The 56,247-nt window shown below is 63.4% G+C and carries 60 protein-coding genes (1 of these 60 only partly in view); 36 read left to right on the top strand and 24 right to left on the bottom strand.

The features are described 5' to 3' along the window. A protein-coding gene (locus RWT78_RS05415; protein WP_314674463.1) for an ABC transporter ATP-binding protein crosses the window boundary here: on the top strand, nt 1–286 show its 3' end. 542 nt of this gene lie to the left of the window's left edge; only the last 286 of its 828 coding nucleotides appear in the window; its start codon lies off the left edge, out of view; the stop codon is at nt 284–286. A gap of 81 nt (nt 287–367) precedes the next feature. Next, complete coding sequence (locus RWT78_RS05410) at nt 368–595, top strand: hypothetical protein (protein WP_007733785.1); 228 nt, start codon at nt 368–370, stop codon at nt 593–595. A 40-nt stretch (nt 596–635) separates the two neighbouring features. Here RWT78_RS05410 and RWT78_RS05405 read toward each other — a convergent pair whose 3' ends face one another. The 6 genes from RWT78_RS05405 to RWT78_RS05380 form a co-directional block, all read right to left on the bottom strand. Next, a complete protein-coding gene (locus tag RWT78_RS05405) occupies nt 636–824 on the bottom strand; it encodes a helix-turn-helix transcriptional regulator (RefSeq protein WP_003940277.1) in 189 nt (62 codons plus the stop codon). Next, on the bottom strand, nt 824–1,243 hold the full coding sequence (locus tag RWT78_RS05400) for a hypothetical protein (protein ID WP_030535224.1): 420 nt from the start codon (nt 1,241–1,243) through the stop codon (nt 824–826). Before RWT78_RS05400 ends, RWT78_RS05405 begins: the two co-directional genes overlap by 1 nt. Before the next feature lie 90 nt (nt 1,244–1,333). Continuing rightward, entirely contained in the window at nt 1,334–1,852 is a 519-nt protein-coding gene (locus RWT78_RS05395; RefSeq protein ID WP_314674486.1) for an N-acetyltransferase, read from the bottom strand. A 19-nt stretch (nt 1,853–1,871) separates the two neighbouring features. Beyond that, nucleotides 1,872–2,750, bottom strand: coding sequence for an SDR family oxidoreductase (locus tag RWT78_RS05390; protein WP_007733788.1), 879 nt, complete (start codon nt 2,748–2,750; stop codon nt 1,872–1,874). Further along, on the bottom strand, nt 2,747–4,279 hold the full coding sequence (locus RWT78_RS05385; RefSeq protein ID WP_054187715.1) for an NAD(P)/FAD-dependent oxidoreductase: 1,533 nt from the start codon (nt 4,277–4,279) through the stop codon (nt 2,747–2,749). The genes RWT78_RS05390 and RWT78_RS05385 overlap by 4 nt, the downstream gene beginning before the upstream one ends. A 13-nt stretch (nt 4,280–4,292) precedes the next feature. Further along, nucleotides 4,293–5,297, bottom strand: coding sequence for a patatin-like phospholipase family protein (locus RWT78_RS05380; protein WP_314674455.1), 1,005 nt, complete (start codon nt 5,295–5,297; stop codon nt 4,293–4,295). 130 nt (nt 5,298–5,427) lie between these two features. Between RWT78_RS05380 and RWT78_RS05375 the strand changes: the two genes are divergently transcribed. Then, nucleotides 5,428–6,018 carry a TetR/AcrR family transcriptional regulator gene (locus RWT78_RS05375; RefSeq protein ID WP_030535226.1) on the top strand — a complete coding sequence of 197 codons (591 nt, stop codon included), beginning with the start codon at nt 5,428–5,430 and terminating at the stop codon, nt 6,016–6,018. Here the strand turns inward: RWT78_RS05375 and RWT78_RS05370 are convergent. Beyond that, entirely contained in the window at nt 5,954–7,078 is a 1,125-nt protein-coding gene (locus RWT78_RS05370) for an alpha/beta hydrolase (RefSeq protein WP_003940350.1), read from the bottom strand. The two genes, RWT78_RS05375 and RWT78_RS05370, sit on opposite strands and share 65 nt — an antisense overlap. Nucleotides 7,079–7,097: 19 nt before the next feature. On the opposite strand from RWT78_RS05370, the gene RWT78_RS05365 reads away from it, so the two are divergent. Genes RWT78_RS05365 through RWT78_RS05355 form a run of 3 tightly spaced genes read left to right on the top strand, consistent with a single transcriptional unit; the run spans nt 7,098 to nt 9,120 of the window. Beyond that, nucleotides 7,098–7,862, top strand: a complete 765-nt coding sequence (locus RWT78_RS05365) for an MBL fold metallo-hydrolase (RefSeq protein WP_065455254.1) — start codon at nt 7,098–7,100, stop codon at nt 7,860–7,862. Beyond that, nucleotides 7,859–8,518: an alpha/beta fold hydrolase gene (locus tag RWT78_RS05360; RefSeq protein WP_314674452.1), complete on the top strand. Its 660-nt coding sequence runs from the start codon at nt 7,859–7,861 to the stop codon at nt 8,516–8,518. The genes RWT78_RS05365 and RWT78_RS05360 overlap by 4 nt, the downstream gene beginning before the upstream one ends. 50 nt (nt 8,519–8,568) lie before the next feature. Next, nucleotides 8,569–9,120, top strand: coding sequence for an SRPBCC family protein (locus tag RWT78_RS05355; RefSeq protein WP_003940599.1), 552 nt, complete (start codon nt 8,569–8,571; stop codon nt 9,118–9,120). Nucleotides 9,121–9,124: 4 nt separating this feature from the next. On the opposite strand, the gene RWT78_RS05350 is transcribed toward RWT78_RS05355, so the two are convergent. Then, a complete protein-coding gene (locus tag RWT78_RS05350) occupies nt 9,125–10,195 on the bottom strand; it encodes a LacI family DNA-binding transcriptional regulator (RefSeq protein ID WP_314674449.1) in 1,071 nt (356 codons plus the stop codon). Nucleotides 10,196–10,354: 159 nt separating this feature from the next. On the opposite strand from RWT78_RS05350, the gene RWT78_RS05345 reads away from it, so the two are divergent. Both RWT78_RS05345 and RWT78_RS05340 read left to right on the top strand, forming a co-directional pair. Continuing rightward, complete coding sequence (locus tag RWT78_RS05345; protein WP_314674447.1) at nt 10,355–11,527, top strand: acyl-CoA dehydrogenase family protein; 1,173 nt, start codon at nt 10,355–10,357, stop codon at nt 11,525–11,527. Next, the gene (locus RWT78_RS05340) at nt 11,524–12,672 is read left to right on the top strand and encodes a CaiB/BaiF CoA-transferase family protein (protein WP_003939934.1); all 1,149 of its coding nucleotides are present in this window, start codon (nt 11,524–11,526) and stop codon (nt 12,670–12,672) included. The genes RWT78_RS05345 and RWT78_RS05340 overlap by 4 nt, the downstream gene beginning before the upstream one ends. 54 nt (nt 12,673–12,726) lie before the next feature. On the opposite strand, the gene RWT78_RS05335 is transcribed toward RWT78_RS05340, so the two are convergent. Then, nucleotides 12,727–13,728: an NADP-dependent oxidoreductase gene (locus tag RWT78_RS05335; protein ID WP_314674446.1), complete on the bottom strand. Its 1,002-nt coding sequence runs from the start codon at nt 13,726–13,728 to the stop codon at nt 12,727–12,729. Between the two features lie 111 nt (nt 13,729–13,839). On the opposite strand from RWT78_RS05335, the gene RWT78_RS05330 reads away from it, so the two are divergent. Together RWT78_RS05330 and RWT78_RS05325 are read left to right on the top strand one after the other, a co-directional pair. After that, entirely contained in the window at nt 13,840–14,763 is a 924-nt protein-coding gene (locus RWT78_RS05330; RefSeq protein WP_314674445.1) for an alpha/beta hydrolase, read from the top strand. After that, entirely contained in the window at nt 14,760–15,191 is a 432-nt protein-coding gene (locus tag RWT78_RS05325; RefSeq protein ID WP_003940510.1) for a nuclear transport factor 2 family protein, read from the top strand. Before RWT78_RS05330 ends, RWT78_RS05325 begins: the two co-directional genes overlap by 4 nt. Before the next feature lie 18 nt (nt 15,192–15,209). Here RWT78_RS05325 and RWT78_RS05320 read toward each other — a convergent pair whose 3' ends face one another. Next, entirely contained in the window at nt 15,210–15,983 is a 774-nt protein-coding gene (locus RWT78_RS05320; RefSeq protein ID WP_314674443.1) for an SDR family oxidoreductase, read from the bottom strand. Nucleotides 15,984–16,192: 209 nt separating this feature from the next. Here RWT78_RS05320 and RWT78_RS05315 point away from each other — a divergent pair, with 209 nt between their 5' ends. Next, nucleotides 16,193–17,104 (top strand): hypothetical protein, encoded by a 912-nt coding sequence (locus RWT78_RS05315; RefSeq protein WP_314674441.1) that lies wholly within the window; start codon nt 16,193–16,195, stop codon nt 17,102–17,104. Here the strand turns inward: RWT78_RS05315 and RWT78_RS05310 are convergent. Next, nucleotides 17,092–17,703 carry a phosphoribosylanthranilate isomerase gene (locus tag RWT78_RS05310; protein ID WP_314674440.1) on the bottom strand — a complete coding sequence of 204 codons (612 nt, stop codon included), beginning with the start codon at nt 17,701–17,703 and terminating at the stop codon, nt 17,092–17,094. The two genes, RWT78_RS05315 and RWT78_RS05310, sit on opposite strands and share 13 nt — an antisense overlap. Nucleotides 17,704–17,789: 86 nt before the next feature. On the opposite strand from RWT78_RS05310, the gene RWT78_RS05305 reads away from it, so the two are divergent. From RWT78_RS05305 to RWT78_RS05285, 5 genes are all read left to right on the top strand, one after another. Then, entirely contained in the window at nt 17,790–19,091 is a 1,302-nt protein-coding gene (locus tag RWT78_RS05305) for an esterase family protein (RefSeq protein ID WP_075834275.1), read from the top strand. 91 nt (nt 19,092–19,182) lie between these two features. Further along, the gene (locus RWT78_RS05300; RefSeq protein WP_037128824.1) at nt 19,183–20,412 is read left to right on the top strand and encodes an acyl-CoA dehydrogenase family protein; all 1,230 of its coding nucleotides are present in this window, start codon (nt 19,183–19,185) and stop codon (nt 20,410–20,412) included. Nucleotides 20,413–20,538: 126 nt separating this feature from the next. Then, nucleotides 20,539–21,135 carry a CatB-related O-acetyltransferase gene (locus RWT78_RS05295; protein WP_037125853.1) on the top strand — a complete coding sequence of 199 codons (597 nt, stop codon included), beginning with the start codon at nt 20,539–20,541 and terminating at the stop codon, nt 21,133–21,135. 300 nt (nt 21,136–21,435) lie between these two features. Next, nucleotides 21,436–21,789: a VOC family protein gene (locus RWT78_RS05290; RefSeq protein ID WP_003939907.1), complete on the top strand. Its 354-nt coding sequence runs from the start codon at nt 21,436–21,438 to the stop codon at nt 21,787–21,789. 73 nt (nt 21,790–21,862) lie between these two features. After that, nucleotides 21,863–23,182 carry a M18 family aminopeptidase gene (locus RWT78_RS05285; RefSeq protein WP_314674432.1) on the top strand — a complete coding sequence of 440 codons (1,320 nt, stop codon included), beginning with the start codon at nt 21,863–21,865 and terminating at the stop codon, nt 23,180–23,182. Nucleotides 23,183–23,193: 11 nt separating this feature from the next. Here RWT78_RS05285 and RWT78_RS05280 read toward each other — a convergent pair whose 3' ends face one another. After that, the gene (locus RWT78_RS05280) at nt 23,194–24,171 is read right to left on the bottom strand and encodes a Dyp-type peroxidase (RefSeq protein ID WP_314674430.1); all 978 of its coding nucleotides are present in this window, start codon (nt 24,169–24,171) and stop codon (nt 23,194–23,196) included. A gap of 251 nt (nt 24,172–24,422) precedes the next feature. Here RWT78_RS05280 and purL point away from each other — a divergent pair, with 251 nt between their 5' ends. The 9 genes from purL (at nt 24,423) to purM (ending at nt 34,726) form a co-directional block, all read left to right on the top strand. Then, on the top strand, nt 24,423–26,711 hold the full coding sequence (gene purL / locus RWT78_RS05275; protein ID WP_314674428.1) for a phosphoribosylformylglycinamidine synthase subunit PurL: 2,289 nt from the start codon (nt 24,423–24,425) through the stop codon (nt 26,709–26,711). A gap of 3 nt (nt 26,712–26,714) precedes the next feature. Then, nucleotides 26,715–28,499 (top strand): alpha/beta-hydrolase family protein, encoded by a 1,785-nt coding sequence (locus RWT78_RS05270; RefSeq protein ID WP_003940273.1) that lies wholly within the window; start codon nt 26,715–26,717, stop codon nt 28,497–28,499. Beyond that, nucleotides 28,496–29,152 (top strand): CPBP family intramembrane glutamic endopeptidase, encoded by a 657-nt coding sequence (locus RWT78_RS05265; protein ID WP_162114541.1) that lies wholly within the window; start codon nt 28,496–28,498, stop codon nt 29,150–29,152. The genes RWT78_RS05270 and RWT78_RS05265 overlap by 4 nt, the downstream gene beginning before the upstream one ends. Then, nucleotides 29,152–29,541 carry a sterol carrier family protein gene (locus RWT78_RS05260; RefSeq protein WP_003939745.1) on the top strand — a complete coding sequence of 130 codons (390 nt, stop codon included), beginning with the start codon at nt 29,152–29,154 and terminating at the stop codon, nt 29,539–29,541. Before RWT78_RS05265 ends, RWT78_RS05260 begins: the two co-directional genes overlap by 1 nt. Before the next feature lie 126 nt (nt 29,542–29,667). Further along, a complete protein-coding gene (gene purF / locus RWT78_RS05255; RefSeq protein ID WP_003940541.1) occupies nt 29,668–31,245 on the top strand; it encodes an amidophosphoribosyltransferase in 1,578 nt (525 codons plus the stop codon). A gap of 144 nt (nt 31,246–31,389) precedes the next feature. Continuing rightward, entirely contained in the window at nt 31,390–31,998 is a 609-nt protein-coding gene (locus RWT78_RS05250) for an AIM24 family protein (protein WP_003940441.1), read from the top strand. A 3-nt stretch (nt 31,999–32,001) separates the two neighbouring features. Next, entirely contained in the window at nt 32,002–32,679 is a 678-nt protein-coding gene (locus RWT78_RS05245; RefSeq protein ID WP_003939918.1) for an AIM24 family protein, read from the top strand. Nucleotides 32,680–32,692: 13 nt separating this feature from the next. Continuing rightward, complete coding sequence (locus RWT78_RS05240) at nt 32,693–33,439, top strand: AIM24 family protein (RefSeq protein ID WP_003939813.1); 747 nt, start codon at nt 32,693–32,695, stop codon at nt 33,437–33,439. 207 nt (nt 33,440–33,646) lie between these two features. Then, nucleotides 33,647–34,726, top strand: coding sequence for a phosphoribosylformylglycinamidine cyclo-ligase (purM, locus tag RWT78_RS05235; RefSeq protein WP_003940225.1), 1,080 nt, complete (start codon nt 33,647–33,649; stop codon nt 34,724–34,726). Nucleotides 34,727–34,876: 150 nt separating this feature from the next. Here purM and RWT78_RS05230 read toward each other — a convergent pair whose 3' ends face one another. The 4 genes from RWT78_RS05230 to RWT78_RS05215 form a co-directional block, all read right to left on the bottom strand. Continuing rightward, nucleotides 34,877–35,080, bottom strand: coding sequence for a DUF3073 domain-containing protein (locus RWT78_RS05230; RefSeq protein ID WP_003940337.1), 204 nt, complete (start codon nt 35,078–35,080; stop codon nt 34,877–34,879). A gap of 202 nt (nt 35,081–35,282) precedes the next feature. After that, entirely contained in the window at nt 35,283–36,236 is a 954-nt protein-coding gene (locus RWT78_RS05225; RefSeq protein ID WP_003940365.1) for an asparaginase, read from the bottom strand. Further along, nucleotides 36,233–36,901, bottom strand: coding sequence for an MOSC domain-containing protein (locus tag RWT78_RS05220; RefSeq protein WP_042451408.1), 669 nt, complete (start codon nt 36,899–36,901; stop codon nt 36,233–36,235). The genes RWT78_RS05225 and RWT78_RS05220 overlap by 4 nt, the downstream gene beginning before the upstream one ends. Beyond that, nucleotides 36,898–38,019, bottom strand: coding sequence for a folate-binding protein YgfZ (locus RWT78_RS05215; protein ID WP_314674418.1), 1,122 nt, complete (start codon nt 38,017–38,019; stop codon nt 36,898–36,900). Before RWT78_RS05215 ends, RWT78_RS05220 begins: the two co-directional genes overlap by 4 nt. Before the next feature lie 79 nt (nt 38,020–38,098). Here RWT78_RS05215 and RWT78_RS05210 point away from each other — a divergent pair, with 79 nt between their 5' ends. The 5 genes from RWT78_RS05210 to cydC all read left to right on the top strand — a co-directional run bounded on the left by RWT78_RS05210 (nt 38,099) and on the right by cydC (nt 45,094). Beyond that, on the top strand, nt 38,099–38,962 hold the full coding sequence (locus tag RWT78_RS05210; protein WP_007733829.1) for an aminodeoxychorismate lyase: 864 nt from the start codon (nt 38,099–38,101) through the stop codon (nt 38,960–38,962). A 154-nt stretch (nt 38,963–39,116) separates the two neighbouring features. Beyond that, the gene (locus RWT78_RS05205) at nt 39,117–40,616 is read left to right on the top strand and encodes a cytochrome ubiquinol oxidase subunit I (RefSeq protein ID WP_118606521.1); all 1,500 of its coding nucleotides are present in this window, start codon (nt 39,117–39,119) and stop codon (nt 40,614–40,616) included. A 9-nt stretch (nt 40,617–40,625) separates the two neighbouring features. Then, the gene (gene cydB, locus RWT78_RS05200) at nt 40,626–41,669 is read left to right on the top strand and encodes a cytochrome d ubiquinol oxidase subunit II (RefSeq protein ID WP_003939727.1); all 1,044 of its coding nucleotides are present in this window, start codon (nt 40,626–40,628) and stop codon (nt 41,667–41,669) included. 58 nt (nt 41,670–41,727) lie between these two features. Next, nucleotides 41,728–43,416, top strand: coding sequence for a thiol reductant ABC exporter subunit CydD (cydD, locus tag RWT78_RS05195; RefSeq protein WP_314674414.1), 1,689 nt, complete (start codon nt 41,728–41,730; stop codon nt 43,414–43,416). Then, nucleotides 43,406–45,094: a thiol reductant ABC exporter subunit CydC gene (gene cydC / locus RWT78_RS05190; RefSeq protein ID WP_007733832.1), complete on the top strand. Its 1,689-nt coding sequence runs from the start codon at nt 43,406–43,408 to the stop codon at nt 45,092–45,094. Before cydD ends, cydC begins: the two co-directional genes overlap by 11 nt. A 233-nt stretch (nt 45,095–45,327) precedes the next feature. On the opposite strand, the gene RWT78_RS05185 is transcribed toward cydC, so the two are convergent. From RWT78_RS05185 to RWT78_RS05155, 8 genes are all read right to left on the bottom strand, one after another. Beyond that, the gene (locus RWT78_RS05185) at nt 45,328–46,368 is read right to left on the bottom strand and encodes a type IV toxin-antitoxin system AbiEi family antitoxin domain-containing protein (protein ID WP_314674410.1); all 1,041 of its coding nucleotides are present in this window, start codon (nt 46,366–46,368) and stop codon (nt 45,328–45,330) included. 144 nt (nt 46,369–46,512) lie between these two features. Beyond that, a complete protein-coding gene (locus tag RWT78_RS05180) occupies nt 46,513–47,151 on the bottom strand; it encodes an FABP family protein (protein WP_037128815.1) in 639 nt (212 codons plus the stop codon). Nucleotides 47,152–47,409: 258 nt separating this feature from the next. Next, nucleotides 47,410–47,715 carry a DUF1416 domain-containing protein gene (locus RWT78_RS05175; RefSeq protein WP_003939797.1) on the bottom strand — a complete coding sequence of 102 codons (306 nt, stop codon included), beginning with the start codon at nt 47,713–47,715 and terminating at the stop codon, nt 47,410–47,412. A gap of 2 nt (nt 47,716–47,717) precedes the next feature. Then, a complete protein-coding gene (locus RWT78_RS05170; RefSeq protein WP_003939859.1) occupies nt 47,718–48,551 on the bottom strand; it encodes a sulfurtransferase in 834 nt (277 codons plus the stop codon). Nucleotides 48,552–48,625: 74 nt separating this feature from the next. Next, on the bottom strand, nt 48,626–49,087 hold the full coding sequence (locus RWT78_RS05165; RefSeq protein WP_314674406.1) for a DUF4395 domain-containing protein: 462 nt from the start codon (nt 49,085–49,087) through the stop codon (nt 48,626–48,628). Nucleotides 49,088–49,218: 131 nt separating this feature from the next. Beyond that, nucleotides 49,219–49,305, bottom strand: a complete 87-nt coding sequence (locus tag RWT78_RS29175; RefSeq protein ID WP_350318872.1) for a putative leader peptide — start codon at nt 49,303–49,305, stop codon at nt 49,219–49,221. Between the two features lie 10 nt (nt 49,306–49,315). Further along, on the bottom strand, nt 49,316–49,792 hold the full coding sequence (locus tag RWT78_RS05160) for a co-chaperone YbbN (protein WP_003939684.1): 477 nt from the start codon (nt 49,790–49,792) through the stop codon (nt 49,316–49,318). Then, nucleotides 49,789–50,568, bottom strand: coding sequence for an LmeA family phospholipid-binding protein (locus RWT78_RS05155; protein WP_003939847.1), 780 nt, complete (start codon nt 50,566–50,568; stop codon nt 49,789–49,791). The genes RWT78_RS05160 and RWT78_RS05155 overlap by 4 nt, the downstream gene beginning before the upstream one ends. A 141-nt stretch (nt 50,569–50,709) precedes the next feature. Between RWT78_RS05155 and RWT78_RS05150 the strand changes: the two genes are divergently transcribed. From RWT78_RS05150 to RWT78_RS05125, 6 genes are all read left to right on the top strand, one after another. After that, complete coding sequence (locus RWT78_RS05150) at nt 50,710–51,462, top strand: response regulator transcription factor (RefSeq protein ID WP_003939728.1); 753 nt, start codon at nt 50,710–50,712, stop codon at nt 51,460–51,462. 1 nt (nt 51,463) lies between these two features. Then, complete coding sequence (mshD, locus tag RWT78_RS05145; protein WP_314674403.1) at nt 51,464–52,363, top strand: mycothiol synthase; 900 nt, start codon at nt 51,464–51,466, stop codon at nt 52,361–52,363. Nucleotides 52,364–52,556: 193 nt separating this feature from the next. Continuing rightward, nucleotides 52,557–53,675 carry a phosphate ABC transporter substrate-binding protein PstS gene (gene pstS, locus RWT78_RS05140; protein WP_003940482.1) on the top strand — a complete coding sequence of 373 codons (1,119 nt, stop codon included), beginning with the start codon at nt 52,557–52,559 and terminating at the stop codon, nt 53,673–53,675. Nucleotides 53,676–53,737: 62 nt separating this feature from the next. Then, on the top strand, nt 53,738–54,829 hold the full coding sequence (gene pstC, locus RWT78_RS05135; protein ID WP_314674402.1) for a phosphate ABC transporter permease subunit PstC: 1,092 nt from the start codon (nt 53,738–53,740) through the stop codon (nt 54,827–54,829). A 3-nt stretch (nt 54,830–54,832) separates the two neighbouring features. Next, nucleotides 54,833–55,741: a phosphate ABC transporter permease PstA gene (pstA, locus tag RWT78_RS05130; protein WP_003940100.1), complete on the top strand. Its 909-nt coding sequence runs from the start codon at nt 54,833–54,835 to the stop codon at nt 55,739–55,741. Nucleotides 55,742–55,799: 58 nt separating this feature from the next. After that, on the top strand, nt 55,800–56,247 hold a 448-nt coding region (locus RWT78_RS05125), incomplete at its 3' end, for an ATP-binding cassette domain-containing protein (protein WP_314674391.1).

The following is a 56,247-nucleotide window of genomic DNA, read 5'->3' as shown; positions in this document are numbered from 1 at the left end:
TGCCGCGCTGGACGCCCTCACTCGCGAGCGTCTGCAGGAGGACCTGCGCAGTGTCAGTGCCGAATCGGGGCGAACAAGTGTCTTCGTCACTCACAGTGCCGACGAGGCGGCCTTTCTCGGCTCCCGCGTCGTAGTTCTGACAAGCCGGCCGGGCAAGGTCGCGCTCGACCTGAAAATCGATCTGCCACGAACCGGCGTCGATCCCGACGATCTCCGAGGCTCACCCGAATACGCGGCATTCCGAGCCGAAGTCGGCCATGCGGTCAAGGTTGCAGCTGCAGCGTAGGTACCCTGCGCGTCGACTACCAGGTGGCCGCGTCGATAATGGGAAGGAGAACGTGCAGGACACGACGAACAAGGAGTGGTCATGGCAACTGAGGTGGAGTCCGGTGACCTCGTGCAGGCAGCCGGCCATGCGGGTCCGTGGACGGTAGTCGAAGTTCGCCAGGGGATGGCGCTGCTCGAACACAGTGACGGGCACAGGTTGTCGCGTCGAACGACGACGTTGACCGTCGTCCGCAAGGGCTCGGGCAAGAAGGCAACGGCCGTCGAAGACGGGAACGACGAAAACGGATCGCCAACTCTGTTCGACTGAAACCGCAGCTCGACTGATCTTCCGTCAGTTCGAGACGGCGTCAGCTGGAGAAAATGTCGTCTACGCGTTTGTCGAAGTATTCGGCGATTCGGAACGCCAGTGACAGACGTGGGTCGAAGTGACCCTTCTCGATCGAGATGACGGTCTGGCGTGTGATGCCGAGCGCGTCGGCGCACGCTTGCTGTGACAATCCGGCTGCCGTACGAAGTTCTTGAAGGTTGTTGCGCATCAGATCTCGTCAGATCTCGAATGTGGGGTGCGGTCCCTCGACACTGCCCAGTACCGGATTCCGAAGTCGGCCAGCCCGAGGGCTGTAAACATTACGAGCGGCAGTTCGGGAGCGCCGAAGACATTGTGCGCGATCAGCGCGATCCCCATGGCAGTGATCAAGTCGGTGAACGCGCCGAAGCCGGCCTTGCGACTCCATTCTGTTTCGACGGTGTCCTCGGGGTAGGCGGGGGCCTTGTCGTTCTCCGATGGAAAAAGGGCCCACGCCGACCCGATACAAGCCGGTGCCATGACGATTGCGAAGACGATGAAGGCCAACGTCTTCCGATCATCGGCGGTCAATGCTGCGAAAAAGCTGAAGGCCAGCGTTGCTGCGACGCCGATACCGATGATCAGGCTCCACCGTGCCGTGGTGCTCATGAAGCCTCCCAGATGTAAGAGTTCTTTGACATGCCTGAGCGTAGGTCTACGTGCGCTGAATGTCAAAGAACTCTTACATCGCGCTGAGGGTCAAGCGACCCCGAAAGGCGCTGCGTATGAAAACTTCCCCGTCTGATCGGGGCGGTGCGTGGTGAGGGTCCTGATCTGAAAGTGCTCGCCCCACTCGGCTTCCGGAGACTCGATCCCGGCGTCCGTGCTGGTGACGAACCCGAACTGCGGGTAGTACTCGGTGCTGCCCAGGAGGGCGAGCAGTGGCACGTCCAGAGCGTCGGACGCACCGATCACCGCGTGCATCAACGCCGAACCGACGCCGCTGCGTTGGTTGTCCGGTGTGACTGCCAACGGGCCGAGGCCAACCGCCTCAACGGGACCGACCCATCCGCGTGTTCCGATCACGAAACCAACGATCTCATCACCGGCGATGGCGACAAGGGACAACTTCGGTAAGTAGTCGTTCGAGGCGAAGAGCTGACGTGTCAGTTCGATCTCGTGGGGAGACTCGCCGGGCGGCGCTTGGTCGGCAAACGCCGCCCCGAGCAGTGAATAGATTGCGTCACGGTCGGAAGAAGTTTCGCGGCGGATGTACATGGCCACGAAACTACCCGCTTCATCTCCGATCGTGCTCCTCGTTTTCGGCCTGACGTGCCACTCGCTTTTCGTAATCCGCACGCCCGTTCGGATCTACCGATGTCAGCGCGCGGCGATCGTCGATCACCCGGCGTCCGATGTTGATCATCCATTCGGGTACTACAGCGTCGATGAGGTCCCAGCCCGCAAGGTAACGCGGAACAGTAGTTTCGGCTCGCCGGTGCGCGACCGTGTCGACGACAGCTTTGGCCACGACCTCGGGTTCAACCGTCGGCATGCCCTTTCCGAGTGGCACACCGGAGGAGAGCCCGGTGCGCACCGCGCTGGGCAGGATGGCGCTGACGCTGACTCCGGAATCTGCGAATTCGACACGAGCAGAGGCGGAAAGGCCCACCGCACCGAACTTGCTTGCGTTGTACACGGCCATTCCTGGCACCGGTAGCTTGCCTGCCATGGATGCGATGTTGACGACGTGGCCGCGTCGCCGATCCACCATGCCGGGCAGCACGGTGCGCATCCCGTGAATCGGGCCCCAGACATTGACGTCGAGGGTTACTCGACTGGTGGCGTCGGACTCGTCGAGGAAGCTGCCGAGCGGCATCACGCCCGCATTGTTGACCAGAATGTCGATGTGACCGAATTCGCCGATCACTGTGGAGACGAACACATCCCAGGATTCGCGTGAGGTGACGTCCAGAGCGTACCCGCGGGCCCGTGCGCCGATGGATGCGGCGGTGTCGACGGCCGTCTCCTCGTCGAGGTCGCCGACGCAGACGAGTGCGCCGCGAGCTGCGAACAACTCCGCTGTGGCCCGGCCGATTCCGCGGCCACCTCCGGAGATGACGACGACTGCTCCGTCGAGATCGATCGGCGGGTAGGTGGTGCCGAAAAGGCTCATGTGGTGTACTCCGGTTCGGGGGTGGTGGTGGGCTCAGCGGGGGTGTCGTCTGACGCAGGGTTGTCGGACAGCGTGTGGTTGTAGGCGTATGGATCGAAGGCCCGTAGCCGCCGACGCATGGCTCCTGACGACCACGGCCAGTTGAAGCTGTTGCGGCCGTTGACGTCGAAGAAATAGCTTTCGCAACCACCAGCGTTGTAGACCGTTGTACCCAATGCCTCCTGAACTTGAGAGTTGAAGGCTGCCTGTACTTCCGGGCGCACGTCGATGGTTTTCCAGCCGTGCCGACGAGCGTGGCCGATCGCCTGTGCCACATAGTTCAGTTGGGCTTCCAGAATCATGAAGGCCGACGTGTGTCCGGTGCCGAGGCTCGGGCCCAGCAGAATGAACGCGTTGGGGAATCCGCTGACGGCGGAACCGAAGTACGCCCGCGGGCTTCCCTGCCAATGATCGTCGAGTGATCGACCTTCTCCGTCGAATACCTTTGATGCAATGGGCATGTCGAGGATGTGGAAGCCCGTTCCGAAGATGATCGCGTCCACTTCCGATTCCACTCCGTCGGCTCCGATCACGGTGTTGCCGTGGATCTCTTCGACTGCGTTGGCGTGGACGGTCACGTTGGGTCTGCCGAGGGCCGGGTAGTACGAGTTCGACATGAGTAGTCGCTTGCAACCGAGGGTGTAGTCGGGAGTCAGCGCCTTGCGTAGCTTCGGATCGCGCACCTGCAAGCGCAATTGGGCCGACCCGAGTTTCTGCACGATACGCAGGATCCACGGATTGCGGAACCCCAATCCAAGCGCTTCCATGATTCCGTATTCGATGCTGCGTAGAGCCTTGTGCGCTCCCGGTACGAATCGCATGACGGACCTTTCGATCCGCGGTACGTAGTGATCGGGTTTGGGAAGGACCCATTGAGCGGTGCGTTGGTAAAGGTGAAGGGCGGACACGTCGGAGACGATGCGCGGCACGAATTGGACTGCGGAAGCGCCGGTACCTACGACGGCGACGCGCTTTCCGGTCAAGTCGTAGTCGTGATTCCACTGCGAGGAATGAAACACCTCGCCCTCGAACGTTTCCAGCCCGGGAATCGCCGGCGTCAGGGGTTCGTTCCACGGGCCGGCGGCGGCTATCACGAAACGAGCAGTGAGTTCACCGCTGGAAGTTGTGATCTTCCAGAGTGATTGCGATGCGTCCCACTGTGCGGAGAGCATTTCGACCCCGAAGCGAACGTGCTTGTCGACACCGTGGCGGACGGCCGTGTCCTCGATGTACTCGCGGATCTCCGGCTGCTCCGCGAACAGTCGGGTCCAATCCGGATTGGCGGCAAAGGAATACGAGTACAGGCCGGACGGAACGTCGCAGGCACAACCGGGATAGGTGTTGGCGCGCCAGGTGCCGCCGAGGGAGTCAGCTTTCTCGAGCAGGACGAAATTGTCGATCCCGAGGCGCTGCAGGTGAATTGCGGCACCGATCCCGGAGATCCCGCCACCGATGATCACGACCTCGAAGTGGTCAGTTCTGTTGTTCACTGAGTCTGCGCTTTCACTGGTGGGACGGGGTGGAGTGGAACGGGCGCGCATCGAGTTCGCGTTTCACGCTCGCACGTGTTGTACGTAGGGATGATTCGAAGGTGGCGAGCCGCCGTCGGCCGTCCATGAAGTTGGCGCCCATGACGGCGAGATCGTCGTCGGTGGCGTCTATGCGCAAGACCCTGGTTCCCGCAGCGCGGACCAGTTCGATTTCCCGGTCGAGGCCCTTGGACATGGAGTTCCGCAGGGCGCCGCGTTCGATACGGGCGGCGCCGCGCGCCGGCTTCAGTGTTCGAGATGCCATGGGCGCCAGTACAACCAGCTCGTCGAGTTCGAGGGGGAGCAGGAGGTCTACCGATGCCGTGGATGCCGCGCCGCCGTCGATGTACCTGACGCCGTCGATGGTGACAGGTGGGAACCAGCCGGGAATCGCCCAAGACGCTCGAAGCGCTTCACCGACTGTCGCTTTCGGAGCCCCCTGTGCCCCGAACGCGACCCGTCGCCCGGTTCTGTAGTCCATGGATACCATGTACGCGCACGGATGTGGGAGCCACGAATCGCCAGGGGCAAGAGATTCGGCGAGCGTGGTGAGCCAGGACGGGTCGCCGCCACCACGCGGTGCGATACCGCTCATCCGGCTCAGAACGGGAAGATCTCGACGCGTCACCAGTCGTGGATTGCCGATCCCCAAGCTCGGTAGTGGCGGGATTCTTCCGGGTGCCGATGCTGTGTGGGCGAGGAGTTCGGGACGTGCGGCGGGTTCTCCGAGTTGCATGGCTACCAGCTCGTCGACGCCGACTCCGCTGCCGAGCATTGTCACGAACTCGGCTCCGGCGGACGTGCCGATGATGGCGGTGGCTTCGCGGGGATCCCAGTCGAGGGCGTCCCGAACCGAGGCGAGGGCAGCAACGGTCCAGGCGAAGCCGAGGGTGCCGCCGCATCCGATTGCCAAGCCGCGTCTAGGCGCGCTGTGTCGTCCGGGCCCGGGCTCGGTGGTGCCGGTCACTTCTGAAGTCATATTTCGGAGACTATCAGTATCTGAATAACGTGGGTACCCCAAATTTGGGTTTCGGGAGTGCGCCTGCGGTGCGCTTCCGGTATTCGGCTACCGTTGGAATCTCGATACTCAGAACCGCGAGGAGGTTCCGATGGCGCGATTGACCAGGCAGGAAGCGCAGGCGATGACCCGCGAGACCTTGTTGGCGACTGCCGTCGAACATTTTCTCGATCGCGGGTACGCCGCCGCGTCGCTCGATCAGATCGCCGAGGATGCCGGTTATTCCAAAGGTGCGGTGTACTCGAACTTCAAGAACAAGGACGAGTTGTGCGCCGAGGTGCTCGGCCGAATCAGGTTGACCAAGGTCGGCGAGATCACCTCACAGCTCGGAGCCAATTCGACGCTCGACGACGCGGTGGCCGAGTTCGCGCGATGGGCCGAGCGAACCATCGGGGACAAGAGATGGACGTTGCTCGAAGTCGAGTTCTCGGTGCGATCGCGGCACAGCGAAGAGATCCGCGAAAAGATCGCGACGGGTGCCGATCAGGTGCGCGGACTGATTGCCGGAGTGGTGCAACATCTTGCCGAGTCCAACGGCGTGACGCCGGCACTTGACCCGAACGCTGCGGCACTGCGCATACTCAGCGTCGGAATCGGTTTGGGGCTACAGCGTGCGATCAGCCCTGAGCTGCCTGTTGATCCGCTGGTGGATACGTTGCGGGAGATTTTGCTGGGTGGGTGAGTAGAACGCGGAGCATTCCGCCGATCTCGGCGACGGCGGTGCGCGAACCGGCGCTCGGTCCCAGAACGTTGACGAAGCCGTGGATGAACCCGCGATAGCGTCGATCGGTCACGTGAACACCGTTGTCGCGCAATCGAGCTGCGTAGGCTTCGCCTTCGTCCCGGAGTGGATCGAATCCCGCCGTGATCACGATGGCCGGCGGCAGTCCGGTCGCGTCGGGGGCGCGTAGCGGCGACACCATCGGATCGAGTCGATCGGCATTGCTGCCGAGGAAGCTGGACTCGTAGAAGTTCATGTTGGCCTCGGTCAGGAAGAAACCTTCACCGAACGTCGTTCGCGAGGGGGCCTTCTCGTGAAAGTCGGTCGCGGGGTAGATCAACAGCTGCGCCGCCGGTGGGGTCTTGCCGTCGTCGCGGGCACGCAGCGCGACCGTTGCGGAAAGATGCCCGCCCGCGCTGTCGCCCCCGACAGCGATGCGCGTCGGGTCTGCGCAGAACTCGTCGGCGCGGTCGACGATATCGAGGTATGCGGCGTAGGCATCGTGTACCGGTGTGGGGAAAGCGAATTCGGGTGAGAGCCGGTAGTCGACCGAGATGACCCGTGCGCCGGAGGTTTCGGCCAACAGGCGGCACGGGGCATCGTGGGATTCGATGCTGCCCTGTACCCACCCGCCGCCGTGGAAGTAGACGAGCAGAGCGCCGGTGTCGGCTGTCGGGACGTAGAGCCGGGCGCGAAGCGGGCCGTCGGCACCCGAAACGGAGATCTCCTCGGTGTGGACGGGCGTGGGCCTGCCGCCCATCATGATCGCGGTTCGGGTGAGATTGGCGCGAGCAGCGGCGAGTGACTGGGGATCGGTTGAATGCGAGGGGAGTGGCCGCGTCTTCGCGAGCGTGAGCAGAAGGTGTGCGTCGGCGTCGAGCGTGTTGCCCTCGATGACGACGGGTGGTCCGGTGATTCGACGTTTCACCGCGCTGGGCAGTGCGAATGCGGCTGCCACCAAGGATGCTTCGGCGCGATCTCGAATGCTGCGGCTGCTGGCCTGCTTCACGGATTCCGACACGTGGCGCAGACTACCAAGCATGACTACTGCGGCACTGTCGATCACGCAGATCGAGAACACACATCTGGTTCGGTGCGGTCACGCCAATTGGGTCCTGGTCGAAGAGGGGTCCGATCTGACCTTGATCGACGGCGGATATCCGGCCAACGGCACCGACGTCGAACGCTCGATCGAACAGATCGGTCACCAGCTCGGGGATGTTCGGGCAATTCTCGTCACTCACGCGCACATCGATCACATCGGTGGGATCGCGGACATCGTGACTCGGCTCGAGGTTCCGGTCCTGATGGATCCGTTGGAAGTGCCTCATGCGAAGAGGGAGTATCTGCAACAGTTGTCGCCGGTCGGAGTTCCGTTGCTGTTGTGGCGGCGAGGTGCTCCGAAATGGCTTCGCGACGTGATCGGAGTCGGCGCGTTGAAAGGTGCGGAACTGCCTCGGGCACAGTCCTTTGCGTCCGGTGGTGCGCTGGACGTTCCCGGTCGGATCGTGCCGATTCCCACTCATGGGCATACCGACGGCCACAGCGCTTACCTTGTTCCCGACGCAGGAGTGATCGCGTCGGGTGACGCTCTGGTGACCGGACACGCGACGTCGAGCGTCGCCGGACCACAGTTTCTGGTGTGCCCCTTCAATCATGACCGTGAAGCGACCGACCAGGCGTTGGACAATATCGCTGCTGCACCGGCCGGCGTGCTGTTTCCCGGACATGGTCCGGTTTACGAGGGCAGCATGACTGCCGCGGTCGAACAGGCCCGAGCGGGCCGGACAAGGATGCGTCCATGACTACTGTCGAAACGGTCGACGAAGGTGCGGTGCACGGTTTCCTTCATCGACCTGCTTCTGTGTCCTTCGCGTCGCCCGTCGCCACGCTTGCACTGACTCACGGCGCGGGAAGTAACTGCGACACCGTGCTGTTGCGTGCTGTTGCCGACGGCTTTGCTGCGGCAGGAGTGCAAGTTCTGCGCTTCGATCTCGCGTTTCGGGTGCGTCGAGCTTCGGGGCCTCCGCATCCGTCGCGTGCTGCAGAGGATCGCGCGGGCATTGCCGAGGTGATTGCTGCTGTTCGCAAGGACTACTCGGTGCCCGGACCCGTTCTGCTCGGCGGACATTCGTACGGCGGTCGGCAGGCGTCGATGCTTGCGGTGGAGAACCCGGGACTTGTCGACGGCCTGGTCCTACTCTCCTATCCACTGCATCCACCGAAGAAGCCCGAGAAGCTCAGAACCGAACACCTGCCCGACCTGAACACACCGACCGTTGTCGTCCACGGATCGAAGGACGAGTTCGCGACAACGGAGGAGATGCGGGCAGCACTCGCCTTGATTCCCGCCGCGACTCGTCTGGTGGAGTTCGAAGGAGCTCGACACGACTTGTCCGTGGTGAAATTTCCGGTGGTGGAGGAGACAATCGCGGCCGCATCGGCGGTGTTTGCGTTCTGAACGCCGAGCGGGCGGTTGCCCGTGTCGGTGGTTCCTGGTGAGATCGAACCATGAGTGCCCAGCCGTATCAGCCCAGTGCCCTGTCCGACGTCACGGTGAGCGTCGACGGTGACGACACAGTCGTCAGCTTTCCTCGGGTGCTGCCGTATTCCGTCGAGAAGGTGTGGGAGGCGATCACCGACCCGGAGATGTTGGCGCAATGGACGCCGTACACCGCCGATCGGAATCTGAGCCGTACCGGTGATGCGGTGATCACCATGCTCACCGAGGACGGCGCCCCCGAAATGTCGCTGCCGGTCACCGTTCACGTCGTGGAGACCACTCGGCGGCTCGAACACGAGTGGGGCCCGGACGAATTGGTGTGGGACCTGACCCCGATCGAAGGCGGTACCCGCGTCGTGCTGACGCAGAGGTCGCGCGCCGAGGGGATGGCGTCGGCGCTCGCTGCGGGGTGGCATCTGTGCTTCGACGTACTCGATGCCCTTCTGGCAGGCGAGCCCTTCGGACCGATTGTGGGTGAACGGGCGCGCGAGTACGGCTGGGACGCACTCAACTCCGGTTACGCGCGACAGTTGGGCATCGACGAATCTCAGGTCTGGTAGCTGCTCAGAGTTTGCGACTGGCAGGCTTTCTGGTGGAGGCTCGCGCGATCAGTTCGACGGGAAGCTTCACGGATTCGACGTTCTTGCCGGAGATCAGTGCGAGTAGGTGCTCGAGCCCGGTCGCGCCGATCTTTCGGGCGGGGGACCTGACCGTTGTCAGGGGCACCGGGAGTTGGGAGACAACCGGAATGTCGTTGTAGCCGACCAACGCAAGATCGTCGGGAATGCTCAACCCGAGATCACGGGCCACACCGAGTACGCCGATCGCGATGGTGTCGCTCACCGTGAAAACGGCGTCAGGGCGCGTGTTCCCGCTGAGCAGTGTGGACGCCGCATCGACACCCCCTTGAACTTCGAACTCGGACGCCACTATTCGGTTCGGCGGCAGTTCCAGACCGGCTTCGGCCAGGGCATCGCGGAAACCCGCGACGCGTTCCCGCGACGTGCTGGCGTGATCCGGCCCCGCGATCACTCCGAGATCGCGATAGCCGCAGTCCAGTAGATGCTTCCCCGCGAGGTAGCCGCCGAGGCGGTCGTCGCCGCTGACAAAGGGAAGGCTTCGGTTGACGGATGACGTCGCCGAGTCGATGTGCCGGTTCAGCAGCAGGATCGGCAGTGAGCGCAGGGGGAGCGAGTCGACGAAATCGGTACCCGGCAGGTGGATGCTGCTCAGCATGAGACCGTCGACCTGTCGGCTCACCAGGAACTCGACCGCTTTGCGTTGCGCTTCCAGATCGTCGGGCGGGCTGGAGAGCAAGACGGAGTACCCGGCTGCGGTGGCGGCTTCCTCGATGCCTTGGAACATGGTGGCCACTACAACGTCTGTCAGTCTTGGCATCACGACGCCGATAGTGGTGGTCTTGCGGGTACGCAGGCTGGCCGCCCACAGGTTCGGTTGGTAACCGAGTTCCGCGGCAACCTGACGAACTCGGAGTGCGGAGTCGGACCAACCGTCGGCGGGCTCGGGCTGACGGAGGACCCGCGACGCCGTCGAGATGTGGACCCCGGCCTGGTCGGCGATTTCGCGCAACGTCGGCGGACGGCCGTTGCTGCGGTTCGACGGATCGGGCGTCATCTGCGTCGTGGCTCCTGGTGTGCGTCGGTCCTGAGTTGATTCGGTGTCGGTCGGCAGTTCGGGGATTGACGGGTGCGCAACCGGGCTCTACTCTAGGCGATGCAAACGATTGCGCAATCGTTCTCGCAAAGGATTGCGCCCGAGAACACTGGAGGCCCCGTGACCACGCCGCAGTCCCTGTCCGAGCTTTTTGCCATCGACACCCTGCTGGACGCCGAGGAGATCGCGATCCGCGACACGGTCCGCAAGATGGTCGACGATCGCATTCGCCCGCACGTAGGTGAATGGTTCGAAGCGGCAGCACTGCCGGCTCGTGAGCTGGCCAAGGAACTGGGCGCGCTCGGCGTACTGGGCATGCACCTCGAGGGCTACGGCTGTGCCGGGATGAGCGCCACGGCGTACGGGTTGGCCTGCCAGGAACTCGAAGCTGTCGATTCGGGCATTCGCAGCCTCGTCTCGGTCCAGGGCTCGCTCGCCATGTTCGCGATCCACCGCAACGGAAGTGAAGAGCAGAAGGAAGAATGGCTCCCGCGAATGGCGGCGGGTGAAGCCATCGGCTGCTTCGGTCTCACGGAACCCGATTTCGGATCCAACCCCGGCGGTATGCGAACCAACGCCAAGCGCGACGGGGACGACTGGATCCTCAACGGCACCAAGATGTGGATCACCAACGGCTCCATCGCGGACGTCGCCGTGGTCTGGGCTCGAACCGACGACGGCGTGCGCGGATTTGTCGTTCCCACCGACACTCCGGGATTCTCCGCCCCCGAGATCAAGAACAAGATGTCGCTCCGGGCGTCGGTCACCTCGGAACTGGTGCTCGAGGACGTGCGTCTGCCTGCCTCGGCGATGCTGCCCAAGGCTCGCGGACTGTCCGGCCCGCTCGGCTGCCTCAACGAGGCACGCTTCGGCATCATCTTCGGGGCAATGGGTGCAGCACGTGACTGCCTCGAGACTGCGATCTCATATGCACGTGATCGCAAGGTCTTCGACAAGTCGCTCGCCGCGTATCAGATCACCCAGGCCAAGATCGCCGACATGGCAGTCGAATTGGGCAAGGGGCAGTTGCTCGCCATCCACCTCGGGCGCCTCAAGGACGCCGGGACGGTTCGCCCCGAGCAGGTCAGCACCGGCAAGCTCAACAATGTCCGCGAGGCCATCAAGATCGCCCGTGAATGCCGAACCATTCTGGGCGCCAACGGCATCACGCTCGAGTACCCCGTGATCCGGCACGCCAACAACCTCGAATCCGTTCTCACCTACGAGGGCACGTCCGAGGTTCACCAGCTCGTGATCGGCCGCGCTCTCACCGGTGAAGAAGCTTTCCGGTGACGGCAGACGCTGTCGGAGCGCTCGACGGGTTGGTGATCGCTGATTTCGGCCGCGTCCTCGCCGGTCCGTACGCCACGATGATTCTCGCCGACCTGGGTGCCGAGGTCGTCAAGATCGAGCGGCCGGGTGTCGGGGACGACACTCGCAGCTGGGGCCCACCGTGGGTGGGGGACGAGTCGAGCTACTTTCTGTCGGTGAACCGCAACAAGAAGTCGGTCACTCTGGACCTGCGCGAGCGCGAGGATCTGGAGAGTGCACGCGAGCTGGTTCGCAATGCGGACGTCGTGGTGCAGAACTTCCTGCCGGGAACGATGGACCGTCTGGGGCTGGGCTACGACGCTGTCCGAGAAATGAATCCGCGTGCGGTCTACTGCTCGATCAGCGGCTTCGGTGGCAACAACTCTCTGCCGGGATACGACCTGTTGATTCAGGCGGTCGGCGGATTGATGAGTATCACCGGACCCGATCCCAAGACTCCCACCAAGGTCGGTGTCGCGGTGGTCGACGTCATCACCGGCCTGCATGCCAGCGTGGGAATCCTTGCAGCGCTGCGCCATCGCGATCGCACAGGCGAAGGGCAGCACGTCGAGGTCAATCTGTTGTCCTCGTTGCTGTCCGCACTGGCCAACCAGTCGTCCGGCTACGTGGCCGCGGGCGTGGTGCCGCAGGCAATGGGCAACCGGCATCCGAGCATCGCACCATACGAGGTATTCGACACCGCGGACCGTCCGCTGGTCCTCGCGGTCGGCAATGATCGGCAATTCAGTTCGTTGACAGAGGTTCTCGGAGTTTCCGAACTTGCCGCTGATGCGCGTTTCGCGTCCAACAGCGACAGGGTTGCGCATCGAGAAGAACTGTTCGACGCCGTCACTGCTGCATTGGCCAAGGGCTCTGCGGACTCGTGGTTCGAGGCACTGACCGAGCGAGGTGTTCCGTGTGGGCCTCTCAACGACATCGCCGACGCGATAGCGCTGGCGGAACGGCTGAATCTCGATCCGGTGGTGTCCATCGACGACCCGCGTCGCGATGCACCGACTCGGCAGGTAGCCAATCCGATTCGGATGAGCGGCACGCCGGCAACCTATCGGTCGGCCCCGCCGCGGTTGGGGGAGGACAGCGTTCCCACTCCGTCCGGAGTCAGTTGACCCAAGCGAATCGGCCACCGGAATACCGGTGGCCGATCTGCGTGTGTGGCCGACTCAGCTGACCTTCAAGACCAGCTTTCCGGTGTTCGCTCCGGCGAAGAGAAGATTGAGGCTGTCGCCGAACGCGTCGATACCGCCGTCGACGACGTGCTCGCGAGCAGTCAATTCGCCACTCTTGATCCACTTTCCGATCTGCTCTTGTGCTTCTGCGTAGCGATCGAGGTAGTCGAAGACCACGAAGCCGGCCATCGTGGCGCGGTTGACGAGAAGTGACAGGTAGTGAGCAGGGCCTGGCTGAGGTTCGGTGGCGTTGTAGCCCGCGATGGCGCCGCAGATGACCACCCGAGCGCCGAGGCGCAGACGGGAGAGAGCGGCGTCGAGAATTTCTCCGCCGACGTTGTCGAAGTACACGTCGATTCCGTCGGGAGCGTTGGACTTGAGCGCCTTGTATACGGATTCGTTCTTGTAGTCGATGGCGACATCGAAGCCGAGGTCCTCGGTGAGCCACGCGCACTTCTCCGGACCGCCGGCGATGCCGATGACCTTGCATCCGTGAAGCTTTGCGATCTGGCCGACCAGACTGCCGACCGCACCCGCGGCACCGGACACGACGACGGTGTCACCGTCTTTCAGCTTTCCGACGTCGAGCAATCCGAAATACGCAGTGACGCCGGGGAATCCGAGAGCGCCGAGCCAGGTCGGTAGGGGAGCGATCGATTCGTCGACCCGAGTGACGTCTGTACCGTCGGAAACGCCGTACTCGGAAGCGCCGAAGGATCCGGCCACGATGTCCCCGACCTGGTAATCGGGGTGCCGTGATTCGGTGATGCGTCCGACGCCGTGGGCGCGCATGACGGAACCGAGCTTGACCGGCGGAACGTACGACTTGACGTCGTTGAGCCAACCGCGCATCGCGGGGTCGAGGGAGAGGTATTCGACCTTGACGACAAACTCGCCCGGTCCGGCGGACGGGATCTCGGCATCGACGTATTCCCAGGTGGAAGCGTCGGGAAGTCCTGTCGGGCGGGCGGCGAGGCGTACTTGGCGGTTGGTCATCTCTCCCCTTCGGCGAAACGAATTGAACTTGAGGCCGGATTCAATATAGGTGATGGATCACGAACTGGGAAGAGTTGGATGAACCGATTGACGACTATGTATGTTCGATCGATGAGCAATGTGGTCGAAGACGCGCCTGGTTGGTTCACTCGGGCGTTGGCAGCGCCGGTCGAGACGGGGTCGGTGGAGGTCGAGGGTGCCTCGGTGCACTTTCGGGCTTGGGGGCCGGCGGGGCCGGGAATCGTGCTGATTCACGGCGGCGCCGCCCACAGTCGCTGGTGGGATCACATTGCGCCGCAGTTCGCCGAGGGGCGCCGCGTCGTCGCTCTCGACTTGACGGGCCACGGCGACAGTCACACTCGCGACGCCTACGCGATGTCCCAGTGGGCTCGCGAGGTGCTGGCGGCGGCCGAGGCAGGGGGAATCGAGGGCAAGCCGATTCTGGTGGGGCACAGTATGGGTGGGATTGTTTCTTTCGTGGCCTCGCATCTGCATGGCGAACTGTTGGACGGGGTTGTCATCATCGATTCTCCGCTCAAGGCGCGTACGCCCGAAGAGGAGGCAGCTCGACGCCAGAATGCTTTCGGCCCCAAGAAGGTTTATCCCACCAGGGAAGACGCGATGGGCCGGTTCCGCTTCGTTCCGCCGCAGGACTCGGGTCTGCCTGCGGTGCGTGACCATGTGGCGGCCACGTCGATGGAGGAAGTCGAGGGCGGTTGGTCGTGGAAGTTCGATCCGAATTTCTTTCTCCGAGTAGGCGCCGAAGATGTTCTCGACAGTGAACCACGTTGCCGCGTAGCCTATTTCCGAGCTGAGAACGGCATCGTGTCCGATCGACTCATGGAGCACATGCGCGGATTGTTCGGACCGGAGGCCATCGTGGCGGAGATTCCCGAAGCCGGACATCACGTCATGATCGATCAGCCGTTGCAACTCGTGACCGGGGTGCGAACTGTATTGAGTGCGTGGTCCGTCGCAAGTCAAGTGCCGGTAGAACAAGCGGCAGGTAACGTCGAGGGAAGGGTAGAAGCATGAGCACGGAATTGACGCTCGAACCGAAAGTCGAAGCTGCACTGAAGTTGTGGCACACCATGATCGAAACCGGCGATCTGTCGGCGCTACCGACGATCGTCGCACCCGACGCGCAGTTCCGATCGCCCACGGGATTCAAGCCGTACCAGTCCGCGGATGCCGTTGTGCTCATTCTCAATACGGTGATCCAGGTGTTCGAGAACTTCGAGTACCACCGTCAGTTCGCCGGAGCCAACGGTCGACAGGTCGTGCTCGAATTCAGTGCGAACATCGGCGACAAAAGTCTCAAGGGAATCGACATGGTCGAATTCGACGAGGACGGCAAGATCGTCGATTTCGAGGTCATGGTGCGTCCGGCCAGCGGGCTCGCGGCTTTGGCTGCCGAAATGGGTAAGAGGCTCGGGCAGACGCTACCGACCTACAAAGCCTGAACTGAGTCCGGCCAAGGCTCAGTTCGTACTGAATCCGCCGTTGGAGTGAAGGAGTTGTCCCGTAATCCAGCCTCCGGCGTCGGACATCAGAAACCGAACGAGGTTTGCAGTGTCGCCGGGAGTACCCAGCCGGCCGGCAGGAGTCTGGAGGGTTGTGGCCTGTCTGATCTCGGGTGTCATCCATCCTGTGTCGATAGGTCCTGGGTTGACGACGTTGGCTCGTATGCCGCGTGATCCAAGTTCGACTGCGGCGGCGATGACGATGCGGTCGAGAGCGCCCTTGCTGGCCCCGTACGGAAGATTGTGGGCCGCATGGTCGCTGGTGAGTGCGATGATCCGCCCGGCCCCGTGACTGACGTCGCGCTGTTCCGGAAGCCGTTCAGCGAACGCTTTGATCAGCAGCCAGGAGGCGCGAGCGTTGACGGCGAAATGTCGTTCCCAGCTCTCGACGGTGGTATCGAGGATCGAGCTGTCGACGCTTTCGCAATGTGAGAGCACCAGCCCACGGAGGTCGTTCCGCGCTGCGGCAGCGTCAACGAGCTGATCGGCCACGTCGGGCGAGGCCAGATCTCCAGGAACGAGGTCGACACGGCTTCCGAGTGCGCGACACTTCTCGGCAATGTCTTGCGGATCGTGCGCTCCGCGCCCGAACCCGACGCGTTCGTCGTAAGGCTCCCAGTAGCCGATAGCCAGATCCCAACCATCCTCGGCAAGGCCCAATGCGAGGCTCGCTCCGATCGACTTGCTCCGACCGACACCGGTGATCAATACGGTCCCGCGCTTGTCAGACACTGCTCGCCTCCAGAGATGTCCTGCAATTCAAATGGGGTGAGGTCACTTCAGATGGAAGCATCACTGTAGCGGGCGAGCTGTCGCCTGTATCGAGCGAGCTGTCGCCGTGCCTCGACCTGACCTGTGTCTTGACACGGCGCTGGTCACAGCGTTTGACTGAGATGCAAGCTCGAGTTGATTCGCCCGACTGCGTTCCGGGAGGTTGACCTATGCGCGGCAATGGAATTGCAGGCAAGGCTTTCTCAGGCGAGGGCTGTAGACGTGGAGCACGGTCTCATCGCGGGACCGTCTCGGTTCTGGCTTTGGTTGGGGTGTGCGTACTTTCGTTTGCCACCACTCAGATGGCCGGCGCGCAACCGGTTGCAGAGAATGTCGATACCGGGTTCGTGATCCCTTTTGCCGGGGCACCGGTCTACGAGAGCGTCGCGCCCACGCAGATGACTACTCCGGATCAACTCAACCAGCCACTCGGTCAGCAGACTGCGGAAGAGATTGCCGCGCAGATCGGACTCAAGCCCGCTGACGCTTTGACCGAGGAGCAGTATCGCGACCTCATGGCCGGTGGTGGGGTCGGTGGCAATCTCGAGGATGCCGAGGTGATCGACGAATGCGCCCGGATTCTCACCAATACGAACGGGCGGCCCCTCTATTCCGGCACTACGCCGTCGGTTCTGGCCAGTTACGGGTTGTACGTGAATCCCGAGGGATTGCTGGAGAGTCCGGCCAACGCGGATGCGCCGACGCGACAGGTGAATACGCTGATCGCCCCTGGCGGTTTCGTGGGCACCTGGTTGCGCAACAACGGTGCAACGCACACTCTGATTGCGCTCTATCAGTCGGCATACACGGTGCAGGCAGTCTACGGATTTGCAGCGCAACAGATTTCGGGAGCAGCGCAGCTGGTGGCCAACACCAAAGGCGATGTGAATTCGGAAGTCGGCATGTCGATGGCACCGCCGCTCTGGATAGTGAACTTCGCACTGCTCTACATCTTGAAGCCGTCACTGGCGGCGGCCATGCCTGCGCACTGGGCTCCCATTCCGCCTGCCGTTGCCGACGCCGTGAAAGCGAGTCCCACCGGTCAAGTCGCTTTCAGTGACTACGCGTCCTATTTCGAGTGATCGGTCTGCCGGACAGCGCTGACGAACTTCTCGATCAACGCGTGGTCCTTGACGCCGCGGGAGGATTCGACGCCGCTGGAGACGTCGACGCCCCAGGCGCCGGTGGCATCGAGTGCGTCGCGAACGTTGTCCGGGGACAGTCCGCCCGCCAGGATCCACTGGCCTTGCGGGCGCGATTGCTGTTGGGCCCAATGCCACGGCACCCCTGATCCGGCGTCTGCGCCGTCGATCAGGAGTTCGTCCTCGCCGAGGTCGAGATTGTAACCGTCGCGGACGTTGCTGGAGACGACCGCGCGGATGACGGCGAGGCCGGCATCGTGCAGCTGCTGCACTTGCTCGGCGTCGACAAGATCGTGAACCTGTACGGTGCGAAGCCCGGTGATCTTCGCGATCTCGAGGATCTGATCGATCGGGTTGCCGAGAAAGACTCCGATTGCACGGATGTGATCGGGAACTCGCGCGAGCAGAGCGACTGCGAGTGTGGGGTCGACTTTGCGGACGCTCTCGGCGAAGACGAAACCGATGGCGTCGACGCCCAGGCCCACCGTGAGGTCGACCGTGTCAACGTCGCGTAGGCCACAGACCTTGATGAATGTCACCTGATACAGAGTACTAGCGTCGTCGCCGTACCAGCGTCGTCGTCTAGCCTCGTGCGTGCGACATTTCTACGCGCGAGAGGCTTGACGTGGACTGGCTCTACCGAATCAGTTTGATCTCGGGACCACTGCCGGTGATCCTGACTGTGCTCGGGGTCCTGGGTGGTGTGTGGCTGCTCGGTTCGAACGTGCGCTGGTACTACCGCAGAGCGGTGCCGATCGCGGGGCTGATCGCGCTGGTGATCATGATCGCCGTGTGGATCACCGTCGAAAAGGTGATCGTGCCGTTCCCCGATCCCATCGAGATGTCGATCTACGTGTGGATCGGAATCGGTATCTACGCGTTGCTACTTCTCGGGCCGCGAATCAAGGCGGGCGGAACCGTCGCGAAAGCGCTCCTGTCCGTGATCGCGACGGTTCTGGTCGTCATCACTGCCGCGACGCAGATCAATCTGGTTTTCGCCGCGTATCCGACTGTGGGAATTGCGTTCGGACACGACGATTTCGACCGCATCTCACTCAGTGAAGTTCCCGGTCCGACCGATCCTGTTGTCACCGGCGATCCCACCGACACTGTGTGGAAAGCGCCGGAGGGCATGCCGATTCGCGGACGGGTCACGACTTTGCCTGTCCCCGGGACGATTTCAGGATTCTCCGCGCGCGACGCGCAGGTGTATCTGCCGCCGTCGTACTTCACCAATCCGCGTCCGCTTCTTCCCGTGCTCGTGCTCATGGCAGGTCAGCCTGGCAAGCCCGAGGACTGGCTCCAGGGCGGAAAGCTGACCGCGACAATGGACGCTTTTGCACGGGATCACGAGGGGTTGGCTCCAGTCGTCGTGATAGCCGATGGAACAGGGTCGCAGATGGCCAATCCGCTGTGCACCGACTCGTCACAGGGCAAGGTCGGCACGTATCTGGCAAAGGACTTGCCCGCTGCGGTGGCGAATGCGTTCCAGATCGACACGAATCCGCGAGCGTGGGCAATCGGCGGGCTCTCCTACGGTGGCACCTGCTCACTGCAGATGGCGACCAATTACCCCGAGGTGTACCCGACATTCCTCGATCTGTCCGGTCAGTTGGAGCCTTCGCTCGGTGACCGACAGCGAACCGTCGACGAGATATTCGGCGGCGACGAAGCGGCGTACGTGAAGGTGAATCCGATGGACCTGCTGGCGACTCGGAAGTTCCCGAACTCGGGCGGAGTGTTCGTCGTCGGAACAGATGACAACGAGTTCAAGCCGGGTCAGCAAAAGGTGTACGAAGCGGCCAAAGCGGCCGGAATGGACGCCAGGTATCTCGAGCTTCCCGGTGGTCACAGCTTTTCGGTGTGGTCGGCCGGCGTCGAGCAGGAGCTGACGTGGATCTCGCAGCGAATGGGACTGATCAGCTGAATCCTGTTCCGGTTTTGGAACGTGTTCTATATTCGGTGTGTGGCTGCCGTTCGGCAGTCTCTCGATCGTTCACCGACTGGAGTTCAGGCACATGTACGAGTGGTCCGACACCGACCTGATGTTCCGCGACGCCTTGCGGGGCTTTATCGACAAAGAGGTGCGACCTCACGTCGACGAGCTCGAAAGTGGTGCGCTGCCGCCGTTCGACATCATTCGCAAGCTGTACTCGACCTTCGGTCTGGCCGACATGGCACGCGAAGGCCTCGAGAAGTCGCTGGCACGCGAGCGCGGCGAAGCGCCCTCCGGTGACGGTGAGAAGTCGAGCGCCTTCAGCGGCGCCGGCAGCATGGGCGTCGTGCTCAACAGCGAATTGGCCGGAGTCAGCCTCGGCCTGGTCGCGTCGTTGGGTGTCAGCCTCGGATTGGCCGCCGGAACTATCCGCAGCCGCGGCACACTCGCGCAGAAGGAACGCTGGCTCCCCGGCCTGGTGACATTCGAGACCGTCGGCGCCTGGGCGATCACCGAACCGGACTCCGGCTCGGATGCCTTCGGCGGCATGAAGTCCTACGTACGCCGCGACGGCGACGACTACATCCTCAACGGCAACAAGACCTTCATCACCAACGGTCCGTACGCCGACGTGATGATCGTCTACGCAAAGCTCGACGAGGGCGATGCGTCGGTTGATCGTCGTGACCGCAAGGTGCTCGCCTTCATCCTCGACAAGGGCATGGAGGGGCTCACGCAGAGCCCGCCGTTCAAGAAGATGGGAATGAACTCCTCGCCGACGGGTGAGCTGTTCTTCGACAACGTCCGCATCACCAAGGACCGTCTGCTCGGCGAGACCGAGGACAGCGGAAAGTCGGACGGCAAATCCAGCGCCAAGGAGAGCTTCGCCGCCGAACGCATCGGCATCGCGTCGCTCTCACTGGGCATCATCAACGAATGCCACCGTCTGAGCATCGAATACGCGAAGTCCCGCAAACTGTGGGGACGTGAGATCGGGCAGTTCCAGCTCATCCAGCTCAAGCTCGCCGAGATGGAGGTCGCTCGAATCAACGTGCAGAACATGGTCTTCAATGCGATCGAGCGCACCGCAGCCGGAGACAAAGTGAGCCTGGCGGAGGCGTCGGCGATGAAGCTGTACTCCTCGCGCGCAGCGACCGAGGTCGCGATGGAAGCCGTGCAGCTGTTCGGTGGAAACGGCTACATGGCCGAGTACCGAGTCGAGCAGTTGGCGCGTGATGCCAAGTCGCTCATGATCTATGCGGGCAGCAACGAAATTCAGGTCACCCATATCGCCAAGGGTCTCTTGGGCTGACACCGGTACGTTTTCGCTTGTCGGTCGATCGCAGCAGGAACCAGATAGTCTTGCTGCGGTCGGCGACACCGCGCCGACGGATCGGAGTAGACAGTGAACGCGCCGGATCCCACAAATGTTCATCCGATGGCCGGGCAACCGCGAGTGGTGTTGCTGAGGCCGTTGATCGACAACCCGTTGATCGAGGTAGGGGAGTACACCTACTACGACGATCCGGAGTTCGCCGAAGAGTTCGAGACTCGAAACGTGTTGCACCACTATGGTCCCGACAAACTCGTGATCGGCAAGTTCTGCGCCCTGGCCACCGGTGTCACCTTCATCATGAACGGCGCGAACCATCGTATGAACGGTGTCTCCACCTACCCGTTTCCGATCATGGGCGGTGATTGGGCCAGGCACATGGATTTGGTGCAGGATCTGCCGTCACGCGGTGACACCGTCGTCGGGAACGACGTGTGGTTCGGCGGGAACGTGACAGTCATGCCCGGTGTCCGGATCGGTCACGGGTCGATCGTGTCCACTGGCGCCGTCGTAACGCGCGACGTCCCGGACTACGCAATTGTCGGCGGCAACCCGGCAACGGAGATCAAGCGCCGCTTCAGTGCTGAAGACATCGAGAAGTTGGTGCGAATTGCGTGGTGGGACTGGCCGATCGAGAAGATCACCCGCCACGTCCGGGTGATCTCGGACGGGAGTGTCGCGGAACTCGAAGCGGTCGAGTGATCTCCGCGCCCGCTAGTTCGTTCGTGTGAGCGAGTAGTTCCGGACATAAAGCAGGGCGGCCGCGAGAAGGCCGACGGCAAGACCTGTTGCGGTGAAGGTGATCAGGTTCGGCTCGAGGTCGAAGTGGATGATGGTCAGGCGAGCACTCCGAGGATGCTCAGGAGCAAGCCGGTCGCGATGAAAACTGCGAAGAGTAGTTCTGCAACACGGTCGCGCAGCGTTGTGAGTCGCATTCGACGATCGTCTCATCTCAGCCCGAGATCGAGAGTCTTTGTCGGTGGCTTCCATTAGCGTGTGCGCATGACTCTCACACTCGGCATGATCACCTTCGACAGTCTCGATCCCGGTCCGCTTGCAACGTGGTGGGCAGCGCAGTTGGGCGGAAACATCGTCGAGGAAAACGATGGTTGGTTCTACATCGTCTCGGTCCCTGACAGCGCCACCAACTTCGCATTCCAGAAGGTCCCGGACCCCACCGCCGGCAAGAATCGCATCCATCTCGATTTGGGGAGTCCGGATCTCGACGCCGAGGTGGCGCGGCTCGTCGAGGCCGGAGCTACCGAGCACCACCGCGAGAACATGGACGGTTTCCGCTGGGTGACGCTCCTCGATCCTGATGGGAATCAGTTCTGCGTATCCGGTCCTCACGCCTGAGCTAACCGATTCTGTGCTCACCTGATTCGTGGCCACTGATATCCTGGACACCTGTTCGGGCATGATGAGAGGCATGACTTCTCAGACTTCTCGGACGGCTCGGGCCGGGGCGGCTTCTCTGACCGGGGCCGACGCAGACGGCTTGTGCAGCTTCGTCGATTCGTCACCGTCGCCGTTCCATGTGTGCGCGACGGTGGCGACCGAGCTGACGGCCGGCGGGTTCGTCGAAGTCCACGAAACGCAGTCGTGGCCAGCCGAGCCCGGACGGTACTTCCTCGTGCGAGGCGGTTCGCTGATCGCCTGGAGCACCGAGGGCGTGGGAAGTACCGCTCCGTTCCGGATTGTCGGAGGTCATACCGACAGCCCGAACCTGCGGGTCAAACAGCATCCCGACCTCACTTCGGCCGGGTGGCAGATGGTGGGCCTCGAACCGTATGGCGGTGCGTGGCTGAACTCCTGGCTCGACCGCGATCTCGGTATCTCGGGCCGATTGAGTGTCCGGGTGGGAAACACTGTGGAGCAGAAGCTGGTTCGCATCGACGACCCGATTCTTCGTGTTCCGCAGCTGGCTATCCACCTGTCCGAAGATCGCAAGGGTGTGACGCTGGATCCGCAGAGGCACGTCAACGGAATCTGGGGCGTGGGTTCGAAGCCCAAGTCTTTCATCGGCTTTGTCGCCGAGCGTGCGGGTGTAGCCGCGTCGTCGGTTCTCGGCTGGGAATTGATGACACACGACCTTGCGCCCAGCGCAGTCGTGGGGGTGGACAAGGAATTGGTCAGCGCCCCCAGGCTCGACAATCAGGGCACGTGTTATGCAGGGACACAAGCACTTCTGGCCGCGGCTGAGTCGCCCGGTCAGCAGGTCCCAGTGCTTGCACTCTTCGATCATGAAGAGGTCGGCAGCATGTCCGATCGCGGAGCTTTCTCGGACCTGCTGAACACCGTGCTCGAGCGGATCGTGTTGGGACGTGGTGGTGGCCGCGAAGAATTCCTGCAGGCGATGGCCGGCTCGGTATGCGCGTCGGGCGACATGGCACACGCGACGCACCCCAATTACCCGGACCGCCACGAGCCCGCTCATCGGATCGAGATCAACGGTGGGCCGGTACTCAAGGTGAACCAGAACCTGCGCTACGCCACCGATGCGGCCGGTGCCGGCGAATTCGCGCTCGCGTGCGATCAGGCGGGAGTGCCGATGCAGCGCTACGTCCACCGTGCTGATCTGCCGTGCGGCTCCACCATCGGGCCGATCACGGCATCACGCACCGGACTCTCCACCGTAGATGTGGGCGCGCCTCAGCTCGCCATGCACTCGGCCCGCGAGCTGATGGGCGCGGCAGATGTCCGCATGTATGCCGACGCGCTCGGTGCCTTCCTCACGCCTCGAAGTTAGAGGTCGCGTAGTTAAAGTGCTGAGAGCCCAGCGGGTGCAGCCGGTAGATCCTCGAAGAAGTCGGCGCTCGGTGTGAAGAACATCGAGCCCGTCACGGCCGTCGAGAAATCGAGCAGACGGTCGTAATTGCCGCGAGGGTTGCCGAGAAACATGTTCTCGAGCATCCGTTCGGTGATCGCCGGCGTGCGGCAGTAGCCGATGAAGAAGGTGCCGATCGCGTCGTCGCCGAGGCGTCCGTACGGCATGTTGGCGCGCAGGATCTCGAGAGCCTTGCCGTTCTCGTCCTTGATCGCGTTGAGGGCGACGTGCGAGTTGGACGGCTTCACGTCGGACGTCATTTCGATGTCCTCGAGCTTGCTGCGTCCGATCACACGCTCCTGCTCATCGACGGTGATTGCTTCCCAGTCCCGCATCTTGTGGATGTATCGCTGGATGTGGACGTAGCTGCCGCCTGCGAACTCGGGATCCTCGTCGCCGACCGTCACCGCGGCGACGGCGTCGCGGCCCACCGGATTCTCGGTGCCGTCGACGAAGCCGATGAGGTCTCGGTTCTCGAAGTACTGGAAGCCGTGAACCTCGTCGACCACCGTGGCTGCGCCGTGCAGTCGCTTCGTGATCTGCCGAGCCACCTCGAAACACGCATCCATGCTCATCGCGCGGATGTGGAAGAGCAGATCGCCGGGAGTCGACGGCGCCGAGTGAACGTCGCCCTGCAAAGCGGTGAACGGGTGCAGTAGCGCGGGGCGCGGACCGGCGAACAGTCGATCCCAAACCGACGAACCGATGCTTGTCACCACATCCAAACCTGATCCGGGGACGCGCAGCCCCACGGCGCGCTGCAGGCCGGCGACGTCGGCGAGTAGTTCTCGTGTGGTGTTCTCGCCACCCGGATTCACGGTCGCGACCAGGAAAATCGCAGCCGGAGTGAGGGGAGTGGTCACCGACTGGGACTGTGCCGTGAGGTCGGACTGACGAACATCCTGGGGCATGCGAGGCCTTTCGAGGGAGAGAGTGGGCCGGCCCTGACTTTAAGAAAACCGACCGGATTACCCAAACCGGGGCGGGTGTGACGGGCGATACTTCGCAGGCCCGGAGGTGTTGCGGGTGCTGCCGTCTGCGGAAGTCGTCGGCCCACACCGATAGACTGTCCCCCGGCACGTTCTTTCGTTGGGCACATTCGTGGTGTCCCGCTCCGCGCCGGCTTGCCTCTTGACTCCCGTAGGGAAGGGACCACTCTCCAGTGTCTGCTCACCAGGTCGATACCGTCACGCACGCATCGGCTGATCCCGATGCCGCTCAGCCGTTCAAGGAGCTCGGTCTCAAGGACGACGAATACGCACGCATCAAGGAGATCCTGGGCCGCCGTCCCACGGACGCCGAACTGGCGATGTACTCGGTGATGTGGAGCGAGCACTGCTCGTACAAGTCCTCCAAGGTCCACCTCGGATACTTCGGCAAGACCACCACCGACGAGATGCGCGCCAACATGCTGGCCGGTATCGGTGAGAACGCCGGCGTCGTCGACATCGGTGACGGCTGGGCAGTCACGTTCAAGGTCGAGAGCCACAACCACCCGTCGTACGTCGAGCCTTACCAGGGTGCGGCGACCGGTGTCGGCGGCATCGTCCGCGACATCATGGCCATGGGTGCTCGTCCGATCGCCGTCATGGATCAGCTTCGGTTCGGTGCTGCTGACGCCCCCGATACCCGTCGCGTCGTCGACGGTGTCGTGCGCGGTGTCGGTGGATACGGAAACTCCCTCGGCCTGCCGAACATCGGCGGCGAGACGGTCTTCGACGAGTCCTATGCAGGTAACCCGCTGGTCAACGCCCTCGCTGCCGGCGTCATGCGCGTCGAGGATCTGCATCTGGCCTTCGCTTCGGGCGCGGGCAACAAGATCATCCTGTTCGGCGCACGCACCGGTCTCGACGGAATCGGCGGCGTCTCGGTCCTCGCGTCGGCGACGTTCGACGACGAGGGTGGAGACACCGGCGGACGTAAGAAGCTGCCCGCGGTTCAGGTCGGCGACCCGTTCACCGAGAAGGTGCTCATCGAGTGCTGTCTCGACCTCTACAAGGCCGGCCTCGTCGTCGGCATCCAGGACCTCGGCGGCGCCGGGCTGTCCTGCGCCACCTCCGAGCTGGCCGCGGCCGGCGACGGCGGCATGCACATCAACCTCGAGAAGGTTCCGATGCGCGCCACCGGAATGACCCCGGCCGAGGTGCTCTCGAGCGAATCGCAGGAGCGCATGTGCGCCGTGGTCACGCCCGAGAACGTCGATGCGTTCATGGAGGTCTGCAAGAAGTGGGACGTCCTGGCCACCGACATCGGCGAGGTCACCGACGGTGAGCACCTCACCATCTCCTGGCACGGCGAGACCGTCGTCGACGTTCCCCCGCGCACCGTCGCGCACGAGGGCCCGGTTTACCACCGCCCCGTCGAGCGTCCGGCAACGCAGGATGCCTTGATCGCGAATACGACTGCCGGACTGAAGCGTCCCGAAACCGACGCCGAGCTCGAAGCGACCCTGCTGAAGATGATCGCCTCGCCTGCCCTGTGCAGCCGCAAGTGGATCACCGAGCAGTACGACCGCTACGTCCGCGGAAACACCGTCCTGGCCGAGAACGCCGACGGCGGTGTCATCCGCATCGACGAGAAGACCGGACGCGGAATCGCACTGTCCACCGACGCTTCGGGCCGCTACACCGCGCTCGACCCGTACACCGGTGCGCAGCTCGCGTTGGCCGAGGCTTTCCGCAACGTGGCAGTCACGGGCGCAACGCCCAAGGCCGTCTCCAACTGCCTGAACTTCGGTTCTCCCGAGGACCCGGGTGTCATGTGGCAGTTCCAGCAGGCCGTTCGCGGCCTTGCCGACGGCTGCGCCACCCTCGGCATCCCCGTCACCGGCGGCAACGTCAGCTTCTACAACCAGACCGGATCCACGGCAATCCTGCCGACGCCGGTGGTTGCTGTCCTCGGTGTGATCGACGACGTTCACCGCCGCATCCCGACGGGCCTCGGACTCGAGCCCGGCGAGACGCTGATCCTGCTCGGCGACACCCACGACGAGTTCGACGGCTCCATCTGGTCGCAGGTCGAGCACGGTCACCTCGGTGGCGTGCCGCCGAAGGTCGACCTCGCCCGTGAGCAACTGCTCGCCGACATTCTGCTCGCCTCGTCGCGTGACGGTCTCGTCACCGCAGCCCACGACCTCTCCGAGGGTGGACTGGCCCAGGCTGCCGTCGAAGCCGCGCTGGCCGGCGAAACCGGTTGCCGCATCCTGATTCCCGAGGGCGCAGATCCGTTCGTGACCTTGTTCTCGGAATCGTCGGGACGTGTCCTCGTTGCAGTTCCGCGTACCGAGGAGACTCGCTTCACCGGTATGTGCACCGCCCGCGGCTTGCCGTGGACGCGTATCGGGGTCGTCGACGAGGGCAGCGACTCCGTCGAGGTCCAGGGACACTTCTCCGTCACGATGGCCAAGCTCCGTGAGGCCTTCGAGGGAACGCTGCCCGCACTGTTCGGGTGATAGATGGTCGATTCCGGAGAACTGACTTCTTCTGACAGCCAGCCGCAGGAACACCACCTGCGGCTGGCTGTTCCCGCACCCCTCGAGAAGCTCGACAACCGCTTCACCGAGTGGGCGTGGGGGCTCCTCAAACTCGACTTCACCGGCATCGCGTTTGCCGCGTTCTTCTTCTGCTGGTCGTTGACCCCTTCGCTGTTGCCGCGCGATTGGCTTTTCCAAGGTCTGATCGGCGGAATCAACTCGGCCATCGGCTACGGCGTCGGTACTGCGATCGGTTGGGCTGTCGAGCGATACCTGCTCAGCGGTCGACGGTGGTGGCCACTGCCCGAGCCGGTGCCTTCCGCGATCAAGGTCTTCGTTCCGGTCGCGTCCATCGTCGCGGCGATCATCATGCTGGTCTACGCGGCCGGGTGGCAACGTGAAATCGCGGCACTGACCGATGCCGAAGGCACGACCACTTCCGGCTACATCCGAACCCTCGGACTGAGCCTGCTCGTCGGTGGCCTGCTCATCTCGATCTGGCGGGTCCTCCACGATCTGGTGAAACTGATTGCCCGACAGCTGATGCGGCGGTTCCACTGGTCACGGTCGGTGGCCAATGGCGTCGGTGTCCTGGTTGTCACCGTCCTGTTCTTCATGCTGGTCGACGGCGTCCTGGTCCGCGGAATCTATGCAGCGACCAACTCGATCTTCAGTCTGCAGAACTCGACCACTCGCGACGGCGTCGTCGAACCGCAGGATCCGATGAAATCGGGTAGCCCCGAATCAGCCGCTCCCTGGGACACATTGGGGTTCGAGGGACGAAACTTCGTCTCGCGCGGACTCGACGCGCAGGAACTCGAAGCGGCAACCGGTAAGCCTGCGATGGATCCGATTCGCGTATATGCCGGACTTGAAAGCGCCGAAGATCCCGAAGAGCGTATGGATCTGGTCATCAAGGAGCTGGAGAGGACCGGCGCATTCCAGCGCAAGGTTCTCGTGGTCATTCCGACGACGGGTACGGGGTGGGTCAATCCCACTGCGGCGCAGGCAATCGAACTTGTGCACGACGGCGACACTGCTCTTGTCGCCAGCCAGTACTCGTACCTACCGAGTTGGATCTCATTCCTCGCCGACCAGGAGAAGGCGCAAGCTGCCGGACGCCTGTTGATCGAGCGGGTGCACGAAAGATGGCTCCAGGAACCGGAAGCCACCAGGCCGAAGTTCATGGTCTACGGCGAGAGCCTCGGCGTCATGGCCGGCGCCGGAGCCTTCGACACACTGCAGGCGGCGCGCGATACCGCCGACGGAATTCTGTGGGTTGGCCCACCGAACGCGACGCAGTTGTGGCGTTCGATCGAGAAGAGGCGCGATCCTGGTACCCCCGAAGTAGCTCCCGTCTACGCGGACGGCCTGGCCGGCGTGCGGTTCGCGGATCGCTCCGAAGACATTCCGACCGACGGGATGACGTGGCCGGAGCCGCGAGTTCTGTTTGTCCAGCACCCTTCCGATCCGGTGGTGTGGTGGTCGCCCGACCTCATGTTCAATCGTCCCGAGTGGCTCAAGGAAGTACCGGGATTCGACCGATCACCGTCGATGAAGTGGTTCCCGGTCGTGACGTTCTGGCAGGTGTCGGCCGACCTCGGCAACGCCGCGGGAGTTCCGGACGGCCATGGTCACAATTACGGAACCTCCGTTCTGGACGCCTGGATCAGCGTCGCCCAGCCCGAGGGATGGACGGCCGCAGAAACCGAGCGGGTGCGATCGGCTTTGGTTGTCGCCGTGAAATCCGAGGGCCCGGAAAAGTGAGGGGAGCAGCCTCGATCGCGCTCTCCGCCGCCGCGATCACCTGGAGCAACGTCGTGCTTCCGGCATTCGGTCTCTCGCCCCGAGCCCGCGCCGTGGTCAACACCGCGGCCGGTCTGTCGGCCATCGGAGTCCTACTCGCACGTGGTTACACCCGCGAGGAACTCGGCTTGGCGCACACCGGCATTCGTGGTGGTGCTCAGTTCGGCGGAGCCGCGGCGGGGGCGGTCCTCACCGGCTACAGCGTCGCTTTGGCCGTTCCGTCCTTGCGCGCGACTCTCGCTGCCGACGAGCGAGCAGACGGCCGCGAAGACTTCCTCGAATGGATCATCCTGCACATCCCGTTCGGCACAGTGCTCTCCGAGGAACTGTTGTTCCGCAGCGCGATGTCGGCCGTCTGGAGCCGCGAACTGAACAGGCCGACCGCGCAGGCTGTTCACGCACTGACCTTCGGGCTGTGGCACGTCGCCCCCGCCCGCGGTGCCGGCGACAACGTTCCCGCAGCCGTGGCGTTCACCGGCGCTTCGGCATTGCTGTTCGAGTGGCTGCACCGCCGTGGCGGCAGCGTACTTGCCCCCGCCCTGCTGCACCTGGCCACGAATGCCGGTGGCGCACTTGCCGTTCGTATCGCTACTCGCAGACAGGGGGTGAACTGATGCCGCCCCGCCGCGCCGTCGACCCCGCCGAATTCCGTGCCGCAGTCCTGGCTGTCGGCCCGTGGCTTCGCGATCCGGAACTTCCGAAGCCTTCTCGCGCTGAACTCGGCGCCGCAGTGAAGATGAGTGCTCGCACTCTCGAACAGATCGCCCCCGGATCGAGCGTCGAGGTGCGGGTGCCGCCGTTTGTCGCCGTGCAATGCATCGAAGGTCCACGTCATACGCGCGGAACCCCGCCCAACGTCGTCGAGACGGACGCTCGCACGTGGTTGCAGATGGTCACCGGACTGCTCGAGTTCTCCGAGGCCGCAGGGGACGGACGAGTCGACGCTTCAGGTAGCCGCGCCCCCGAAATTGCGCACTGGCTCCCACTGCTCCGGTTGGCGTAGTGACAGAGACCATCCGGTTCGCTTCGGCGTGATCTGAGAGCCAAGGCAGCCCTCAGGGGAAGAGAGTCCCAAAATGGCCGTAGACTTTGCATGCCCCCCAACCCCCGCCCACAAACGGAGCGCCCGGTGACTCGTGCCGATCTGTCGGTCAACAGTCCAAATCTCCTCGCTTCGAACCCGTCCGACGAGGACGAGAACGAGCCCCGCGAAGAATGCGGTGTATTCGGCGTCTGGGCGCCGGGAGAGGATGTGGCGAAGCTCACTTATTACGGCCTGTACGCACTTCAGCACCGTGGTCAAGAAGCTGCCGGCATTGCGGTAGCCGACGGCTCCCAGGTGCTGGTGTTCAAGGATCTCGGCCTGGTCAGCCAGGTATTCGACGAGCAGACCCTCGCAGCGATGCCAGGTCACGTCGCCGTCGGACATTGCCGTTACTCCACCACCGGTTCCACGACGTGGGAGAACGCGCAGCCCATCTTCCGTACGACCACTGCCGGCACCGGCATCGCGCTCGGCCACAACGGCAACCTGGTCAACACCGCTGAACTCGCGAGCCGCACCCGTGCAGCCGGCCTGGTCAACGACAAGCGCCCCAATGCCGCGACTTCCGACTCCGACCTAATCGGTGGTCTCCTGGCACACGCTGCCGGCGACAGCACCATCGAACAGGCCGCGATGGAATTGCTTCCCACGTTGGAGGGCGCGTTCTGCCTCACCTTCATGGACGAGCACACGCTGTACGCAGCGCGCGATCCGCACGGCATCCGCCCGCTCTGCCTCGGTCGACTCGACCGCGGTTGGGTAGTCGCCAGCGAGACCGCAGCCCTCGACATCGTCGGTGCGTCGTTCGTTCGCGACATCGAACCCGGTGAGCTACTTGCGATCGACGCCGACGGCGTCCGCTCCTCGCGTTTCGCGAATCCGACTCCCAAGGGCTGTGTTTTCGAGTACGTCTACCTCGCGCGTCCCGACAGCGTCATCGGTGGCCGTTCGGTCCACTCGACCCGCGTCGAGATCGGCCGTCTGCTCGCCAGCGAGCATCCCGCCGAAGGTGATCTGGTCATCCCTGTTCCCGAGTCCGGCACCCCCGCAGCCGTCGGGTACGCCCAGGGTTCGGGCATTCCTTACGGCCAGGGTTTGATGAAGAACGCCTACGTCGGCCGTACCTTCATCCAGCCGTCGCAGACGATCCGTCAGCTCGGTATCAGGCTCAAGCTCAACCCGCTCAAGGAAGTCATCCGCGGCAAGCGGCTTGTGGTGGTGGACGATTCGATCGTCCGCGGTAACACTCAGCGTGCGCTCATCCGGATGCTCCGCGAAGCCGGCGCCCTCGAAATTCACGTCCGTATCGCCTCGCCGCCGGTCAAGTGGCCCTGCTTCTACGGTATCGACTTCGCCTCACCGGCCGAGTTGATCGCCAACGGCGCAGGCGGACAGGACGCGACGTTCGAGGAAATGCTCGACGGCGTGCGTCGTTCCATCGGAGCTGACACCCTCGGATACATCTCCACCGAGGGCATGATCGCCGCCACCGAGCAGCCGGCCAGCCGTCTGTGCGCCGCGTGCTTCGACGGGACCTACCCGATCGCGCTTCCCAAGGAAACCTCGATCGGCAAGAACGTCCTCGAGGGGATGCTCGAGAGCACCGCAGGTTCGACGGCCACTCGCGACAACGACAATGCGAGCGCGCTCAGCCGCCCCTGAACATCAGAATCGTTGAAATTCGACAGCCGAGAATCTGCCGTCCACAGCATGTGGGCGGCAGATTTTCTGTTCACGACTTTCTGTTCCACGACACGGCATACGTCGTGAGCATCTGGCATAGTGCCCTCCGTGGCGCAACTGAGAATGGATGGGCACCGGGTCCTGGTCGCAGACCTGGTGGGGGACACCATCAAAGCGATCAACGGCTCGATGGTGGCGTACGAGGGTGCGATTACCTTCAAGAACGCCGGAATGGGCGGTGGCGGTGGGTTACGTGCCGCGCTGAAACAGAAGGCGGCAGGTGAATCACTGTCCCTGATGGAAGTCAGCGGACAAGGCACCGTCTACTTCGCGGTCGACGCCCAGGACATCACGATCATCGAGCTCAACAACGACGCTTTGCACGTCGAAGCCTCACAATTGCTCGCACTGGTCGGACAGCTGCGAACCGATGTGAAATTTGCCGGCCTCCGCGGCGCAGGTTCCGGACAGGGCTTGTTCACGACGGTCGTCAGCGGCACCGGTCTGGTGGCCGTGCTGTCGAAGGGCGGACCGATCATCGCGCTCGAAGTCAGCCCGCAGTATCCGCTGGTTGCCGATCCCGACGCCTTCGTCGCTCACCGCGGTCAGCTGAACCAGAGCTTCGTCACCGACGTCACCTGGCGCTCCGCGATCGGCGGTGGCAGCGGTGAAGCGTTCTCGCTGCGATTCGACGGATCCGGAGTCGTCTACATCCAGCCCGAGGAGCGCTGAACCATGCCGTTGGAATTGGTGAACAGCAAGGTCGTCAAGTCGACCCTCGCACCGGGACAGAACGTGCTCGCCCGCACCGGGTCGATGCTCTACTACACCGGCGACGTCCGCTTCATCCCGCACAGCATGGGCGGTGGGCCCGGCGCCATGCCGAACATGGGCGGGATCGCCGGGATGGCCGGCCGCATGATGTCCGGCGAACACGCACGCATGATGGCGGCCGAGGGAAACGGTGAGGTCTTCTACGGGCACGCCGGCTTGTACGTCGAGGTCATCCACCTCGACGGTTCGTCGATGCTCACGGTCGAAGCCGACCGGCTCCTCGCACACGATGGTTACCTCCAGAGTTCGATAGTCGCTCTCACGTCGCAGGGCGGTGTGCGCGGAGCGGTACGCGGAGCGATGACCGGTCAAGGACTGTTCACGACGCAGTTGCACGGCCAGGGAAGCGTCGCGGTTCTCTCGCACGGGGGCGCGATTCCGTTGCAGGTCGGTCCGAACAATCCTCAGGTCGTCGTCGACCCGCAGGCATACGTGTGCCACATCGGTCAGATCAACGTCGACATCTCCGCGAACGTCGGCTGGCGCGAGGCCGTCGGCAAGGGCTCGGGGGAGTCCATCCAGCTGAAGATGACCGGCGCCGGCACCGTCTGGGTCCAGGCGTCCGAGCAGAAGTTCTGAGAGGGCACAGAGCATGGGTATCGAAATTCACAATCCGGCAACTCTGCCCGCCAACGACAACGTCCCGGGCAACGATTACGCCTTCTGCGTCGAGATGGCCGGGCAGCCGTGGTTCACGTCCAAGGGCGCGATGATCGCGTACTACGGAAACATCAACTTCGAGCCGCTCGGGCGCACGAGCATGACGGCGATCGTCGCGGCCAGGTTCTCTTCACCGCTCTACGCGGACGACTGGGTGCTCGCTCAGGGACAGGGCAAGTTGATCCTCGGGGACCGCGGATTCAACATCAATTCCTACGACCTCGACGACGGCAACCTCACGATTCGCGCGGCCAATCTCCTCGCCTTCGAGACGAGCCTGGACCTCAAACAGTCCATCGTCCCAGGCTTTTTGACGCTACTGGGGACAGGCAAGTTCCTGGCGTCGTCCAATGGCCCGGTCATGTTCGCGGAGCCGCCGCTGCGCATCGACCCGCAGGCGTTGGTGGGTTGGGCCGACTGCCCGTCGCCGTCCCACCACTTCGATGCCGACTGGATGCAGAGCTTTCTGGGCGCGGTTCGCGGAAGCATGTTCGGCGCGAACACCGGCGAAGAACGCCAGTTCGATTTCACCGGAGCCGGGACGGTACTGATCCAGTCGAGCGAGAAGGTCGTCCACGACGGACACCTCCTCAAACACATCGAATCCGAGACCGTCGCACTCGGGCAGAACAGTCTGCGCGCACTGCACGCCTCGATCGGTGCGCGGCTGCAGAACTGACGTCTCGGGGTACGCGAGGTCTCACCGAGGGGGCCGGTCCGGTAGCGTATGGGCGTAATCGTCGGTATTTGTGTGCGCGCTCTGGGTCTCGAGTCGAACGATCCATCTCGCGTCACGAGGATTGCAAACACTTCACATTGCAAGACCACTTACCTGTGCACGAGCAATACGTGCTCGCGAGAAATACAAGGCTGGAGTAGTAACCCGATGACCGAGGACAGTCACCGCACCGCAGGCGCCTCCTACGCGGCAGCAGGAGTCGATATCGCCGCAGGCGACCGGGCGGTGGAACTCTTCGCCCCTCTGGCCAAGAAGGCCAGCCGCCCCGAGGTCATGGGTGGCCTCGGTGGTTTCGCCGGCTTGTTCTCCCTCAAGGGTGACTACAAGGAGCCGTTGCTCGCCGCATCGACCGACGGCGTCGGAACCAAGCTCGCTGTCGCGCAGGCGATGGACAAGCACGACACGGTCGGACTCGACCTCGTCGCCATGGTTGTCGACGACCTCGTCGTCTGTGGCGCCGAGCCGCTGTTCCTCCAGGACTACATCGCCGTCGGCCGGGTCATCCCCGAGCGCGTCGCGGAATTGGTCAGCGGAATCGCCGAGGGCTGCATCCAGGCCGGCTGCGCTCTCCTCGGCGGCGAGACCGCCGAGCACCCCGGCATCATGGCCGACGGTGACTACGACCTCTCCGCCACCGGTGTCGGCGTCGTGGAGGCAGAGAAGCTGCTCGGACCGGATCGCGTTCGCCCCGGCGACGTCGTCATCGCGATGGGTTCTTCGGGACTGCACTCCAACGGTTACTCACTGGCCCGCAAGGTCCTGCTCGAGATCGACCGCATGAACCTGAGCGCACACGTCGACGAATTCGGCCGCACGCTCGGTGAGGAACTGCTCGAGCCCACCAAGATCTACGCCAAGGACTGCCTGGCACTCGCTGCCGAGACCGACGTGCGCACGTTCTGCCACGTCACCGGTGGCGGCCTCGCCAACAACCTCGCGCGCGTCATGCCCAAGGGCTTGGTCGCCGAACTCGATCGCGGAACCTGGAGCCCCGCTCCGGTCTTCGCCATGATCGCGCAGCGCGGACGCGTCGAGCGCGCCGAGATGGAGCAGACGTTCAACATGGGCGTCGGCATGGTCGCCGTCGTCGCACCCGAGGACGTCGACCGCGCACTTGCCGTCCTCACCGCACGCCACATCGACTGCTGGACGCTCGGTAGCGTCAAGAAGGCGTCGGATGCCGCTGCAGAGCGTGCGTTCCTGGCCGGAGACCACCCGCGCTTCTAGACCGCAACGTCAGCTGCCCCATCGGAGAGATCCGGTGGGGCAGTTTTGTGTGTCCGTGCAAGCAGACGCGAGGCGGAAAATCGAACGCAAAAATGAGGAAGAGCGATCAGCTCTTCCTCATTTCACAGTCTGCGCGGTGGCAGTGCGCGGTCAACGCCGCCAGTCGTCGTAGTCGTCCTCTCGCGCATGCCCTTCCCTATCGGAAGTCTGGTCCGATCGGACACTGCTCCGATGCGAGTTGGTCGATCCACCTGCGAGCTCTCTTTGCAGGCTGTCGAAATCCGTGGTCGGTACGCTGTATTTCAATTCGCGTGCAACCTTGGTCTGCTTTGCCTTAGCCCGGCCGCGGCCCATGGCTGACCCCCTCGCGCTTTCGCGGGGCGGCCTGGGGAATTTGGCGGCCCCGTTTGAGTGTGTAAGTTTCCTGACACACACTCTAGCGTGGAAAAGTCGCTTCCGCTTCCACGAAGGCCTCACCGCCGTGTCTGATTGCTCTCACTATGGCCGCGAGCTGCCAGGATGCTGAAAGAACTCGTCAGAACTTTGTGAGAACTGCTCAGAAGTTTCCGGGAATTGCGCGAATCGTCCCCACTCGGGCGTCGCCGCCGAAGACCGGAGCGGATGCGAGAGCCGCCAACTCCTCGGTCCACTCGGTGTTCATCCGCTTGAGCAGAGCTGCCGCCAAGGGCAGGAGCGCCCGCTCGTGACCGTCGTCGATCTTGAGGGCGAAAGCGGAACCGTCGGGAAGCGCTCCGGCGTAGATGCCGTCGTATCCGGTCTTGGAGAACAGACCCGGCACGGCGGACATCAGGCGCTGATCGTTGCGGCCGGTGCCCGAGACGAGGAAGGGGTTCTCGCGGACCGCGTCGGCCACAGCTCGTTCGGGTGAGTCGGGCTCAGCCGAGGGCAGGCGTCCGAATGCCCGAGCCAGGTTCGTGAGCGAGAGCGGCACGATCGGGAGACCACAACCGTCGATGCCGAGTTCCTGCTCTTCCTCGCCGCTGAGATCGAAGATCGTCTCCTGGATCGCGAGTTGGAGGGGATGAGTCGGCTCCATGTACGTCTCGAGCGGCCAGTCGTTCACGACGCACGTGGCGAGCATCGCGGAGTGCTTGCCCGAGCAGGTCATGTAGATCGGGCTGGGAAGCTCGCCCGCTGCGATCAGTTCGGCTCGGGCCAGTTCGTTGCCCGGCAGATCGGAGGGGCACTGCAACTGGTCGACACCGAGTTGGTAGCGAGCGAGAAGCGCTGCGACCAGTTCGATGTGATCGGCCTCGCCCGCATGTGAGGACGACGCGACGGCCAGCTCTTCCGGGCTGGTGGGTGCAAAGCCGTTACGAAGCGCAGCGACGGCTTGCAGCGGCTTGTTCGCCGAGCGCGGGTAGATGGGTGTGTGAATTTCCCCGAGTCCGACAACGACCTCGCCGTCGGCGCCGAGAATGACGGCCGATCCGCGATGCACGCATTCGCGGAATCCGGAGCGGACCACTTCCACCAATTCGATACTCACGAGTGCACCTGCGCTTCTGCTTGTTCGATGAACCTCTGGACGCGCGCGGTGACGTTCGGTGCAAGGTCGGTGTGTTCTGCGAGGAGCCGTCGAAGCCGCTCAGGATCCGTTCCGGCGAAGACCTCTCGAACAGTCACTCCGTGATCCGGTACGTGGACTCGGGTGACCGAATCGCCCGCGGCGATCGTGCCGGTCCGGTTGACGCGAAGGTAGGCGCCGACGTCGGTCCGCTCGGTGAATCTTTTGACCCAGCCCTTTTCCGCGGCCCAGATGCCGAAGGTGCCGCACGGGACGCGGGGAGCAGTCACCTCGAGTTCGAGAACGTCCGACGCCTCGGCTCCGGTGATGTGCCAACGCTCGCCGATCACGGCGTCCGTGACGAGCATCCCGCTGATGTGAAGATTCTCGCCGAACCATCCGGGGCCGAGAGGTCGGCCCAATTCGTCCGACCAACGCTGCGCTTCGTCGCGCTGATACGCGTAGACAGCTTGGAAGGCACCGCCGTGGAACTCGGTGTCGCAGACGTAGTCGCCACCCAGACCGAGTCGTCCTACCGCGACGCGGCCGTCGACGGGACGCTTGTCGATCGCGGTACGGGGGACTCGCCTGACGCCACTGTCACGTTCGGTGTGGACGACGCAGACCGCGTCGACCATGCCCGTCACTTTCCGCGCAATCGGTTGACAGCCTCACGTCCGGCCTGGGGTGCGTCGTCCGCGACGATCGAGTCCGGGTCGATGGACGCAGCGCTGGGGCCGGCCATCAGTTCGGTGTCGACCGGGATGTTGCGCTTGATCAGAGCGAGTGCGATGGGGCCGAGCTCGTGATGATTGACGACGGTCCCGACGCGTCCGACGGCCCGTCCGCCCGCCGTGATCGGGTCACCCGGTTCCGGGACGGCTTCGGCGCTGCCGTCGAGGTGCAACATGACGAGATGGCGCGGGGGCTTGCCGAGATTGTGAACTCGGGCGACGGTTTCCTGACCGCGGTAGCACCCCTTGTCGAGGTGGACGGCGCCGTGCTCGGCCGGCCCGCCGATCCAGTGGGCCTCGTGCGGGATCGTGCGTTCGTCGGTGTCCAGTCCGAGGCGTGGCCTCGTCGCTTCGACGCGCAGTGCCTCGAAGGCCCAACTGCCGGCGGGCTTGGCACCGGCATCGGTCAGCCTGGTCCACCACGCTGCCAGTTGCTCACGTGGGACGAGAAGATCGAAAGAGTTCTCGGTAGGCCACGGCATGCGGCGGACAAATCCGCCGTCGGCCAAGGCGAGAGCGTCGTAGGCCTCGGTGGGTGTCTGAACCTCGAGTGCGGCGAGGACAGTTGACGCTTCGGGTCCGATCAGGCTCAGGACCGCGAGTTCGTTGCCGTCTCGGGGTTCGGCCTTGGACCAGAACACCATCTTCTTCAAGAAGGAGAGAAGGTCGGGTCCGCGGTTCGCCTCGGTGTCGATCCAGGTGACACCTGCCAGGTCCGTCTGCACGAAGTGGTGCTCGACGCGTCCGTTGACGTCCAGGCTCAAGTTCTCGGCACTCTTGCCGTCGGGGAGCGCGGCGATGTGCTGGCTCGAAATCGTGTGCAGCCACGTGAGGCGTTCGTCGCCGGGAATGGCGATCACGAATCTGTGACTGCGGTCGACCACCACTGCTGCGCGCTGCGCGGTTCGCTGTTCGCCGAGGGGATCGCCGTAGTGCCACGCGACACCGATGTCGGCCGAACCGTCCGGTGCGGTGACCGCGCCGGGGGAAGTCAGAAGTGGGCTGTTGGGCACAAGAGCGTTGTCGACCACAAGACCAGTCTAGGAGTGTGGGCGGGATCGCGGTTACAGGGCGGCCCCGGCGGCTCGGCGGATCGTTAGGGTTGATGGCATGCCTGATCGCGTATTGGTGACTCTCGACCACGAGGTGCTCGATGCTGACGCACCGTTTCTGCACGCCGACGACCTGGCGGTGGTGCGCGGCGACGGAGTCTTCGAGACGCTGTTGGTGCGCGACGGTAGGGCGCGGGTGGTCGAGGGACATCTGAGTCGACTGGTTCTGAGCGCGCGGGCGCTGGGTCTGCCCGCCCCCGTTCTCGATGACTGGCGTCTGGCGATCGAGATGGCAGCCGAGGAGTGGGGGACAGAGAAGGAAGGCGCTCTTCGTCTCGTTCTGACCCGCGGCCGTGAGAGCGGCGACAAGCCGACAGCCTTCGTGATGGTCGGTCCGGTGGCCGATCGGGTCAGACAGGTCCGCGAATCGGGGTTGTCGGTGATGACTCTCGAGCGAGGTTTCTCTGTCGATCTCTCTGCCCGGGCACCCTGGCAGCTACTGGGCGCGAAGACGTTGTCGTACGCAACCAACATGGCAGCGCTTCGATATGCGGCGAATTTGGGTGCTGACGATGTGATCTTCGTCAGTTCCGAGGGCAATGTGTTGGAGGGGCCACGCTCGACGGTGGTGATCGTTCGGGACAGGACTTTGATCACACCGCCTCCCGCACAGGGCATTTTGATGGGCACTACGCAGCGCGCCCTGTTCGACGTTGCCGGCAGTGCTCGCTTCGATTGCCGATACGAAACCCTCCGACCTGCGGATTTGATTGCGGCCGACGGAGTGTGGATGGTTTCGAGCGTCACGCTGGCCGCACGCGTCCATACACTCGACGGGCTCACATTGCCAGAGCCGAAGGTCTCCGGGGAATTCGCGGAATTGGTTGAACGTGCAATTGATTCGGATTCAGCAGGGCGATAGGCGAATAGGAATCGCGACAGGTCTCTACTACATTTGGTAGTAGCAAAGTCCTGCGGTCCAAACCGGACAGCAGTACCGTGTCCGCAGGGGCCGAGCGACTGCCCGCGTCTCGAACCCCGAAGCCTGTCCCAGGGCCCTACTCTCGGAGTAGCCAATGGATACTTTGGACGTCTCCAGGTGGCAGTTCGGTATCACTACCGTCTACCACTTCATCCTTGTTCCGCTGACCATCGGACTTGCGCCGATGATCGCGATCATGCAGACGATGTGGGTGGTCACCAAAAAGGACCACTGGTATCGGCTCACCAAGTTCTTCGGCAAGCTTTTCCTCATCAACTTCGCACTCGGTGTAGCCACCGGCATCGTGCAGGAGTTCCAGTTCGGCATGAACTGGAGCGAGTACTCGCGATTCGTCGGTGACGTCTTCGGAGCTCCGCTCGCATTGGAAGGCCTTGTCGCCTTCTTCATGGAGTCCGTCTTCATCGGACTCTGGATCTTCGGTTGGGGCAGGCTGCCCAAACTTGTACACCTGGCGTGCATTTGGCTCGTGGCGATCGGCGTCAACGCGTCGGCGTTCTTCATCATCGCGGCCAACTCGTTCATGCAGCATCCGGTCGGTGCGACGTACAACCCTGAAACGGGTCGTGCCGAGCTCACCAGTATCTGGGAGCTGTTGACCAACAACACCGCTCTTGCTGCCTTCCCGCACGCGGTTGCCGGCGCCTTCCTGACGGCGGCGACGTTTGTTGCCGGCATCAGTGGTTGGTGGATGGTGCGGAACATGCGCCGCGCCAAGCAGGCTGAGGCCGCCGAAGCCGAACGCCTCGAGTCCGACGCGCGCACGATGTACCGTCCGGCAACACGATTCGCGTTGCTCGTCATGATCGTGGCCGGAATCGGAATCATCTACACCGGTGACATCCAAGGCAAGCTCATGTTCCAGCAGCAACCCATGAAGATGGCGTCGGCAGAGTCGTTGTGCGAGACCGAGATGGATCCGGACTTCTCGATCCTCACTATCGGCACTCACAACAACTGTGACAGCGTGACGCACGTTCTGAAGGTGCCGTTCGTTCTGCCATGGTTGGCCGAGGGCAAGTTCACCGGCGTCGAACTGCAAGGCGTGAACCAACTGCAGGAGCAGGCGGAGCAGGACTTCGGACCGGGTAACTACCGACCGAATCTCTTTGTCACGTACTGGTCTTTCCGCGCCATGATCGGCCTCGCCGCCGGTTCGGCAGCACTGGCTCTCGCGGGGCTGTGGGTCACTCGTAAGGGGCGAGTCCCGGACCAGAAGTGGTTCGGAATACTCAGCCTGGTCGCGATCCCCACTCCGTTCATGGCGAACAGCGCCGGTTGGATCTTCACCGAGATGGGCCGTCAGCCCTGGGTGGTGCATCCCAACCCGACCGGCGTCGACATGATCAGACTTACTGTCGACCAAGGTGTTTCGGACCACGCGTCGGCTACCGTCTGGGCTTCGCTGATCACCTTCACCCTGCTGTACGGAGCGCTGGGAGTCGTCTGGTTCAAGCTGATCGTGCGGTACGCGAAGGAAGGCCCGTTGGAGCACGACATGCATCCGCCGGGCGATACAGATCATGACGAGCCGGAAGATCCGGACAAGCCCAAACAACTGTCGTTCGCGTACTAGGAGGCGATCATGGGACTTCAAGAAGTATGGTTCGTGCTCGTCGCAGTACTGTTCATCGGTTACTTCGTCCTCGAAGGGTTCGACTTCGGTGTCGGAATGCTCATGCCGATCGTCGGCAGAGGCAGTGACCTCCCGGCCGATACGCGTCGACGGGTAGCGCTCAACACGATCGGCCCGGTGTGGGACGGCAACGAAGTGTGGCTGATCACCGCAGGTGGCGCGATGTTCGCGGCATTCCCGGAGTGGTACGCGACGTTGTTCTCCGGGTTCTATCTACCGCTGCTGATCATCCTGGTGGCCTTGATCGTTCGTATCTGTGCCATCGAATGGCGAAGCAAGATCGACGACGACAAATGGCGTCAGCGTTGCGACTGGGGCATCATCTTCGGCTCCTGGGTCCCGGCAGTTCTCTGGGGCGTGGCTTTCGCGAACATCGTTCGGGGCGTGGCGATCAACGCCGACAAGCAGGTCGAGTCGGGATTCTTCGATCTGCTCAATCCGTACGCGCTGCTCGGCGGTCTGACCACCGCGCTGGTGTTCGCTCTCCACGGTGCAGTGTTCCTGGCACTCAAGAGTGCCGACGAGGTTCGTGAAGATGCCGTGAAGATTGCTGCACGACTGGCAATTCCGGCTATTCCGGTCGCCGGCGGATTCGTCCTGTGGACGCAACTCGCCTACGGCAAGGGATGGACGTGGATTCTGGTAGCTGCCGCTGCTGCGGCACTGATCGGCGTCGTCTTCCTGACGCGGGCCGAGCGCGAAGGCTGGGCCTTCGTTCTCACCTGTGTGGCCGTCATCGCCACCGTCGTGCTGCTGTTCGCCTCGCTGTTCCCGAACGTCATGCCGTCGACGCTGGATCCGGCGTACAGCCTGACCATCGAGAACGCGTCGTCGAGTCCGTACACGCTCAAGGTGATGACGTGGGCCGCGGCATTCATGACGCCGGTGGTGATCATCTACCAGGGTTGGACGTACTGGGTGTTCCGACAGCGCATCTCCTCCAAGCAGATTCCGGCGTCGATCGGCCTGCGATTCAAGGAGAAGACGTGGTAGTGGCAAAACCGCAATCACACAAGATTCGAATCACGAAAGAACTGACGGTCGAATTCACGTGACTATCGAAGTAGGCGACGCTCCCACCACTCGGGAGTGTCGCCGGGGACCGATCGACCCGCGGCTGTGGCGACATTCCGCTTCTGCGCGCGGCTATCTGATCCTGACTGTTGCTCTGTCGATGGTGAACGTCGTGATGGTCATCGTCGCGGCGCTCATGATCGGCCGGGTGCTGGCCGGAGTGATCACCACTCGAACTGTGGATGTTTCCTCGTGGACAACCGAATTGGTTGTTCTCGCCGCAGCTGTGGCGGTCCGAGTTCTGGGGACTTGGCTGCAGACCAGGTATGCGCACCGGGCGTCGACTCGCGTCGTTGCCGAGATCAAGAACGGCGTGCTGACGTCGGCGACGGCGATGAGTCCTCGCGATCTGGATCCGCGGCGTGACGAGATCGCGACCGTGGTCACCCGAGGTGTCGACGGCCTTGGTCCGTACCTGACGGGATACCTTCCGGCCCTGGTCTTGTCGGTGACGCTGACACCCATCACCCTGATAGTCATTGCGGTGCAGGACATGACGTCTGCGGTCATCATCTTCGTGACGCTGCCGCTGATCCCCATCTTCATGATTCTGATCGGCCTGCTGACAAAGGGTAAGTCGGAGAAGACGCTGGCAGCGATGACCACGTTGTCTTCGCAACTGCTCGATCTCCTTGCCGGTTTGCCGACGCTGCGGGCGCTCGGTCGTCAGCAGGGTCCTGCCGAGCGCGTCCGTGAACTCGGTGACGCTCATCGGCGAACGACGATGTCCGCCCTCCGCGTTGCGTTCCTGTCCTCGATGGTGCTTGAACTGCTCGCAACGCTCTGCGTCGCGTTGGTGGCCGTGAGTATCGGCTTGCGACTGGTGTACGGCGACATGTCACTCGAGCCGGGGATAGTCGCGTTGATCCTCGCCCCCGAGGTGTACCTGCCACTTCGGATGGTGGGAACCCAGTTCCACGCCGCCGAGGACGGAATGGCGGCAGCCGACAAGGCATTCGAGGTTATCGAGGCGGATTCTGCCGCGCCGGAGGGTGGTAGCACGACGGTGGTCGCTCGAGGCGCCGACATCGTCTTCGACGGACTCGGTGTGGCCTCTCGTGGGGGAGTCGCACCGTCTCGACTTTCCGCCGTGGCATCGCCAGGGGCGATCACCGTGCTCACCGGTCCCAACGGCTGCGGCAAGTCGACGGCAGTGCACACGCTGCTCGGGTTGATCGAACCGAGCAGTGGGCGTGTGACGGTCGCCGGCGTCGATGTCCGAGACCTGGACGAGCACGCGTGGTGGAGTCAGTTGGCCTGGCTTCCCCAGCATCCGGTCCTCCTACCCGGCACCGTTCGTGAAAATCTCGATCTCACCGGGGTCGTCGATGCGCAAGCATTGGCTCGCGCCGCTGCTGCGACGGGATTCGACGCGGTACTGGCCGAGCTGCCTGCGGGCGTCGAGACCGTGATCGGCGTCGGCGGTACAGGTCTGTCTTTGGGGCAGCGGCAACGGCTGGCACTGACACGCGTGCTTGCCTCGGACCGCGCAGTTCTTGTCCTGGACGAACCCACCGCTCACCTCGACTCGGATTCGGAAGGGACAGTGTTGGCTTCTCTGAGAGCACGGGCGGAGCGTGGCGACACCGTTGTCGTGATCGGCCACCGTCCGAGTGTGCTTGCCGCAGCTGACCGGATCGTCGAGGTGCGCGCTCATGAGAAGTGACGCTCACGATCCGCTTCTGCGTGCTCTGCGGCTACTGGAACTTCGGCCACGACGCGTACTGACGGCGGTAGCGGCGGGTGTGGCAACACTCGGTAGCGCACTCGCCTTGGCGGCGCTGTCCGCATGGTTGATCACGCGGGCTTGGGAGATGCCTCCCGTTCTCGATCTCAGTGTTGCGGTAGTTGCCGTACGCGCATTGGGAATCTCACGTGGTGTCTTCCGCTATCTCGAACGATTGACGACGCACGACGTCGCGTTGCGCGGAACCACCGCGGCGCGATCGAGGATCTACCAGCAGTTGGCCGCAGGAGATCCCGCGGCAGCAGCCGGACTACGACGCGGTGACCTGCTCTCACGTACGGGCGCCGACGTGGATGCACTGGGCGACGTCGTCGTCAAAGCACTGATCCCGATTGCGGTTTCGATTGTCCTCGCGTTTGCTGCGGTGGGAATCCTGTTGTTCATCTCGGTTCCGGCCGCGCTCATCCTGGCTGTTGCGCTGGCGGTGTCCGGGATCGCGGCACCCTGGCTGTCGGCTCGTGCTGCTCGTCTCGCCGAGGCCGACAGTTCTGCTGCCGCAGCGCGATTCAGTGAGTCCGCGGTGACCGCCCTCGACCATTCCGCCGAGCTCCGGGTATCGGGTCGCTTGGATCAGGCGGTGAGCGAGGCGGTCTCTGCCGAGAACGATGTGGTCGACGCAACCGATCGCGCGGCGGTCCCGAGTGCCTTTGCCGCCGCTGCCACGCCCCTGGCAATCGGAGTGAGCGTCCTCGGTGCCCTGCTGATCGGAATCTCGCTGTACGGAACCACCGACATGTCACCGATGTCCATGGGAATCCTTGTACTGCTTCCGCTGTCGGCTTTCGAGGGAACCGCGATACTGCCCAGCGCGGCGGTGGCATTGACCAAGGCGCGGCTGGCGTCGGCACGCATCATGGCGGTACTCGATCGAGCCGACGCCGAACACGTTGAAGGAAATCGTGCGTGGCCGGAGGACGGGGTCCTGAGTGTGCACGCGTTGCGGGCGGGTTGGCCCGGGGGAAAGGTGACCGAACCGCTGTCGGTGGATCTTCCTCGCGGTGCTCGTGTTGCCGTCGTCGGCGAGAGTGGATCGGGAAAGACCACTGCGCTGATGACGATGGCGGGACTGCTGCCGCCCGTCGCGGGAACAGTTCGTGTTGACTCGGTGGACGTTTCGGATATCGATCCGGCCGAGCTGCGTCGGCACGTCGGGTACTTCGCCGAAGACGCACACCTCTTCGAGACGTCGGTACTCGAGAACCTGCGCGTCGCGCGGGGTGACCTCACCGCCGAGGACGCGGAGAAGGCACTTGCCGCAGTTGGTCTCGGCGAGTGGCTGGCGGAACTGCCGGACGGGCTCGACACCTACCTGGTCGGCGGTATGCGAGCGGTTTCGGGCGGTGAGCGTCGTCGGTTGCTGTTGGCACGCGCGATCGTCTCGCCCGCGGAGGTACTGCTGCTCGACGAGCCGACCGAGCACATGGACGCGGAGGCCGGCGCTCAGTTGCTGCGCGAGTTGCTCGATCGCGACGGAATGCTGGTCGATTCTTCACGAACGGTTGTTGTCGTTACCCATCAACTTCCGGCCGGTACTGGAGCTGACCAGGTGATATGCGTCGGAAAAGTTTCTGTGGAAAATACGTTGCCGTCATCGTGAAGTGGGCGTACTTTCTCCTGTACACAAGGAAGGAGGTGGTCTGAAATTGAAGTACAGACGGACGCGTGAGGTGGCTGCCAGCTAGCCGCAATCGCTGATGGAATTCACTTACCGCGTGAGCGGCCGGCGAATCCCAGGCAGCCACCCGACCCCCGAGCCCCCGATCAGTCCGACCGGGATCCGCGCGAAAGCGTGGGTGTGGCTCGGGGGTCGCTTCGTGCCGTGCGCCTTTATCAACCCCCGGCGGTTAATAAAGGCGCACAGCGTGGACAAGGATTAGGCCCCCACCATCCACCGCGCTCGAGGACCGCTCTGACCTCGGCTGCAGTTCGGCACGAGGCCCCCTCCACCTCCTCCCAACCGAAGACCAGTGTGGCGTTGCCTGACAGTTCGGATGCGTTTCCTCGCCGACGATCACGCAGTGCAGTCGCTCGAGAAGAGTGGAAGGCAAAACCGTCGAGTCGAACGATCAGTGCGACACCGCAATTGCGGTAGTCGACGTCCTCGTAGAGAGTTCTCTCATCGACGAGGACCGGCGATTGCCGTCGTGCTTCCGGCAAACCGTGTGCTCGCTCGACCTCGATTGCGTAGCGATGCTCGAGTACCGACTGGACACCGCGATCCAACAGGTCCAATGTCGAGGACAGTGCTTTGACATATCGCCTCGGCCGGCGGCATTCCATTCGGGTGCGCAATTCCATCCGTGACACTTTGCACGCCGTGGCGGAGCGAACCAGAGAACGAGCGGCGTCGCGAGCCGACTGCTCTGCAACCGCCAGGTCAATTGCGGTGTCGGCCAGCGAAGTACGAGCAGGCTGAGTGGCAACGCCGATGTGGGCCTGAGCGCGCGAACGATGAACGATCACTCCGGGATGGGCAGTGGACCACCCCAACGGAACGGGGCGCGCCGGGGAGCGTTCTGGTCTGACCGTCGGACTCTGACAGCGGGAGGATCTGCCGTATCGGACCGTGATGTGGATCGGCAGTTCGGACTCGATGTGCGTGAGTCCCCACTCTTCAGCTGCAGTCCGGTGGCTCAGGTAAGTCTCTCCGCCGCCGAACAGCAGTGCGGCCTCGAGAATCATTGCTCGGTTGAGCGGCCCGTTGGTGCTGGATTGAACGCCGTGGAGGACGGAAGTCCATTGACCCGATTCGACCAGATGTTGGATGCGGCGCGGTGAATAGCCGAAAGGGCGTAGTTGTTTATTGGTCGCGAGTCCGTGTTGGAAGTCGAAGAGTCTTCGGAGATCAGGATCGATGTAGTCGCAGCTCATGCGAATACCGTGAGATCGCGGACCGACAAGAATCGGTCGAAGATGCCGCTCCGAAGCCCGCCTGTGGAATTTGTCGGTGCCTGTGGATAAATCTGCTGTGCGCCTTTATTAACCGCCGGGGGTTAATAAAGGCGCACAGCAGAACTAGCCGATGTAGCGCGTCAGGCGGGCCGAGAGACGCGGTTCCAGGCCACCGTCAGACATGATCCGCTCTTCGACGTACGCGAGGTCGCCGCCTTCGACGATGCCGTACAGACGCTTCGCGCCGCCGTACAGTGCACCGGACTGGCTGCGGATCACCACGTCGGTGGCAAGTTCCCACGACGCTTGGGTGAGTGCGCGCCCGTAGTACATTTCGACGACACCGGAGCTGTGGCTGAGCAGGAGTTCGACCACTTCCTGGTTGACGCTGCCCGGGATGCCGTCGCCGCCCATGCGCCAGTAACCGCTCTCGCGCAGATCGGGGCTCACGTACTTGCCCTCGGCGTCGAGGCGCCAGGACCGGGACTCCCAATTGAGGTACGGGCCGCCGTCGTGCGAGATGACAATCTGCTGACCGAAGGCGTAGTCGCCGGTCTCGTCGTGTCCTTCACCTTCGCCGCGCCAGACACCGACGAGGGGGAGAAGCGCGAGGAGTTCGGGATTGATATCCGGGCCGAGGCGCAGGTTTGCGGTGTCCTCCGGCAACGGAAGGTCCGGCAGGGTCGGAATGTTGAGCGACGCCGTCGACTTGGAGCGCTCGACGGCGATGGCGACAGCTTCGTCCCCGCTGCCGCGCCTCACGGCACCTGCAGCGGCGGAATCGTCAGCGGTCGCGTCGGACCCTGAATCCGGAGCCTGACTCACGACTCGTCGGTGACCAAGCGGTACACGACGTACACGGAGAACCAAGCGATCATGACGGATGCGAGTGCGAGGAGTACCTCGAAGAAAATGACCACGGGTACATCTTAGACCGCGGCGACCGACCGGAAAAATCGGGAGCCGGAATGCAGAAGGCCCCGCACCGGAGGGGTGCGGGGCCGCCTGACAAAGCAGGAATTACTTGCTGACGGTCACGTCCACGTTGTGCACGCCCGAGCCCTCGGGAGCGACGGTGGAGGTGCCGTTGCCCGAGCTGGACAGTGCACGCACGGTCCACTCGCCCGGAGCGGCGAAGAAGCGGAAATCGCCGGTTCCCGATGCCACGACCTCGGCCGTGAACTCTCCGGAGCCGTCGAGCAGACGCACGAATGCGCCGCCGATGGGCTGGCCGTCAGCTGCGAGAACGCGGCCGGTGATGACCGTTTCCTTCTCGACGTCGACGCCGGCAGGCAGGGTCTGGCCCTGAGTAGGTGCTCCACACATGATCAGGCTCCCAATTCGATCGGTGCGCCGACGAGTGAGCCGTATTCGACCCAGCTGCCGTCGTAGTTCTTGACGTTGTTCTTGCCGAGGATCTCCTGCAGGACGAACCAGGTGTGGCTCGAACGCTCGCCGATGCGGCAGTAGGCGATCGTTTCCTTGGTGTCGTCGAAGCCCTTTTCCGCGTACAGCTTGGCGAGGTCGTCGTCCGACTTGAAGGTGCCGTCCTCGTTGGCGGTGGTGCTCCACGGGATGTTGATGGCTCCGGGGACGTGGCCACGCTGCTGCGCCTGCTCCTGCGGAAGGTGGGCGGGAGCGAGGATCTTGCCCGAGAACTCGTCAGGGCTACGAACGTCGACGAGGTTCTTGCTGCCGATGGCGTCGATGACCTCGTCGCGGAATGCGCGGATCGAGAAGTCGGGGGTCTCGGCCTTGTACTGCGTGGCTTCGCGGTTGACTGCGTCCTTGGAGAGCGGGCGGCCGTCGAGTTCCCACTTCTTGCGGCCGCCGTCGATCAGCTTGATGTCCTGGTGGCCGTACAGCTTGAAGTACCAGTAAGCGTAAGCGGCGAACCAGTTGTTGTTGCCACCGTAGAGAACGACGGTGTCGTCGTTCGCAATGCCTTTGGCGGAGAGCAGATCCGAGAACTGCTCCTGGTTCAGGAAGTCGCGTCGGACGCCGTCCTGGAGGTCCTTGCGCCAGTCGAGCTTGACTGCACCCTCGATGTGGCCGCCGTCGTATGCGCTGGTGTCCTCGTCCACCTCGACAAAAACGGTCTTGGGGGTGTTGAGGTTCTGCTCAGCCCAGTCAGCGGAGACTAGGACGTCGGAGCGAGCCATGGTGTTCCTTTCGATGTGGTCTTGCATCGGTCGTTATCTAGCAGGGGTTCAGCAGGGTTGTGGGGCAAGCGTTTTCACGCGGTGGTAGCGCGGCCGGTATTTCGCAGCCTTGCGACGAGTGGATAGATCTGGCAGCCGAGGCAGATGCCGAACGCGGCGTTGAGCAGGGCCGCGAACAAGGCGAAGCCGGTGCCGACGATCGTCGACCCGGCCAGGAAACCGACCGTGCCGGCGAGTGCGAAGACGAAGCCGACGAACTGCGCGAAGCGCAGCGGCGCCACGGGTTCGCGTTCGCTGACCGGCGAGAGTCGCGGGGCGACGAGCTTGCCGAAGATCTGGCCGTACGGGCTGCGCTTGGGGCCGAGTACCGCTCCGACCGCGAAGACGATGGCCTGTAGTGCGAGAACGACGGTGGCGGCGGGCAGTGAGAAGGTCGAGAGGATGAGCGTGAGTACGAGAACGCCGGTGGTGACCCACGCGGCGAATCGAGGTCCGCGGACGTCGACCTGCTCGAGCTGGGGTGTGGTTGTGGACATCGGGAGTGCTCCTGCGCTGGATTGCATGATGCTGTGCCTGGGCCGAGAAAACGGGACGTCAAAGTCCCACTCGGTGGATTGATCACGTGAGCGAAAGCTCGAAGGTCAGAGAGATCTGACGGATGTGGTGATCAGCAACAGGTACAGCAACAGCCCCCGAGGCGGCACAGGTCTACTGCGCGGCGTCGGGTGAGCATCAGCTCGTGGCGGGTTTGCACGTCGGCGAGTTTACCCCGAATTCTCGGATTTTGGCTCGTGGGGTCCGGATAGTGGTACGAGTGCAGCTTTCAGATCGGCTGCGGATGGCACCCCGGACACCCGGAACTGTTCCTCCAGGCCACCGTCGAGGATGAAGGTGGTGGGCAGCGAGAGGACACTCATCTCGCGTGCCAGAGCCGGTTCCTTGTCGATGTCGAGCTCGATTTCCACCGGCGGACGGGGAGCGTCGGCCATCGAGATCACGACCTGACCGACGACGCGGCGTACTGCCGCGCACGGTCCGCACCAGTCGGCAGAGAAATGCAGTACGACGGGTCCGCCGTTCGGCGAAGAGACTCCAGCGGCGCGGAGCAGTTCGAGGCGACTGTCCGCCGCGCCGGTCGCGGCCGGCGTGGTGACTCGGACCTTTCCGTTGCGCGACTTGAGAAAGAGCCCGACCGCGACGACGGCGACCAGCGCGACCAGCAGAATTGTGATCCCGGTCATCGGTTCTGCAGCTCTGCGAGATCGATCGTCGTGTTTTCGGCGCTGCCTTCGATCACGATTCTTCCGCCTTCCGCGTAGACCAGGCTCGGCTGAATTCCGTAGGGGAGTGCCTGCGGATCGATCGTGTAGCTGAACAGTCCGAGGACGACGGGTTCGAGTGCTGCGGGGATCGAGAAATCGGCTTTGCCCTCCGGACCGAAGTACAGATTGCTGGCGACGATCTTGACCTGCCCACCTTCCAGAACCAGGTTGGCCTGCACACTCACTGCAGTCTCGACCGGGCCGACGGCAACCGTTCCCGTCAGCACGACGGCGCCCGCGGTGCTCGCTCCGGTTCCGCCGCTGCCCCCGGTGCCATCCGACTTGTTGGCCGGCGGCGAAGATACCTGCAGGTCAGGGATATTGAGCAGCTTTCCGAGGTCGGTGGCGTTGATTCCCATCCGGCCGTCGAGTTTGTCGACGGGGAGTTGGGTGACATTGCCGTTCACGATGTCGGAGAAGGGAACGGTGACCCCGCGCAGATCGGCCTCGACGGTCACTTCGCCCACCACGTCGCTCTGGACGCCGGTAGCTCTGACGTAGACGTCCTTGTATTTCCCGCCGAGTGCCTGGGTGAGGAAGGGGAACCCGTTGAAGGTGACCTCCGGATCCGACTCGAGTGATGCGCCGGTTCGGAGCTCGCGGGAAACCCGGTACTCGGCGTACGCGGCCGCGCCGAAATCGGCCACCAGTCCGAGGCCGAGGAGAAAGACGATGCCGATGATCAGTTTGCGCACCGCACCATTGTGACGGACTCCGGTCGGGGTTCGATGCGACGGCCCCGGTACCAGGCACGCTAATGTAGGGACCGACCAAAAGCGTCGAACTACTCGAGCGTTGCCCTCACGGGTTGCGCGGGCTACTAGATAGGAGGCCGTGTGGAACTGCTCCTCCTCACCTCCGACCCCAACCCGGAAGCTGTACTACCGGCGTTGGCGTTGCTGGCGCACTCGGTTCGGCCTGCCCCCACAGAGGTTTCCTCGCTACTCGAGGCAAGTTCCGCGGACGTGGCATTGGTGGATGCGCGCACCGATCTGGCTGCCGCACGCGGGTTGTGTCGATTGCTCGGAAGCACAGGATCCGCAGTACCTGTGGTCGCCGTCCTCACCGAAGGCGGACTCGTTGCCGTCAACGCCGACTGGGGGTTGGACGACATCCTGCTTCCCGGTACCGGTCCGGCTGAGGTGGACGCCCGATTGCGGTTGTTGGTCGCCCGCAGCGGCGGTGTGGCCAGTCCGGAAGCGTCGGGAAAGATCACGCTGGGCGAACTGGTTATCGACGAGGGGACGTACACGGCACGACTGCGTGGACGGCCCCTTGATTTGACTTACAAGGAATTCGAGCTGCTCAAGTACCTCGCGCAGCACGCCGGACGGGTATTCACCCGGGCGCAGCTGCTGCAGGAAGTGTGGGGTTACGACTTCTTCGGTGGCACCAGGACGGTTGACGTCCACGTGCGTCGTCTGCGGGCGAAACTCGGCACCGAATACGAGTCCTTGATCGGTACAGTCCGAAACGTCGGATATAAGGCAGTGCGTCCGACCAGGGCCAAGGGTGGCGCAGCTGCTCCCGTTCAGTTCGAGGACGACGAGGACGTCGACTACGACGCGGCCGACGGATCGGTGGTCTGACGTGGGTTGGACAGATTCACTGCCGGCTGGATTCGCCGAGCAGGTTTCCGCGCTTCTCGATCGCGCAACCGAGTTCGACGGCAAGGCCCCCGTGTCGGAACAGGGGCGCCATGCCGTTGCCGGGCGCGGCGCCGCGCGACACTTCCTCGAACTCGACGGCGATGCGGTCGTCGGTTATGCGCAGCTGCAAGCCGGTTCGGACGAGCATCCCGACATGGCCGAGTTGGTGGTCGACCCGCAGGCGCGGCGCCGCGGCATCGGAACCAGGCTTGCCGCAGCGGTATTCGACGAGGGCCGGCCGGGCACGCGTGTCTGGGCGCACGGAAACGTCGACGCCGCAGTCGAATTCGCCAAGAGCCTCGATCTGGTCAGCGTTCGTGAACTCCTGCAGCTGCGTCGACCACTCGATGCTCCGCAGCTTCCGGAAATCGTTGTGCCCGAAGGTGTGACGATTCGGACGTATCGTGGGCCCGAAGACGATTCCGAGATCCTTCGCGTCAACAATGCGGCCTTCTCCTGGCATCCCGAGCAGGGTGGCTGGACCCAGGCCGAGGTCGATGAGAGAACGGCCGAAGGTTGGTTCGACCCCGCCGGTCTGTTCATGGCGTTCGCGGACACCGATCCCGATACTCTCCTCGGCTTTCACTGGACCAAGGTGCACGCACCCGAAGGTGACGATCCGGAGCTGGGGGAGGTGTACGTCGTGGGGATCGATCCCGCGGCGCAGGGACGCGGCCTCGGCCGAGTGCTGACTCTCGCGGGCATGCATTACCTGCGTGATCGCGGCCTCGGAACCGTCCTTCTGTACGTCGAAGGCGACAACACGGCCGCCCTCCACACGTACGAACGACTCGGCTTCGATCGGTTCCACGTGGACATGGCTTACGCCCGCGCGCTCTGACGTCACAGTCGGACACGCAGAAATGTCCAGTCTGTTCATTCTCCGTTAACCATGTGTGGTCCAGCCGGACACCGCGCCCGCCTACTTTTCTCTGTGGGCAGCGCCGTGTTGCCTGATGCAGATTTCAATCATTCTGCGTCTCATGTCGCCGCCCGATCGTGGGCGTGGCGGTAGCGATTTCCGGAGGATCTTGGTGAATCTCAAGCGCAGTGGTGCCCTGCTCGGTGTAGTGGCCGTGGGCGCCATGACCTTGGCCGCATGTGGCAGCGACAACAACTCGTCGTCGACGGGTGTGGACGCGTCCGCATCGAACGCAACGTGCGAAGGCAAGAGCAACCTCTCTGCCGCTGGTTCCTCGGCACAGAAGAACGCCATGGACCAGTTCGTCGCCACTTACATCTCCGTGTGCCAGGAAAAGGGCAAGACGGTCAACGTCGCGTACAACCCCAGCGGTTCGGGCGACGGTCGTACACAGTTCATCGCCGGCCAGATCGACTTCGCCGGCTCCGACTCGGCCATCAAGGACGAGCAGGCCGACAAGGCCAAGGAGCGTTGCGTCGGCGGCGAAGCCTGGAACCTTCCCCTCGTCTTCGGCCCGATCGCAGTTGCATACAACCTCGACGGCGTCGACAAGCTCGTTCTCAACGCAGAGGTTCTCGCGAAGATCTTCAACGGCGGCATCACCAAGTGGAACGATCCGGCAATCGCCGCGCTCAACTCCGGTGCATCGCTTCCCGACGAGAAGATCACCACCGTGATCCGCTCCGATTCCTCGGGTACCACCGACAACTTCCAGAAGTACCTCGACGCGGCATCGAACGGTGCTTGGACGTCGGGCGCAGGGTCCGACTTCACCGGTGGCGTCGGTGAGGGCGCCAAGGGTTCGGCGGGCGTTGCACAGGCAGTTGCCACGGCACCGGGTTCGATCACCTACGTCGAGAAGTCGTTCGCCGATCAGAACAAGCTCTCGGTTGCCGAAATCAACACCGGCTCCGAGGCAGTGGCACTGACCAACGACACGGCCGCGAAGTCGATCGCAGGCGCGAAGTTCAAGTCCGACGCAACCGGCGACCTGACGCTCGACCTCGCGTCGATCTTCAAGACCAACGAAGCCGGCGCATACCCGCTGGTTCTCGCCACGTACTCGATCGTCTGCTCCAAGGGCTACGACGCGGACACCTCCGCAGCAGTGAAGTCGTTCCTGACGAGCGCGGCCAACGAGGGTCAGGCCAACCTGGCCGAGCAGGGTTACGTCCCGCTGCCGTCCAACGTCCAGGATCGCCTCAACGCGTCCATCACGGCAATCAGCTGACCTAGAGACTCGTGCGGACAAGCTCATGGATCTACATTCAGACGTGAAGGAAGTGAGCGCGCATGAGTGACGCGCCCATCACCTCGACATCTCGTTCTCCCGGCCCCGCAACCAGCGGGGCCGGGGTGGGCGGTCCGAACGGCACCACGGAGGACACGATTACTTCCACCAAGGCTCCAGAAACCGAGCATCCTCCGAAGGGTGACGGTCCGGGTAGCGGCAACAGCAAGACGGTGACCCGTCCGGGTGACCGCATCTTCAGCTCGCTCGCATCCGGTTCGGCAATCTTCATCACGGTTGTCATCGCGGCGATCGGCGCGTTCCTGATCTGGCGTGCTGTTCCTGCTTTGAGCCGGAACCAGGTCAACTTCCTGACCAGCCGTGAATGGGTCACGCAGAACATCAACGCGATGGCGTTCGGTGTCCTCGATCTTTTCCAGGTCACGGTGTTGGTCTCGCTGTTCGCACTGGTGCTCGCGATGCCGATCGCACTGGGCATCGCGATCTTCCTGACTTCGTACTCACCCAAGTGGCTCACGCGGCCACTGTCGTACACGATCGACCTTCTGGCAGCTGTGCCGTCCATCGTCTACGGCCTGTGGGGACTTCTCGTCTTCGCTCCGGCGATCACCCCGGTCGCGGTGTGGCTCAACGACACTCTCGGCTGGTTCCCGCTCTTCGCCGACGTCAGCGGATCGATCACCGGCGGCGGCACCATCTTCACCGCAGGCATCGTCCTCGCCGTGATGATCCTTCCGGTCATCACCGCAGTGACCCGCGAGGTGTTCATCCAGACCCCGCGATCACAGATCGAAGCCGCACTCGCCCTCGGCGCCACGCGCTGGGAAGTTGTGCGCACCACGGTCATCCCGTTCGGTAAGTCCGGCTACATCAGCGGCTCGATGCTCGGTCTCGGACGCGCACTCGGTGAGACGATGGCGCTCTACCTGATCCTGCGCACCACCTCTCAGGCCTTCGGCTGGTCGCTGTTCGACGGCGGCTCGACCATCGCCTCCAAGATCGCCCTCGGCTACGCGGAGTTCAACAACGACATCCAGGCAGGCGCGTACATCGCGGCCGGACTGGTGCTGTTCGTACTGACCTTCGTCGTCAACGCGGCTGCCCGCGCAGTGATCGCCGGAAAGAAGGACTGACCCATGACCTCCACTCTGGACCGGCCGGTCAAGGCCCCCACTTTCCAAGGCGTCGGCGCTCGTCGTCGTGCCAAGGACGTCATCGCGACCATCCTGGTGAGCCTGGCAGTCGTCATCGCGCTCATCCCGTTGGTCTGGGTGCTCTTCACGGTCATCGCCAAGGGCCTGCCCGCTCTGACGTCGCCTACCTGGTTCACCAACTCGCTGAGCGGATTGACGGCGTCGGCCGACGGCGGCGGTATCTATCACGCATTGATCGGCACCCTGCTGCAAGGCATCGTGTGCGCGGTCTTCTCCATCCCGCTCGGTATCTTCGTCGCGATCTACCTGGTGGAGTACGCCGACCGGAAGTCGAAGCTGGGCAAGCTGACCACGTTCATGGTCGACATCCTCAGCGGTGTTCCGTCGATCGTGGCTGCGCTGTTCATCTACGCCCTGTGGATCGCGACCTTCGGCTTCCCCAAGTCCGCGTTTGCGGTGTCACTGGCTCTGGTCCTTCTGATGGTCCCGGTCGTCATCCGCTCCACCGAGGAAATGCTGCGCATCGTCCCGATGGATCTGCGGGAGGCGTCGTACGCGCTCGGTGTGCCGAAGTGGAAGACCATCTCGAAAATCGTTCTGCCGACGGCACTTCCCGGCATCATCACCGGCGTCATGCTGGCCCTGGCCCGCGTGCTCGGTGAGACCGCACCGCTGCTGATCCTCGTCGGCTACGCACCGTTCATCAACTTCGACCTGTTCAACGGCGAAATGGGCACACTGCCTTCCGTCATGGTCGCCGAGATGAACAACCCCACCGACGCCGGCACCAACCGCATCTGGGGCGCAGCACTGACCCTGATCCTGCTGATCGCGATCCTCAACATCGTCGCGAAGCTGATCGGTCACTTCTCACAGGTCAGAAGTAAGTGATGCGGCCTCGGAACATGTTCGTACTCAACAGCGTCAACAACTCAGTAGGGAGCCGGTAATGGCCAAGCGTCTGGATCTCAAGGACGTCAACATCTACTACGGCAAGTTCCACGCCGTCGCCGATGTGGGCCTGTCCGTCCCGCCCCGGAGCGTCACCGCCTTCATCGGCCCGTCCGGTTGCGGCAAGTCCACCGTTCTCCGTTCACTCAACCGCATGCACGAAGTGATTCCCGGTGCGCGCGTCGAGGGTTCGGTGCTGCTCGACGGCGAGGACATCTACGGCTCGAACGTCGATCCGGTCGGTGTTCGCAAGACCATCGGCATGGTGTTCCAGCGACCCAACCCCTTCCCGACCATGTCCATCAAGGACAACGTCGTCGCGGGCTTGAAGTTGCAGGGCGAGCGCAGCAAGAAGAAGCTCGACGAGGTGGCCGAGCGTTCGCTGCGCGGTGCCAACCTGTGGAACGAGGTCAAGGATCGCCTCGACAAGCCCGGTGGTGGCCTCT

The sequence above is a fragment of the uncultured Rhodococcus sp. genome (assembly GCF_963525155.1).
GTDB lineage: Bacteria > Actinomycetota > Actinomycetes > Mycobacteriales > Mycobacteriaceae > Rhodococcus_F > Rhodococcus_F qingshengii.
This window is presented reverse-complemented; position numbering and strand designations above follow the sequence as displayed.

What these genes read in the sequence shown, in the direction of transcription:
- RWT78_RS05410 (WP_007733785.1), top strand. Translation starts at nt 368, where the DNA reads ATGGCAACTGAGGTGGAGTCCGGTGACCTCGTGCAGGCAGCCGGCCAT.
- RWT78_RS05405 (WP_003940277.1), bottom strand. Translation starts at nt 824, where the DNA reads ATGCGCAACAACCTTCAAGAACTTCGTACGGCAGCCGGATTGTCACAG.
- RWT78_RS05400 (WP_030535224.1), bottom strand. Translation starts at nt 1,243, where the DNA reads ATGAGCACCACGGCACGGTGGAGCCTGATCATCGGTATCGGCGTCGCA.
- RWT78_RS05395 (WP_314674486.1), bottom strand. Translation starts at nt 1,852, where the DNA reads ATGTACATCCGCCGCGAAACTTCTTCCGACCGTGACGCAATCTATTCA.
- RWT78_RS05390 (WP_007733788.1), bottom strand. Translation starts at nt 2,750, where the DNA reads ATGAGCCTTTTCGGCACCACCTACCCGCCGATCGATCTCGACGGAGCA.
- RWT78_RS05380 (WP_314674455.1), bottom strand. Translation starts at nt 5,297, where the DNA reads ATGACTTCAGAAGTGACCGGCACCACCGAGCCCGGGCCCGGACGACAC.
- RWT78_RS05375 (WP_030535226.1), top strand. Translation starts at nt 5,428, where the DNA reads ATGGCGCGATTGACCAGGCAGGAAGCGCAGGCGATGACCCGCGAGACC.
- RWT78_RS05365 (WP_065455254.1), top strand. Translation starts at nt 7,098, where the DNA reads ATGACTACTGCGGCACTGTCGATCACGCAGATCGAGAACACACATCTG.
- RWT78_RS05360 (WP_314674452.1), top strand. Translation starts at nt 7,859, where the DNA reads ATGACTACTGTCGAAACGGTCGACGAAGGTGCGGTGCACGGTTTCCTT.
- RWT78_RS05355 (WP_003940599.1), top strand. Translation starts at nt 8,569, where the DNA reads ATGAGTGCCCAGCCGTATCAGCCCAGTGCCCTGTCCGACGTCACGGTG.
- RWT78_RS05350 (WP_314674449.1), bottom strand. Translation starts at nt 10,195, where the DNA reads ATGACGCCCGATCCGTCGAACCGCAGCAACGGCCGTCCGCCGACGTTG.
- RWT78_RS05335 (WP_314674446.1), bottom strand. Translation starts at nt 13,728, where the DNA reads ATGACCAACCGCCAAGTACGCCTCGCCGCCCGCCCGACAGGACTTCCC.
- RWT78_RS05330 (WP_314674445.1), top strand. Translation starts at nt 13,840, where the DNA reads ATGAGCAATGTGGTCGAAGACGCGCCTGGTTGGTTCACTCGGGCGTTG.
- RWT78_RS05325 (WP_003940510.1), top strand. Translation starts at nt 14,760, where the DNA reads ATGAGCACGGAATTGACGCTCGAACCGAAAGTCGAAGCTGCACTGAAG.
- RWT78_RS05315 (WP_314674441.1), top strand. Translation starts at nt 16,193, where the DNA reads ATGCGCGGCAATGGAATTGCAGGCAAGGCTTTCTCAGGCGAGGGCTGT.
- RWT78_RS05300 (WP_037128824.1), top strand. Translation starts at nt 19,183, where the DNA reads ATGTACGAGTGGTCCGACACCGACCTGATGTTCCGCGACGCCTTGCGG.
- RWT78_RS05295 (WP_037125853.1), top strand. Translation starts at nt 20,539, where the DNA reads ATGGCCGGGCAACCGCGAGTGGTGTTGCTGAGGCCGTTGATCGACAAC.
- RWT78_RS05290 (WP_003939907.1), top strand. Translation starts at nt 21,436, where the DNA reads ATGACTCTCACACTCGGCATGATCACCTTCGACAGTCTCGATCCCGGT.
- RWT78_RS05285 (WP_314674432.1), top strand. Translation starts at nt 21,863, where the DNA reads ATGACTTCTCAGACTTCTCGGACGGCTCGGGCCGGGGCGGCTTCTCTG.
- RWT78_RS05280 (WP_314674430.1), bottom strand. Translation starts at nt 24,171, where the DNA reads ATGCCCCAGGATGTTCGTCAGTCCGACCTCACGGCACAGTCCCAGTCG.
- RWT78_RS05270 (WP_003940273.1), top strand. Translation starts at nt 26,715, where the DNA reads ATGGTCGATTCCGGAGAACTGACTTCTTCTGACAGCCAGCCGCAGGAA.
- RWT78_RS05260 (WP_003939745.1), top strand. Translation starts at nt 29,152, where the DNA reads ATGCCGCCCCGCCGCGCCGTCGACCCCGCCGAATTCCGTGCCGCAGTC.
- RWT78_RS05250 (WP_003940441.1), top strand. Translation starts at nt 31,390, where the DNA reads ATGGATGGGCACCGGGTCCTGGTCGCAGACCTGGTGGGGGACACCATC.
- RWT78_RS05245 (WP_003939918.1), top strand. Translation starts at nt 32,002, where the DNA reads ATGCCGTTGGAATTGGTGAACAGCAAGGTCGTCAAGTCGACCCTCGCA.
- RWT78_RS05240 (WP_003939813.1), top strand. Translation starts at nt 32,693, where the DNA reads ATGGGTATCGAAATTCACAATCCGGCAACTCTGCCCGCCAACGACAAC.
- purM (WP_003940225.1), top strand. Translation starts at nt 33,647, where the DNA reads ATGACCGAGGACAGTCACCGCACCGCAGGCGCCTCCTACGCGGCAGCA.
- RWT78_RS05230 (WP_003940337.1), bottom strand. Translation starts at nt 35,080, where the DNA reads ATGGGCCGCGGCCGGGCTAAGGCAAAGCAGACCAAGGTTGCACGCGAA.
- RWT78_RS05210 (WP_007733829.1), top strand. Translation starts at nt 38,099, where the DNA reads ATGCCTGATCGCGTATTGGTGACTCTCGACCACGAGGTGCTCGATGCT.
- RWT78_RS05205 (WP_118606521.1), top strand. Translation starts at nt 39,117, where the DNA reads ATGGATACTTTGGACGTCTCCAGGTGGCAGTTCGGTATCACTACCGTC.
- cydB (WP_003939727.1), top strand. Translation starts at nt 40,626, where the DNA reads ATGGGACTTCAAGAAGTATGGTTCGTGCTCGTCGCAGTACTGTTCATC.
- cydC (WP_007733832.1), top strand. Translation starts at nt 43,406, where the DNA reads ATGAGAAGTGACGCTCACGATCCGCTTCTGCGTGCTCTGCGGCTACTG.
- RWT78_RS05185 (WP_314674410.1), bottom strand. Translation starts at nt 46,368, where the DNA reads ATGAGCTGCGACTACATCGATCCTGATCTCCGAAGACTCTTCGACTTC.
- RWT78_RS05175 (WP_003939797.1), bottom strand. Translation starts at nt 47,715, where the DNA reads ATGTGTGGAGCACCTACTCAGGGCCAGACCCTGCCTGCCGGCGTCGAC.
- RWT78_RS05170 (WP_003939859.1), bottom strand. Translation starts at nt 48,551, where the DNA reads ATGGCTCGCTCCGACGTCCTAGTCTCCGCTGACTGGGCTGAGCAGAAC.
- RWT78_RS05165 (WP_314674406.1), bottom strand. Translation starts at nt 49,087, where the DNA reads ATGTCCACAACCACACCCCAGCTCGAGCAGGTCGACGTCCGCGGACCT.
- RWT78_RS05160 (WP_003939684.1), bottom strand. Translation starts at nt 49,792, where the DNA reads ATGACCGGGATCACAATTCTGCTGGTCGCGCTGGTCGCCGTCGTCGCG.
- pstC (WP_314674402.1), top strand. Translation starts at nt 53,738, where the DNA reads ATGAGTGACGCGCCCATCACCTCGACATCTCGTTCTCCCGGCCCCGCA.
- pstA (WP_003940100.1), top strand. Translation starts at nt 54,833, where the DNA reads ATGACCTCCACTCTGGACCGGCCGGTCAAGGCCCCCACTTTCCAAGGC.